Origin of the sequence: Mycobacterium colombiense (assembly GCF_001953985.1) — a bacterium.
GTDB lineage: Bacteria > Actinomycetota > Actinomycetes > Mycobacteriales > Mycobacteriaceae > Mycobacterium > Mycobacterium colombiense_B.
Window position 1 is genome coordinate 112,326 of sequence record NZ_MBEI01000058.1, and the last position, 57,671, is coordinate 169,996.

Below are 57,671 nucleotides of genomic sequence, written 5' to 3' on the forward strand. Positions count from 1 at the left end.
AAGCGCTCCACCTCGGTACTGGCCACGGCGCATCCCTTTCGGATCGGATTGGCTTGTCGAACCCAAATTCTGGCATACCCGCTCGCGGGCTTGCGGGGCATGGCCCGGCACATGGCCCCGGCCGGTGCCGGGCGGCACAATGAATGGGTGACCAAGCCGACGACCGATGGGCAAACGCGGGAGCGCCTGCGCGTGCTGGTGCTGGGCAGCACCGGTTCCATCGGCACCCAGGCGTTGGACGTCATCGCCGCCAATCCGGACCGCTTCGAGGTGGTCGGTCTGGCCGCGGGCGGCGCCAACCTGGACACGCTGCTGCGGCAGCGTGCCGAGACCGGTGTGATTAACATCGCGGTCGCCGACGAGGGCGCGGCGCAGCGGGCCGGCGACATCCCGTTCTCCGGCCCCGAAGCCGCGACCCGGCTGGTGCAGGAGACCGAGGCCGACGTCGAGCTGACCGCGCTGGTGGGGGCGTTGGGGCTGCGGCCCACTTTGGCCGCGCTGGAATCGGGCGCCCGGCTGGCGCTGGCCAACAAGGAATCGTTGATCGCCGGCGGTCCGCTGGTGCTGCGGGCCGCCGAGCCGGGGCAGATCGTGCCGGTGGACTCCGAACATTCCGCGCTGGCGCAGTGCCTGCGCGGCGGGAGCCCCGACGAAGTCGCCAAGCTGGTGCTGACCGCATCCGGCGGCCCGTTCCGCGGCTGGACGGCCGCCCAGCTCGAGGACGTCACCCCGGAGCAGGCGGGCGCCCATCCGACGTGGTCGATGGGCCCGATGAACACGCTGAACTCGGCGTCGCTGGTCAACAAGGGGCTGGAGCTGATCGAGACGCACCTGCTATTCGGCATCCCGTACGACCGCATCGAGGTGGTCGTGCACCCTCAGTCGATTGTTCATTCGATGGTCACGTTCGTGGACGGCTCGACGCTGGCCCAGGCCAGCCCGCCGGACATGAAGCTGCCGATCTCGCTGGCCCTGGGCTGGCCGCAGCGGGTCCCCGGCGCGGCCGCCAGCTGCGACTTCAGCACGGCGTCTAGCTGGGAATTCGAGCCGCTGGACGACGACGTTTTCCCGGCCGTCGAGCTGGCCCGGCACGCCGGGCAGACCGGGGGCTGCATGACCGCCGTCTACAACGCGGCCAACGAGGAGGCGGCGGAGGCCTTCCTCGCGGGCCGGGTCGGGTTCCCCGCGATTGTCAAAACTATCGCCGACGTGCTGCACGCCGCCGACCAATGGGCCGTTTCACCCGCTAACGTGGATGAGGTACTCGATGCGCAGCGCTGGGCACGTGACCGGGCGCAGCGTGCCGTCGCGCAAGCCCAGCCCGCCAAGGTGTCAGCAAAAGCCTCCGGAGTGGTGTGAGAAAGGTCCTCGCAGCCAAATGATGTTCGTCATCGGCATTGTGCTGTTCGCACTGGCCATCCTGATCTCGGTGGCCCTGCACGAGTGCGGGCACATGTGGGTTGCGCGCGCGACAGGCATGAAGGTGCGGCGCTACTTCGTCGGCTTCGGTCCCACCCTGTGGTCGACCCGGCGCGGTGAAACCGAGTACGGCCTCAAGGCGGTTCCGCTGGGCGGCTTCTGCGACATCGCCGGCATGACGTCGGTGGAGGAGCTGGCGCCCGACGAGACCGAGCGCGCAATGTTCAAGCAGAAGGTCTGGAAGCGGGTCGCGGTGCTGTTCGCCGGGCCCGCCGCGAACTTCGTCATCTGCCTGGTGCTGCTCTACGGCATCGCGCTGATCTGGGGGCTGCCGAATCTGCATCCGCCGACCCGGGCGGTCGTCGGCGAAACCGCTTGTGTGGCACCGGAAGTGGCGCCCGGCAAGATCGCGGACTGCACCGGGGCCGGGCCGGCGGCGCTCGCCGGAATCCGGCCGGGCGACGTGATCGTCAAGGTGGGCGACACCCCGGTGTCGACCTTCGAGGACATGGCCGCCGCCATCCGTAAGGCGCACGGCACCGTTCCGATCGTCGCCGAGCGCAACGGCACTGCGATCACCACCTACGTCGACGTCACCCCCACTCAGCGCTACCTGACCACCGGGACCAACGGGCAGGGCGGCCAGCAGCCCTCGACGGTCGGCGCCATCGGCGTCGGTGCGGTCAAGGTCGCGCCGACGCACTACGGGGTGTTCACGGCGATCCCGGCCACCGTCGCATTCGCCGGTGACCTCACCGGCGAGGTCGGCAAGGCGCTCGTCGCGATCCCGACGAAGGTCGGTGCGCTGGTGCACGCCATCGGCGGCGGCCAGCGCGACCCGCAGACGCCGATGAGCGTCGTCGGCGCCAGCATCATCGGCGGCGACACCGTCGACCACGGGTTGTGGGTGGCGTTCTGGTTCTTCCTGGCCCAGCTGAACCTCATCCTGGGTGCGATCAACCTGGTGCCGCTGCTGCCCTTCGACGGCGGCCACATCGCCATCGCGGTGTTCGAGAAGATCCGCAACCTGGTTCGGTCGGCCCGCGGCATGGTGGCGGCCGCGCCGGTGAACTACCTCAAGCTCATGCCGGCGACGTACGTCGTGCTGGTGTTCGTGGTCGGCTACATGCTGCTGACCGTGACCGCCGATCTGGTCAACCCGATCAGGCTCTTCCAATGACGAAACCGAAGGAATCAACACAGTGACCATTGGCCTGGGCATGCCGCAGACTCCGGCGCCCACGCTTGCTCCCCGGCGTACCACGCGCCAACTGATGGTCCGCGACGTCGGGGTCGGCAGCGACTATCCGATTTCGGTGCAGTCGATGTGCACCACCAAGACGCATGACGTCAACACGACGCTGCAGCAGATCGCCGAGCTGACCGCGGCCGGCTGCGACATCGTCCGGGTGGCCTGCCCGCGTCAGGAGGACGCCGACGCGCTGGCCGAGATCGCCCGGCACAGCCAGATCCCGGTCATCGCAGACATCCACTTCCAGCCCAAGTACATCTTCGCCGCCATCGACGCCGGATGCGCCGCGGTGCGGGTAAACCCCGGCAACATCAAGGAATTCGACGGCAGGGTGGGCGAGGTCGCCAAGGCCGCCGGCGCGGCCGGCATCCCGATTCGCATCGGCGTCAACGCGGGCTCGCTGGACAAGCGGTTCATGGAGAAATACGGCAAGGCCACCCCCGAGGCGCTGGTCGAGTCCGCGCTGTGGGAGGCCTCACTGTTCGAAGAGCACGGCTTCGGCAACATCAAGATCAGCGTCAAACACAACGACCCGGTGGTGATGGTCGCCGCCTACGAGCAGCTGGCCGAGCAGTGCGACTACCCGCTGCATCTCGGGGTCACCGAGGCCGGTCCGGCCTTCCAGGGCACTATCAAGTCCGCGGTCGCCTTCGGCGCGCTGCTGTCGCGCGGCATCGGCGACACCATCCGGGTGTCGCTGTCGGCGCCGCCGGTCGAGGAAGTCAAGGTCGGCATCCAGATCCTCGAGTCGCTGAACCTGCGGCCGCGCGGGCTGGAGATCGTGTCGTGCCCGTCGTGCGGTCGCGCCCAGGTCGACGTGTACACCCTCGCCAACGCGGTGAGCGCCGGCCTGGACGGTCTGGACGTGCCGCTGCGCGTCGCCGTGATGGGCTGCGTCGTCAACGGCCCGGGGGAGGCCCGCGAGGCCGACCTCGGCGTCGCGTCCGGAAATGGCAAGGGCCAGATCTTCGTTCGCGGCGAGGTTATCAAGACCGTTCCCGAATCGCAGATTGTCGAGACGTTGATCGAAGAGGCACAGCGGCTCGCCGCTGAAATGGATCCAGAGATGAACGGCGATAACGGGCCGGAAACAACATCCAGCGGTTCACCTGTTGTCACCGTAAGCTGATACACGCCAGCGCCGGTCTAAGAGTTCGCAACACAGAGAGTTCGCCATATGTCGGCTCCGCCCCTGTTCCGCCTTGTCGGTGAGCGACGGGTGTCCGTGGTGCGCGACGCGGCCGCGGTTTGGCGGGTGCTCGACGACGATCCCGTCGGGTCGTGCATGGTCGCCGCCCGGGTGGCCGACCACGGCATCGACCCCAATTCGATCGGCGGCGAACTGTGGACGTTGCGCGGTGCCGACGAATCGCTGTGCTTCGCCGGCGCCAACCTGATCCCGCTGCGCGGCGCGCCGGCCGACCTGAGCGCGTTCGCCGACGAGGCGATGCGCGGCACGCGGCGCTGCTCGTCTCTGGTCGGCAGGGCCGATCTGGTGATGCCGATGTGGGAGCGGCTCGAGGCGGCCTGGGGCCCGGCCCGGGATGTGCGCGACCACCAGCCGCTGCTGGCGTTGTCCAACCACCCCAGCTGCGAGCTGGATCCCGGTGTGCGGCAGGTCCGGCCCGAGGAGCTGGACGCCTACCTGGTGGCCGCCGTCGACATGTTCATCGGCGAAGTGGGCGTCGACCCGCGGCTCGGCGACGGCGGCCGCGGCTATCGGCGGCGGGTGGCCAGCCTGATCACGGCCGGGCGGGCCTGGGCGCGGTTCGAGCACGGCCAGGTCGTCTTCAAGGCCGAGGTGGGCTCGCAGTCCCCGGGCGTGGGCCAGATCCAGGGGGTATGGGTGCACCCGGAGTGGCGCGGGCTGGGCCTGGGTACCGCCGGCACCGCGACGGTCGCCGCGGTGATCGTCGGCACCGGGCGCACCGCCAGCCTCTACGTCAACGACTTCAACACGGTGGCGCGCGCCGCCTACGCCCGAGTGGGCTTCACCGAGATCGGCACCTTCGCGACGGTGCTGCTCGACTAGCGGTCACCCCTAGCCTGCGAGTGTGCGGCCGCCCGCACGCTCGGCACCGAATGTGCGGCTGCCCGCACATTCGCGCAGGGGGCGGCCCCAATCCGCGCATAACGGTCGGATCTCGGTGTGTCGGCGCCGCAGTTCAGGCCACAGTTCTTAACATTTGCACCGATGGCAACTAGAACAACAATGGCCTCATCCGCCTCAGGCTTGCTGCTGGTCGCGGTCATCGTCCTGTCCGGATGCACGCCCCGGCCCGACGGGCCGGGCCCGGCGGCGGAGAAGTTCTTCCGCGCCCTGGCCGTTGGCGACACCGCGACCGCCGCGCAGCTCAGCGACAGCCCCAATGAGGCCCGCGAGGCGCTCAACGCGGCCTGGTCCGGCCTGCAGGCATCCCACCTCGACGCGCAGATCCTCAACGCCAAGTACGCCGAGGACAGCGGCACCGTCGGCTACCGGTTCACCTGGCACCTGCCCAAGAACCGGACCTGGACCTACGACGGCCAGCTGCGGATGGCGCGCGACGAGGGGCACTGGGCGGTGCGGTGGGCCACCAGCGCGCTGCACGCCAAGCTGGGCGAGCACCAGACGTTCGCGCTGCGGGCCGACCGGCCGCACCGCGCCTCGGTGAACGAGCTCGGCGGCAGCGACGTGCTGGTGCCCGGCTACCTGTACCACTACACGCTGGACGCCACGCAGGCCGGCCCCGCACTGTTCAACACGGCCCACGCGATCGTCGACGTGCTGCACCCCTTCAACGGGGCCCTCAACGACCCGCAGCTGCTCGCCGAGCAGGCCAGCTCGACACCCCACCCGGTGGACCTGGGCGTGACGCTGCACCCCGACGACAACGACAAGGTGTCCGCGCTGGTCGGGCATCTGCCCGGCGTCGTGGTCACCCCCCAGCCCGAAATGCTGCCCACCGACCCGCATTTCGCGCCGGCGGTCATGTCCGCGGTGAAGAAGGCCGTGGTCGACCAACTCGACGGCCAGGCGGGCTGGCGGGTAGTGAGCGTCAACCAGAACGGCGTCGAGGTCGAGGTGCTGCACGAGGTCGAAGGGTCGCCGGCGCCGTCGGTGTCGATCACCCTGGACCGGGTCGTGCAGAACGCCGCCCAGCGCGCGGTCGACAACAAGGGCGGCAAGGCGATGATCGTCGTGATCAAGCCGTCGACCGGGGAGATCCTCGCGATCGCACAGAACGGCGCGGCCGACGCGGACGGTTTGCCCGCCACCAACGGCCTGTTCCCACCGGGGTCGACGTTCAAGATGATCACCGCCGGGGCGGCCGTCGACCGTGACATGGCCACGCCCAACTCGATGCTCGGCTGCCCGGGCCACCTCGACATCGGGCACCGCACGGTGCCCAACTACGGCGGCTTCGACCTCGGCGTGGTTTCGCTGTCTCGCGCGTTCGCCAGCTCATGCAACACCACCTTCGCGGAGCTGAGCAGCCGGATGCCGCCGCGCGGTCTGACCCAGACGGCCGCCCAATATGGGATGGGCCTCGACTACACGGTGGACGGCGTCACCACGGTGACGGGGTCGGTGCCCCCGACGGTGGACCTGGCCGAACGCACGGAGGACGGCTTCGGTCAGGGCAAGGTGCTGGCCAGCCCGTTCGGCATGGCCCTGGTGGCGGCCACGGTCGCCGCCGGCAAGACACCCGTGCCCCAACTGATCGTGGGCCGGCAGACGGCGGTCCAGGGGGACACCACACCGATCAGCCCGAAGATGATCGATGCGCTGCGGCCGATGATGCGTCTGGTGGTGACCAACGGGACCGCCAAGGAGATCGCGGGCTGCGGCGAGATCTACGGAAAGACCGGTGAGGCCGAGTTCCCGGGCGGATCGCATTCCTGGTTCGCCGGATACCGGGGCGACCTGGCCTTCGCCTCGCTGATCGTGGGAGGCGGCAGCTCCGAGTGGGCGGTCCGGATGACCAAGTTCATGTTCGAAACGCTGCCGCCGAACTTCCTGGCCTGACGCCCGCGGGCCGCATCAGCGGTAAATTGCGAACATGACCGATACCGGCGGCGACATGGTGGCCCTGCGGGTCTCCGACGCCGACCGCAACGGCACGATGCGGCGACTGCACAACGCCGTCGCGCTCGGGCTGATCGACATCGACGAATTCGAGCAGCGCTCGTCGCAGGTGTCCTACGCGCGCACCCGCGGCGAGCTGGACGGGCTGGTCGGCGACCTGCCGGGACCGGGCGCCATCGTCACCTCCGCGGCCGACCGGGTGGAACTGCGCGGCTGGGCGGGTTCGCTGAGGCGCCACGGTGAATGGACGGTGCCCACCCGCCTGGCCCTGGTCCGCCGCCTGGGCTCGGTGGAACTCGACCTCACCAAGGCGCGGTTCGCGGGACCGGTGGTGGTCATCGAGCTCGACATGAGGTTCGGCTCGGTGGAGATTCGATTGCCCGACGGGGCCAGCGCGTCGATCGACGACGTCGAGGTCTACGTGGGCAGCGCCAGTGACCGGCGCAAAGACCCGCCTGGTGAGGGCAGGCCGCACGTGGTGCTGACCGGTCGGGTGGTGTGCGGCTCGGTGAACATCCGGGGACCGCGGCGCCGCTCCCTGCTGCGCCGCCCGCGGCCCTAATCGCTTAGCTGGACCGCGGTTAAGCTGGTCGCATGCCTGCTCGCACCGCGCTTTCCCCCGGAGAGTTGTCCCCGACTCTGCCGGTGCCCGGCCGTATCCCGCGCCCCGAATACGTCGGCAAGTCCACTGCCCAAGAGGGCAGCGAACCGTGGGTGCAGACACCCGAGGTGATCGAGAAGATGCGCGTCGCCGGCCAGATCGCGGCCGCCGCGCTGGTGGAGGCGGGCAAGGCCGTCGCACCCGGGGTCACCACCGACGAACTGGACCGCATCGCCCACGAGTACATGGTCGACCACGGCGCCTACCCCTCCACGCTGGGCTACAAGGGCTACCCGAAGTCGTGCTGCACGTCGCTCAACGAGGTGATCTGCCACGGGATCCCCGACTCGACGGTGATCGAGGACGGTGACATCGTCAACATCGACGTCACCGCCTACATCGACGGCGTGCACGGCGACACCAACGCGACTTTCCTGGCCGGCGACGTCGCCGAGGAACACCGGCTGCTGGTGGAGCGCACCCGGGAGGCGACGATGCGCGCCATCAACGCCGTCAAGCCCGGACGTGCCCTCTCGGTCGTCGGCCGCGTCATCGAATCGTACGCAAACCGGTTCGGCTACAACGTCGTTCGTGACTTCACCGGTCACGGTATCGGTACCACGTTCCACAACGGCCTGGTCGTCCTGCACTACGACCAGCCGTCGGTGTCCACCGTCATGCAACCGGGGATGACGTTCACCATCGAACCGATGATCAACCTCGGCGGCCTGGACTACGAGATCTGGGACGACGGCTGGACAGTGGTCACCCGCGACCGCAAGTGGACCGCGCAGTTCGAGCACACCCTGCTGGTCACCGACACCGGCGTCGAAATCCTCACCCTGCCATGATGTTTGCCGGATGACCGGAGCGCTGCTGGTCGCGGGCACCAGCTCCGACGCCGGGAAATCGGTGGTGGTGGCGGGCCTGTGCCGGTTGTTGGCGCGCCGCGGCGTGCGGGTCGCCCCGTTCAAGGCGCAGAACATGTCCAACAACTCCGTGGTGACGGTCGAGGGCGGAGAGATCGGCCGCGCCCAGGCGATCCAGGCGCGCGCGGCGGGGCTGGAACCCAGCGTGCGGTTCAACCCGATCCTGCTCAAGCCGGGCGGTGACCGCACCTCGCAGCTGGTGATCAAAGGTCAGGTCGCCGACTCGGTGAGCGCCAAAAGCTATGTGCGGCATCGTGATCGGCTGGCCTCTGTCGTCCTCGACGAATTGACCTGCCTGCGTGACGAATTCGACGCGGTGATCTGCGAGGGGGCCGGTTCACCGGCCGAGATCAACCTGCGCGCGACCGACCTGGCAAACATGGGGCTGGCCCGGGCCGCGCAGTTGCCGGTGCTGCTGGTCGGGGACATCGACCGCGGCGGCCTGCTGGCGCATCTGTTCGGGACGGTCGCGGTGCTCGAACCCGAGGACCAAGCCCTGATCGCCGGCTTCATCGTCAACAAATTCCGCGGCGACCCCGCGCTGCTCGAGCCCGGGTTGCATCAGCTGCACGACATGACGGGCCGCCCGACCTATGGCGTGCTGCCGTACGCCGACCAGCTGTGGCTGGACGCCGAGGACTCGCTATCAGTGGTCGCGCACCGCGTCATCGGCACGCCCGCAGCCCCGCACGGTGAACAGTGGCTGCGGGTAGCGGCCATCCGGCTGCCGCGGATCTCCAACTCCACCGACGTCGAGGCGCTGGCCTGCGAACCCGGTGTGCTGGTGCGCTGGGTCACCGACCCCGCCGACCTCACCGACACCGACCTGGTCGTCATCCCGGGCAGCAAAGCCACTGTCTCCGACCTGTCTTGGCTGCGCGATCGCGGAGTGGCCGACGCGATCACCGCGCACGCCGGCGCCGGCAAGCCGGTGCTGGGTATCTGCGGGGGATTTCAAATGCTGTGCAGTCGCCTAGACGATCCGGTGGAATCCGGGACCGCGGGTGTGCCCGGCCTGGGTCTGCTCGACGCCGACATCGCCTTTGCTCCCGAAAAGACCTTGCGCCGCTGGCAGCGGCCCCTCACCGGTTACGAGATCCATCATGGGCGGGTCACCCGCTGTGCCGAGCAGGGCTGGTTCTTTGCCGATGCGGACCAGCGTCCGCAGGGCGTGGTGCGTGGCGCGGTCTTCGGGACCCATTGGCACGGCCTGCTCGACAACGATGATTTCCGGCGCGGTTGGCTGCGCCGGGTCGCAGACGCGGCCGGACGCGGCGGCTTCGTGGTCGGCGACGTCAACGTCGCCGCGCGCCGCGATGCCCAGCTCGATCTCGCCGCCGATCTGCTGGTGTCTCACCTTGACATCGAGGGTGTTCTCAGTCTGCTTGATGGTCCGCCGCCGCCGCGACCGGTTCTCTCAAGTCGGTTGTCGCCGTAGGGTATTCGCTGAGCCAGCGGCATGAACACCGCCGTTGACGGCATGGTAAAAATACCTGATTGGGTACCAGATGCCCAGAATCGTCGCGCTCGCATGCCGTTTGGCTGTAGCGTGCTTGGGTGTCCTCGATGATGACCACCCTGGACGGGTTCCCCGTGCCGGTGGTTGTGGGCGGTCCGGAGAACGGCGTCGTCGTCGTCATACTGGCCGACGAGGATCGCGTCCCGGCGGCCTACGACGCCGTCTGCGAGCGGCTGCACACCGCGTCGCTTCGGACGGTCGTGGTCGGCTTCGATCCGCGCCTGACCCCCAAGTCGTTGATCGGCATCCTCGACGCGCTGGGCATCGGGTGGGCCGTGGTGATGGGCGACCGCGCCGGCGGCGAACTCGCCTGGGAACTGACCGCGACCAAACTTGGCCGGTTCGTCGGGCTGGTGGTGATCGACCGCGGCCACCCGCGGGCCGGCAATTACGACGGCGTCGTCACCGACGGGCACTGCCCGCCGGTCGAGATCGGCACCACCGTATTGGTCAGCTCGCCGGCCGCCCGGGCGCTGGCCGAGGCCAGCCAGCGCTTCGTCTACGCCGATTACCGGGTGGTGCACCTGGGGCGGCGCACCGTGCAGGAGTCGACGGCCCAGCTGGCCGCCGAGATCATTTTGCGCACCAGTACCTGGTAGCGCCTGGTTGACTGACGGTCATGGCCAGTGAAGAAAGTGCTGTGACCGATCCGAACGCGGCCATGTTGTCGTTGGCCGCGCTGGACAGACTCGTGGGCAGCGGCGAGGTGGACACCGTCATCGTGGCGTTCGCCGACATGCAGGGCCGGCTGGTCGGGAAGCGGATCGACGCGCGGCTGTTCGTCGACGACGTGGCCGCCCACGGCGCCGAGTGCTGCGGCTACCTGCTCGCCGTCGACGTCGACATGAACACCGTGGGCGGGTATGCGATGTCGAGTTGGGACACCGGGTACGGCGACACGGTGGCCAGGCCCGACCTGTCCACCCTGCGGCGCATTCCCTGGCTGCCGGGCACGGCGTTGGTGATCGCCGACGTGGGATGGCCCGACGGCAGCCCGGTCACCGTGTCGCCGCGGGCGATCCTGCGCCGCCAGCTGGACCGGCTGGCCGACCGGGGCCTGGCCGCCGACGTCGCCACCGAGCTGGAATTCATCGTGTTCGACGAGCCCTACCGCCAGGCCTGGGCCAACGGGTACCGCGGGCTGACCCCGGCCAGCGACTACAACATCGACTACGCGATCTCGGCGTCGTCGCGCATGGAGCCGCTGCTGCGCGACATCCGCCGGGGAATGATCGGCGCCGGCCTGCGATTCGAGGCCGTCAAGGGCGAATGCAACAGGGGGCAGCAGGAAATCGGCTTCCGGTACACCGACGCGCTGGTCACCTGTGACAACCACGTCATCTACAAGAACGGCGCCAAGGAGATCGCCGACCAGCACGGCAAGAGCCTGACGTTCATGGCCAAATACGATGAGCGGGAAGGGAACAGCTGCCACGTTCACCTCTCGCTGCGCGATCCGCAGGGCGGCGCGGTGTTCGCCGACCCCAGCCGCCCGCACGGCATGTCGTCGGCGTTCTGCGGTTTCCTGGCCGGCCTGCTGGCCACCCTGCGCGACCTCACGCTCTTTTATGCGCCGAACATCAACTCCTACAAGCGATTCGCCGACGGCAGTTTCGCGCCCACCGCGCTGGCGTGGGGATTGGACAATCGCACCTGCGCGCTGCGGGTGGTCGGCCACGGGCCCAACACCCGGGTCGAGTGCCGGGTCCCCGGCGGCGACGTCAACCCGTATCTGGCGGTGGCGGCGATGATCGCCGGCGGGCTGTACGGTATCGAACGGGGCCTCGAGCTACCGGAGCCCTGCGCGGGAAACGCCTACCAGGCTCCCGGCGTCGAGCGGCTGCCCGTCACGCTGGCCGAGGCGGCCTCGGCGTTCGAGCGCTCGACGCTCGCACGGGACGTGTTCGGCGACGACGTTGTCGCCCACTATCTGAACAACGCCCGGGTGGAGCTGGCGGCGTTCAACGCGGCGGTCACCGACTGGGAGAGGATGCGTGGGTTTGAACGCCTCTAGGTCTACGCCCCGCCCGGTGATCGGCCTGACGACCTACCTGGAGCAGGTGCAGACCGGCATCTGGGACATCCGCGCCGGGTATCTGCCCGCCGACTACTTCGAAGGCGTCCTGCTGGCCGGCGGGATCGCGGTGTTGCTGCCGCCGCAGCCGGTGGACGCCGAGATCGTCGACGCGGTACTGGACGGGCTGCACGGGCTGGTGATCACCGGGGGATACGACCTGGACCCGGCGAGCTACGGCCAGCAGCCGCACCGGACCACCGACGCGCCCCGCACCGACCGCGACGCCTGGGAATTCGCGTTGTTGCAGGGCGCGCTGCGGCGGGGCCTGCCGGTGCTCGGAATCTGCCGCGGCGCACAGGTGCTCAACGTCGCGCTGGGCGGCACGCTGCACCAGCACCTGCCCGACGTCCTCGGGCACAGCGGGCATCGGGCGGGCAACGGGGTGTTCACCAGGCTGCCGGTGCGCACGGTGGCGGGCACCCGGCTGGCCGCGCTGGTCGGGGAATCCGCCGATGCGCCGAGCTATCACCACCAGGCCGTCGACCGGGTGGGGGACGGCCTGATTGTCAGCGCGCGGGACGCCGACGGCGTCGTTGAGGCGCTGGAGCTGCCGGGCGACAGGTTTGTGCTTGCGGTGCAATGGCATCCGGAACAGTCGCTGCAAGACCTGCGGTTGTTCGCCGCGATCGTCGACGCGGCCCGGTCCTACGCGGGGCGCGCCAGTTGAGCGCCGCGCGGCTGATCAACCCGGCGACCGAGGAGGTGCTGCGCTCGGTCGAACACGCCGATGCCGCCGCGGTCGACGACGCGGTAGACCGGGCGCGGGCCGCCCAGCGGCGGTGGGCGCGGTTGCCCCCGGCCGAGCGGGCCGCCGGCCTGCGGGCCTTCGCCGACGCCGTCGACGCCCATCTCGGCGAGCTGGCCGCACTCGAGGTCGCCAACTCCGGGCATCCCATCGCCTCGGCCGAATGGGAGGCCGGCCACGTCCGCGACGTGCTGAACTTCTACGCGGCCAGCCCGGAACGCTTGTCCGGCAAGCAAATTCCCGTTGCCGGTGGCCTGGACGTCACGTTCCACGAGCCGATGGGCGTGGTCGGCGTGATCACCCCGTGGAACTTCCCGATGCCCATCGCGTCGTGGGGTTTCGCACCGGCGCTGGCCGCGGGCAACGCCGTGCTGATCAAACCCGCCGAAGCGACGCCGCTGACCACCATCCGGCTGGGCGAGCTCGCCGTGCAGGCCGGGCTCGACGCGGACCTGCTGCGGGTGCTGCCGGGCCGGGGCGCGGTGGTCGGGGAGCGGTTCGTCACCCATTCCGGCATCCGCAAGATCGTGTTCACCGGGTCCACCGATGTCGGCAAGCAGGTGATGTCCGGTGCGGCCGCTCAGGTGAAGCGGGTGACCCTGGAACTGGGCGGCAAGAGCGCCAACATCGTGTTCGCCGACTGCGACCTCGAGCGCGCCGCCGCCACCGCCCCGGCCGGGGTGTTCGACAACGCGGGGCAGGACTGCTGCGCCCGCAGCCGAATCCTGGTGCAGCGCAGCGTCTATGACCGGTTCATGGAGCTGCTCGAGCCCGCCGTCATCGGTGTCGTCGTCGGCGACCCGGCGTCCCGGGACACCGAGATGGGTCCGCTGGTGTCGGCCGCGCACCGCGACAGGGTCGCGTCGTATGTGCCCGACGACGCGCCCGTCGCCTTCCGCGGCACCGCCCCGACCGGACGCGGATTCTGGTTCCCGCCAACGGTTCTGACTCCGCCGCGCACAGACCGCAGCGTCACCGACGAGATCTTCGGCCCGGTCGTCACGGTGCTGGCCTTCGACGACGAGCACGACGCCATCGCGCTGGCCAACGACACCAGCTACGGGCTGTCCGGATCGATCTGGACCGACGACCTGTCCCGTGCGCTGCGCGTGTCCCGGGCGATCGAATCCGGGAATCTGTCGGTGAATTCGCACTCGTCGGTGCGGTACAGCACGCCCTTCGGCGGGTTCAAGCAGTCCGGGCTGGGCCGTGAGCTGGGCCCGGACGCGCCGTTGCACTTCACCGAGACCAAGAACGTGTTCATCGCGATCGGAGAGGACTAGGCGGTGGCGGTCGACCTCACCCAACGATTGGCGGGCCGCGTGGCCGTCGTCACCGGCGCCGGCGGAGGCATCGGGCTGGCCGCGGCGCGGCGGATGCACGCCGAGGGCGCCACCATCGTGATCGGCGACATCGACGCCGACGCGGGCGGCGCCGCGGCCGACGAACTGTCCGGCTTGTTCGTGCCCACCGACGTGTCCGACGAGGCCGCGGTCAACGCGCTCTTCGACACCGCGGCGCGGGCCCACGGGCGCATCGACATCGCGTTCAACAACGCCGGCATCTCGCCGCCCGACGACGACCTCATCGAGAACACCGAACTGCCGGCGTGGCAACGCGTTCAAGACGTCAACCTGAAGTCGGTGTACCTGTGCTGCCGGGCGGCGTTGCGGCAAATGGTTCCCGCGCAGAAGGGCTCGATCATCAACACGGCGTCGTTCGTCGCCGTCCTGGGATCGGCGACCTCGCAGATCTCCTACACCGCATCCAAGGGCGGGGTGCTGGCCATGTCGCGCGAACTGGGTGTGCAGTTCGCCCGGCAGGGCATCCGGGTGAACGCGCTGTGCCCCGGGCCGGTCAACACCCCGCTGCTGCAAGAGCTTTTCGCCAAGGACCCCGAGCGGGCCGCGCGCCGGCTGGTGCACGTCCCGGTCGGCCGATTCGCCAACCCCGACGAAATCGCTTCGGCGGTAGCATTTTTGGCCAGCGATGACGCGTCATTCATCACCGCTTCGACGTTCATGGTCGACGGCGGCATCAGCGCGGCCTACGTCACCCCGCTTTAACCAGCGTACTTGTCGGCCGCCTGTCACCCGGGATGCTCGCTGATCGCGACCAGGTGGATGGGCTCGCCGACCCGATCCTCACGCAGCCGCTCCGTCATGGGGGCGGCGGCCGCCCAGGCGCGCGGCACGAACAGCACGCCGACCGGCATCCCGCGGCCCAGCCCCGCGTTCACGCCGTTGGGGACAGCCGGCTTGGGCAACAGCGATCGCAGGGCCGCCGTCTTGTTCATCGAATTGAGGTGGCCGATCGCGAAGTCCGACGGCGCGGTCACCGAATTCAGTTTCGACAGCGACGGGGTGACCGCGGCCAGGGACGCTTCCAGCGTGCTCAGCGGTGACGACGACAGGCGTTTGAGGGTGTCGGGTATCACCGACATCAGTTCGTGGCCGGCGGATATGACATCCGGCGCCGACTGCAGGGCCCAATTGCGTTTCGTCACAGCGGGTTTGCCGGGTGGCGCGGGGAAGGGGGCCATCGTCACGGCGCCGGCCGCGGCCTCGGCGTAGGCGTGCATGGCGTCGGCGTTTCGCGCCCACATCGCGTCGTAATCGGCGTCGACGTCGGCGATCGCCGCGCTGCGCTGGCCCAGGCAATTGGTCGACACCAGCGACATTCGTTGCGTCCGGTTGCCGGCGACCTCTGATGGCGGCGCCGTCGCCGTGAAGGCCGACTGATGCGCGCCGGCCGCCGCCGTGAGCTGGGTGGCCGCGTGCTCGCTGCGGGCCGCGACGGCGTCGAGCCAGTCCACGTAGCGCGCCGCGGCTCGGCTGAGCGCCGCGCCGTCGCTGTCCGCCAGCCGTGCTGTCACCGCCCGGTAGTCGGCCGCAGCGCTGAAGAGCCGTACGGCCAACGCTTCCCACGCGGCCGCGGCGCGCATCATCGATCCCGCGCCGGGACCCGAATACATCAGCCCGGAGCTGATCTCCGGAGGTAGCGCCGCGAAATTCATGAGAACCTCCGCCTGCCTGTGGCGGTACAAGTGGTGCCCGAAAACATGAGGGTCTTCTTTCACGAGATAGACACGGGGGTTACAAGCCGTCGGGTTCACGCGTCGCGCGCACACGCCGTGCATCGCCGAAACACGCCCGGCCGGGTCGCAACGATCAGCGGCGGGCGACGCAGATCCGGGTCAAGATATCTCGGTCGGACGCGACGGCCGCGGGCGCGCGGGCTTGGGTGCCGGCGGGCGCAAACCCTATCGGGGTGCACGACAATGGCGCCGGCGTCAGCACCGATTGCGGTGACAACCGGTTCCACGTCAGGGGCCGTTCCTTCGTCATCCACGCGCTGCGGAACGGCTTCTGGTTGGTCTTGTTCGCCGGTGCCGAAGGCCGCTCAGCGGCCAGGGCGGCCCGGCCGACGACGGGACGCTCATGCGTCAGCCCGGCCTGCGCGCCGACGGGTGCCGCCGACCACGCCGCCGGCTCCAGCGGCGCCGTCGCGGCGAAGTTGGGCCGCAGCCACGTGCCCGTGACCAGGGCGATGAACACGCCCAGCGCCGCGGTAACCGCGATGGCCAGCTGCCATCGCCGAGTTACGCCAACGCCCCGGAAAGCCACAGTGCACCGAATGTACCGCGCGAAGATCGGTGAACGGTTCCAGCGAGCTGTGAACTCGATCCGAGTCCTATGTGTGTTTGCGCAGGTGATGTCGCTGGCACCGACCGGTCAGCGACGGGACCCGCGGGGATCGATGAGCTCGTTGAAGTCGGCGACGCTGTGGATGCCGTCGACATAGTCGAACGAGCCGTGGTCGAGCACTTCCCGCGCAGCACGGACGACGGCGGTGAGGCCGGTGCGGCAAAACGAGGTGCCGATCGACACCCTGCGCACCCCGAACTCCTTGAGCTGGGCGAGCGTGAAACGGGCCGGCCCGAATCCGGCGACATAATTGAACGGCCGGGTGACGCTGCCGCAGACGCGGCGCAGGGCCGCCTCGTCGGGCAGGCCGGGTGCGTACAAGACATCGGCGCCGGCCGCTTCGAAGGCCCGCAGCCGGGACACCGTGTCATCGAGGTCCGGGCGCCCGCGGATGAAGTTCTCCGAGCGCGCGGTCAGGGTGAAGGGATGCGGCAGCGCCCGGGCGGCCTCGACAGCGGCCTGGATGCGCTCGATCGCCAGCTGGCTGGGGAAGATCGGCGCATCGGTGTCGTAGGTGGCGTCCTCGATCGAGGCCCCGGCCAGGCCGGCTTCGCCGGCCAGACGCACGGTTTCGGCCACCGTCTCGGGGGCGTCGCCGAACCCGTTCTCCAGATCCGCGGTCACCGCAAGCGGGGTTGCCTCGACGATGGCGCGCGCGTGTTCGAGGGCTTCGTTCCTGCTGACCGCGCCGTCGCCATCGCGCCGGCCCAACGAGAACGCCAGGCCGGCGCTGGTGGTCGCCAGCGCGCGAAACCCGAGATTGGCGAACAACCGGGCGGTGCCGATGTCCCAGGGATTGGGGAGCACGAGAATCTCGTCGCCGGCGTGCAGGCGGCGGAATTCGTCGCCACGACGGGTCCGTTCGCTGTCATCCATGGCCGGTCCGATCTGGGGAGTCTGAATGCAGGTGTAGCACCGGCCACCGACAGGCGCTACGGCCGGAAAGCGAGCAGCGGAATCTCCATCTCCGCGGCGGTGGCTCCGCCGTGAAAGCCGATCAGGCGAGCCGTTTCCGGGGGTTCGTGTGCGCTGGCCAGCACCGCGGTGTCGCTGGAACAGACGACCACCACGTCGCCGAGCCGCTCGGTGTGTGGCGTGGCCACCGGCCCGAACATGCCGGTGGTCACCGCCTGTTCGCGGCTGTACACGGTGGCGCGGCCGTCCAGCAGCTCGCCCCACACGGCCTGTACGTCGGCGGCGGCGCCCGGCTCGGTGTGCAGGTAGCGCACCCGCGGCTCGCCGGCCACCACCCGGATCCCCGCGGCCAGCCGGGGATCGGTGTCGAGGTCGATGCGCGCCTCCGGTGGCACGTTGATGCCGCCGTGGTCGGCGGTCACCAGCATCGCCGCGTTCGCAGGCAGCGCGTCGAGCAGGCGCGACAGCAGCGCGTCGATGTTGGTCGCCGCGGTATGCCACTGCTCGGAGCCGACGCCGAAGACATGGGCGGCGGTGTCGAGCTCCGCGGTGTAGCCGTAGACCAGGCCGGGCGCCGCGCGCAGCTCGTCGGCCACCAGCCGCGCGTAGTCGTCGGTGGGGGCGGCCGGGTGGAATTCGGCGCCGCGATACGCGGCCTCGGTCAGTCCGCTGCCCATGAACGCGGCCGGCAGCACGACACGGGCGCTCACGCCGGCGTTTTTGAGCCGTTCGAACCAGGTCGGCACCGGCTGCCAGATCGCGGGGGGCGGGTCGTCGCGCCACCGGACGTGGTGTAGCACCCGGTCGGTGCCGGGCATTTTGAGCGTGAAGCCAAGGATTCCGTGTTCGCCCGGCAGCGCACCGGTGCCCAGTGACACCAGGCTGGTCGGCGTGGTCGACGGGAACGTGCAGTCCAGCCGGGTCAGCCGCCCGGTGGCACCGGCCAGTGCGGACGCGAGCAACGGCGCGCCGCCGGCCAGCTGCGGAAGCAAATGCCAGCCCAGCCCGTCGACCAGCACGACGAGCACCCGGTCGATCCGGTCGGCGCCGGCCCAGTCCGTCACGGCCAGGTTGTCAACTGCGTCCGGGATCCCGAGCAGCGCGGCCGCTGCGGGCAGCACGTCGCACAGAGAACCGGGCACCCGGCCAGTCTGGCGGTGAAGTCAGACGTGCGCCAGTCGGTGGCCGGTGGCCAGCAGCTGCCGGTTCGTGCTGTCGGTCAGCGCGCAGAGCTGCGCCGGCGATAACCGGCCGCACAACCGGCCCCAGTGCATCGCCACCACATCACCGGCGGCCACGTCGGGCACCGCGCTGTACCCGTCGGCCCACACCTCGAGCACGCGGGCCGACGGTTTCGACAGCGCCAGCGCCCGACCATCCCAGGTCAGCCTCCGGCACAACACCTCGACGCGGTCGGCGTCGCGGAAAAGCACCGTCCCAGAGGTGATTCGGCAGTTATCCAGCACGCTCAGCGGCTGCTCGTCCATACCCCGACCCAGGAACCGCGTCCACGGGTACACCCCGAACACGTGGAAGCAGTGGTTGCCGGCGGCCTCGCACGCCAGATCCGCGGTCAGGTGCGACCAGTAGTGGCCGGCCTGCGGGCCGATGATCGCGAGCAGCGCGTCGAAGAATTCCTGGGGATCCAGTCCGGCGGCGACGCCGCCGCCGAGCCAATACGATTCGACCAGACGGTAATCCAGTGGGTCGGCGATGCCGGTCAGTTTCGACAGCACCCGCAGATACGGCCACGCGCCGGAGAACTTGGTCGCCGCCCTGCGCACGTCGGCGACCGACCCGTCGCGCAGGGTGGCCCCCAACGGCGGACCGCAGTAGCCGAGCGCGTTGGGCGCGTAGGCGTAACGGGCGAACATCTCGGCGCCCTTGTCGCGGCTGTCCGGATCGGCCAAGGATCACCTCCGACCGGCCTGGCCCACCAGCTTGACGGCGTCGCGGTGCATGCGGCCGAAGTTGTAGTAGGCCGCACAGGCGCCTTCGGGGGACACCATGCAGGTTCCGATCGGCGTCTCCGGTGTGCAGGCGGTGCCGAAAACCTTGCATTCCCAAGGCTTGAGCACACCCTTGAGCACCTCACCGCACTGGCAGGCCTTCGGGTCGGCGACCCGCACGCCGGGCATCGCGAACCGCAGCTCGGCGTCGAACTCGGCGAAATCGTCGTGCACCCGCAGGGCGCTCTGCGAGATGAAGCCCAGCCCGCGCCACTCGAAGTGCGGACGCAGCGCGAACACCTTGCCCATCAACGCCAGCGCCGCGGGGTTCCCGTGCTCGGGCACCACGCGCTTGTACTGGTTCTCCACCTCGCAGCGTCCCTCGCGGATCTGACGCAGCAGCATCGCGACCGATGCCAGGATGTCCAGCGGCTCGAAACCGGCCACCACCAACGGCTTTCGATACACCTCCGGGACGAACCGGTAGGGGCGGTTGCCCACCACGGTGGACACGTGCCCGGGGCCGATGAAGCCCGACAGCCGCAGGTCCGGTGACTCCAGGATGGCCCTGATCGGCGGCACGATCGTGACGTGGTTGCAGAAGACACTGAAGTTGGGCAGGCCCAATTCGCGCGCCCGCACCAGCGTCACCGCGGTCGAGGGCGCGGTGGTCTCGAAACCTATGGCGAAGAACACCACTTGCTTGCCGGGGTTGTCGACCGCGATCTTCAGCGCGTCCAGCGGCGAGTAGACGAACCGCACGTCGGCCCCGCGGGCCTTGGCGTCCAGCAGGCTGCCGTGCGAGCCGGGCACCCGCATCATGTCGCCGAAGCAGGTGAAGATCACGTCGGGCTGGCCGGCCAGCCACATCGCGTCGTCGATGCGGCCCATCGGGATCACGCAGACCGGGCAGCCCGGGCCGTGCACCAATTCGACGTTGTCGGGCAGCAGGTGTTCGATGCCGTGCCGGTAGATGGTGTGCGTGTGTCCGCCGCACACCTCCATGAACTTGAAGTCCTCACCGCCGGTCCCGGCCAGGTGCTCGATGGCCGTCAGCAGCTTGCGCGCGGCGGCCGGGTCGCGGAATTCGTCAACGAATTTCATTGCCGCTCCTTGTCATACGATGGCCGACGAATCGAAGGCCTGCATTTCGACTGCGTAGGTGTCGCCGAGTTTCTTGATGGCGGCCAGGGTCAGCAGCGCCTCGGTCTCGTCGATCTTGGCCATCGCGAACCCGACGTGCACCAGCACCCAGTCGTCCGGTGCGGGCATGTCGTTCTCCAGCAGCCGGACGCTGATCGCCCGCTGTACGCCGCTGACGTCAACCTTGGCCACATAGTTGGCGGGATCGGTGATCTCCACGATCCGGCCCGGAATTCCCAGACACATAAGTGTTATCTCCCCTCTTCAACAGATCCGGGGCAGCGGGTCGCCGACCAGCATGTCGACGATCCGGGTCCCGCCGAATCCGGTGCGCAGCACCACGCTTTCCGCCGGTTCGGTGACGATTTCCCCGACCTCGGCCGCCTGCGCGCCCAGGGGGTGCGACCGTAATGCGGCCAGTCCGGCCTCGGCCTCCTCGGGTGCGACGACGGCGACGAACTTGCCCTCGTTGGCGACATAGAGCGGATCGATGCCGAGCAGTTCGCAGGCGCCATTCACCATGGGCGCCACCGGAAGTCGATCCTCTTCGAGCAGCACCCCGAGGCCGCAGGCCTGGGCCAGCTCGTTGCACACCGTGCCGACCCCACCGCGGGTCGCGTCACGCATCCATCGGGTGGAGGGGGCGCCCGCCATCAGCAACTCCACCAGCGGGCTGACCGACGCGGTGTCGGAGGCGATGTCGGCCTCGATGGCCAGATCGCCCCGGGCGAGCATCACCGCCATGCCGTGATCGCCCATCGACCCGGACAACAGCACCTTGTCTCCGGCGCGGACCGACTGTGCCGACAGCGCGCGGCCCGCGGGGATGACGCCGGTTCCGGTGGTGGTGATGAACAGGCCGTCGGCCGCGCCCTTGGGTACCACCTTGGTGTCGCCGGTGACGACCTGCACGCCGGCGGCCGCGGCCGCGGCGGCCATGTCGGCGACGATCTCTTTCAATTCGGAGATTCCGAAGCCCTCTTCGAGCACGAAAGCCGCCGAGATCCAGGACGGCACGGCGCCGGCTACCGCGAGGTCGTTGCAGGTGCCGTGGATGGCGAGCTCGCCGATGGAGCCACCGGGAAAACGGCGGGGCTGCACCACGAAGGAATCCGTCGACATCGCCACCCGCTCGCCGCTGGGTAGGGCCAGGACGGCGCCGTCGCCCAGCGACTCGAGCAGCGGGTTGCGGAACGCCTCCACGAACACCGCGTCCACCAGCGCCGCCGACGCCTTGCCGCCCGCCCCGTGCGCCAGGGTCACATGATCGTCGAGCAACCGGGGGCGACGCCGGCGGAAGGACTCGATCCGCTCGATCACGTCGCCTTCGCCGAACCGCGGCCCCGACGACAGATAGTCGCCCGCCGACTTGTTCATCATGCCGCCCCCCAATCTTGAGTTGTGCCAAGGCAATCGTGGACGGCCAGCCACAACTGGTAGCCGACCAGCGCTTGGGATTCCTGAATGCGGTGCACGCTCTGCGAACGAACGACGATGCAGGCGTCCACGTTTGGGTTGTTGACGAAGGCGCCGCCGTCGTAGCCGGAGAAACCGATGGTGTACAGGCCTCGCTTGTGCGCCTCGGCCAGCGCCGCCAGCAGGTTGGGCGAATTGCCGCTGGTCGACATCGCGATCGCGATGTCGCCGTCGCGCGCGCGGGCAATCAACTGCCGGGCGAACACCAGCTCGAACCCCACATCGTTGCCCAGTGCGGTCAGGATCGCCTGGTCGGCGGTCAGCGACCAGGCCGGCAGGGGATTGCCGAGCGGTGGGCGCGCGAACAGGCCGGCCAGCGTGGTGCAGTCGGTGCAGCTGCCGCCGTTGCCGAACGTGAACATCCTTCCGCCGGAGGCGAATCGGCGCGCCAGCTCGGCGGCGGCGGCCGCCAGCAGGTCGGCGTTGGCTTCCAGCGTGGAGCGGCGCAGCGCGAGGCTTTCGGACGCCTTGGCCTGCGCGGACGCGGCGAGGTCGGCGAGCAGCGCGGAGGGGTCGTCCTCTTCGGCGTCGATGAACGGGTACAAGAAGTTGGTGGGCTCGTCGGTGGGACTCATGAAACGTCCTCCTCATCCACGCGGCTGATCGCAGTGCCGGCGTGCACCAGCACCAACTCACCGGGAGCGACCGGGTCGACGAGCGCGGTGACCACGTCCTCGACCCCGCGGGCGGTGCGCACCCGGGCTTGTCCGTCGACCGAAGCGCTCACCACTTCGCCGAGCCGGCCCTCGTCGCTGCACGTGACACAGACCTCGTCGTCGGGTTTGGGTTTGAGCAGCCCGGAGTGTTCGAAGCACACATGGGTCAGCTCCCACAGCAGGTGGTAGAACAGCACGAAGCCACCGGTGGCGGGCACGCGCGGGTCGGGATCGTCCAGCCACAGCACGTGATCGGCCGCGGCGGCCGGGGGCTCCTCGCCACTGCCGATCCAGATCGTGGTGGCGCCCCAGGCCGGGGCGCGGCGCATCACCGAGCGCACGTCCGCATTGTCCGCACCGGAGATCGCGACCACGATGTCGCCGGGGCGCACCGACACCCGCACCAGATCCACCAGATCGGCTCCGGTCAATGCCACGGCCGGCAATGCCCGCTTGCCCATGATCACCGGGTGGACGAATTCGACCGCGATGTGCAGCGCGTGGGGTTCCCACGATGGCGCGATGGACCACATGGTGGCGCCCGCGGCGAATCGCTTGGCCAGCGTCAGGGCGGTGGCGGCGAGGTCTTCGGCCAGTTCGGCGCTCAGCCCGCGATCGATGGCGGTGGTGATCATCGCGTCAACGCCTCCTCCTGCGCGGTCAGCACCGAGACCGCGGCCTGCCCCAGGGCCAGCCCGCCGTCGTTCGGTGGCACAATGCGATGCGTAAGCACTTCAAACCCGTTCTGCCGCAACCGGGTACGGCAGGCGTCCAGCAACAGGACGTTCTGGAACACCCCGCCGGTGAGGCCCACCAGCGCGGTGCCGCCTGCCACCTGGGTGACGACGTCGGCGACGGCGTCGGCGACGGCCTGGTGAAACGCCGCGGCCAGCAACGCCGGTGGTGTCCCGGCGTACAGCGCGGCGACCATCGTCTGCACCATCGGGGCCGGATCGATCACCCCGTCGGGGCCCACCGTCAGGGGCAACGACGGCCGCGTGCGGGTTTCGCCGGCCGACTGCGCCAGCGCCTCGAGTTCGATCGCGGCTTGCCCTTCGTAGTCGATGCGGTGCCGCACCCCGAGCAAGGAGGCGACCGCGTCGAACAGGCGGCCCATGCTCGAACAGGGCACGCAGCCCGCCCCGGTCTCCAATTGCGAACGGGTGAGCCGCAGTTCGTCGGCGTTCGCGGCCGCCACCGGCGCCAGGTCGGGGGTCCAGTCGATGTCGGCCGTCCACAGCTGGGACAGCGCCATCCGCCACGGATTGCGCACCGCCGCGTCGCCACCGGGCAGCGGCACCGCCGACAGGTGGCCGGACCGAACGAAACGATGGTTCCGGGTGTCGAGGGTGAGAATCTCGCCACCCCAGATGGTTTCGTCGCAGCCGTAACCGGTGCCGTCGAAGGCGACCCCGACGATGGGTTCGCCGAGACGTCCGTGTTCGGCCAGCAGCGACACCACATGGGCGTGATGGTGCTGGACCAGGTCCAGCGGACGCTCGTCCGCATGACGCTCCGCCCAGCTGCGCGTGTGATAGCCGGGATGCAGGTCGGCGGCCAAACGCGCCGGCCGGCCGCGGATTTCGCTGAGCTGGCCGACCGCCCGCTCGAACGCGCGCAGCGTCTCCCAGGTGGCCATGTCGCCGATGTGTCCGGACAGGTAGGCCCGGCGGCCGTCGGTGAGGCAGAACGTGTTCTTCAATTCGCCGCCCACGGCCAGCACGGCGGTGCCCTCGAGCTTCAGGTCGATCGGCAGCGGCGCGTAGCCGCGGGATCGGCGGATCGGCAGTTCGTGGGCTCCATCCTCGTCGTGGACGACGCGCACCACCGAGTCGTCGCACGGCACGTGGATCGGCCGGTCGTGATCGAGCACCGCGTCGCACAGCGCCGGAAGCCGTTGTGCGGCATCGTCGTCGGTGAAGCAGATGGGCTCATCGGAGCGGTTGGCGCTGGTCAGCACCAGCGCGTCGGGCGCCGGTCCGCAGCTGCCGGGTACCGGCGCCAGCAGCAGGTGATGAATGGGGGAGTACGGCAGCATCAGCCCCAGCAGCGGGTTGACGGGCGCGACGGCCTCGGCGACCGGCGAGCCGGCGCGCCGCCGCAGCAGGACGATCGGGCGGGCCGGACTGGACAGCACCGCGGCCTCGGTGGCGTCGAGGTGGGCGTAGCGGCGCGCCACGTCGAGGTCGCGCACCAGCATGGCAAAGGGCTTGGCGCCGCGCGCTTTCCGCGTCCGCAACGCGCCGACCGCCGCCTCGTCGTCGACGGCGCAGGCCAGGTGGTAGCCGCCGACTCCCTTGATGGCCACCACGGCGCCGGATGCCAAGGCGTCCTGGGTGGCGGTCAGCGCCGCGTCCGAGCCGCGCACCCGCCCGGCCGGCGACGCGAACCATAGGCTCGGCCCGCAGTCCGGGCAGGCGATCGGCTGCGCGTGGAATCGGCGATCCGCCGGGTCGTGGTATTCGGTGGCGCAGCGCGCGCACATGGCGAAGCGCGACATCGTGGTGGCCGGCCGGTCGTAGGGCAGTTCGGTGATGATGGTGAACCGCGGCCCGCAGTTGGTGCACGTCACGAACGGGTGCCGGTAACGCCGGTCGAGCGGGTCGAACAGTTCGGCGACGCAGTCGTCGCACACCGCGATGTCGGGCGGGATGGGGGTGGTCGTGCCGGCGGCCAATCGGCTTGGCACGATGAGGAATTCGGGTGGGCACGCGGGATCGGCGGCGACGTCGGCAAACCGCACCTCGGCGATCCGCGCCAGGGGCGGCGCCTCGGCGCACAGGCGGCGCCCGAATTCCGCCACCGCGGCGGGCCGGCCCTGCACCTCGAGGAAGACCGCACCCGAGTCGTTGCCGACGAATCCGGCCAGGCCCAGCTCGGTTGCGATCCGATGCACGAACGGGCGGAAGCCGACACCCTGTACCACGCCGGTCACCGTGACACGCTGCCGCACTTGGGTGTCAGGGCCGGGCCGCAACAGCAGGGGGGTGTCGGTCATGTCAGCCGGCCTCCGGACGGGGTGTCAGGTCGGTGCGGCCGCGTCCCATCAACTCCAGGCCGGCCATGGCCTGTTCGGCCCCGGCCTGATCCGTCTTCTCGACGACGAAGCCCATGTGGATGATCACCCAGTCACCCGGCGCGAACGTCTCCTCCGGCAACATGCCGACGTTGACCTTGCGTTGTTCACCGGTGACATCGACGAGGGCGAGCTGGCCCTCGTAACCGTCCAGCATGGCGATGACCTGGCCCGGTATTCCCAAACACATTGTTCAGCACCCCTTTTCGGCCGCCGAGGGCGTGGCGCCGTGCAACGCGGCGACGATCTCCTCCACCGCACGTGCCGCCCGCGGGACGGCCTGTGCGACGGGTTCGGTCAGCCCGATGCCCTCCTGGACGCTGCCCGCCTCGCACCCGACGACCACGGTGTAGGGCGGATGGCCGCCCAGCGCCCGCAGGCTGGCAAAGACCGCGGCGGGATCCATGCTGTGCCCGTCGAGGCCGTCCGTCTCGGGCGACGAATCGTGGTCGGCCTGAAAGACGTGCAACGTGCCGGGATGGCCCTGGCTGGGCACGGCGTCGACCAGCACCAGCGTGTCCCACTCTTCGAGCAGGTCATAGGCCAGGTGCATGCCCCGGATGCCGTAGTCGATGACCTGGACCGTCGGATCGTCCTGGGGCAGTTCGGCGTTGCGGACCACTTCGGAGCCGAACCCGTCGTCGCCCAGGAAGATGTTGCCGATCCCGGCTATAAGGATGCGCGTCGTCATGGTGCTACTCGCGTCGGCTACATCCGCCTCAACTTGAGATAGCGGCGGGCATCCGGCACCGATATCGCGCCGAACACCAGCGCGACCGCGGCCACCAGCGCGACGAGGGCGATGAAGATCCAACCTAGGACTTCCATGGTGAACTCCTTTTGTTTGTGCTGTGCTGCGATTGCAGCGGTTCGACTTCGTCGGGGGAGAAGTACAGGTAGCGGCCGTACCAGTCGTGCAGCTCCGCGGCCGGGTCCTCGTCGACGACGACGCCGACGTGCTTGTTGCCCTCGACGTCCTCGTGCACCGACGTGACGCGGGCGGTCTTGCCGGCGACGAAGATGTCCTGCGCGTCGGCGTTGCGCCGCGGCCGCAATCGGACCTTGCTGCCCCGCGCTATCCGGACCCCGTTCACCAGCACAGCGTCGATCTCGGGTCGGACGGCGTTGTCGGCCAATGGATCCCACCACTCCACGCCGTCGGGGATCTCGGGCACCAGACCGGCGGAGACATTGAGCCCGTGCGGGTCGCGCAGCACGCCGTGCAGTCGTGCCATGGCCTCGGGCGACATGGCGTCGCATTCGTCTATGATTCGCGCGGCCCGCGGGTCGGTCGCCCGGGCCTGCGCCTTCTCGTCGTCGGTCATCGTCATCACGCGCAGGGTGAGGATCTCGTCGATCTCCGTGCAGTCGTACAGGGCGGTGTCGCTCTGTTCGGCGACCTCGGGGTGGTCGTAGAGGATGATCGGTGAGATCAGCAGCATGTCGTCGGTGCCGGGGGGCCCGGCCAGCACCGGGAAGCAGCGGTGTCGCCCGCAGCGGGACACCGCATCGGTCGCGGCCTGCGGCGGCTCGAGCAGCGAGATGAACTGGCCGCCAACCACTTCGGCGATGAGGTGCGTTCCGATCATGGATCGCGCGATCACTGAATCTTTGTCGTCATCTGCGGTTACGGCCGCACCGGTGTTGGTGACCCGCACCGAGACCCGGCGCAGGCCGTCGTCGGGCTCGCTGGTGACGGTCAGCTCGCCCCGTATCTCGTGTCGTTCGCGAACCAGCCTGCCGCCGTCCAGGGTTTCGATGTCGGTTTCCGCGCCGACCGTCAGCGGCAGCGACCAGGGCTGTTCGCCGAACTCCAGGGGGCCGAACGAGATCTCGCATTCCACGGCTTCGTCCCAGGTCAGCCACGACCCGGCCGGGGTGCGGAGTTCGTCGACGGGGATGAAATCGCCGTCGCCGGTGGCCCGTTCGGCCCGCCGGTGCTGCAACTGCAGGAAGCGCACCACCAGCGTCAGCGCCCGGGCGTCGTCGACCAGGAAATCCGCGGATAGGGTGTCGTCTTCGCCCAGGCCGGCCTCGGCCGCGCCGGGCGGACCCAAAACGCCGAATTGCCACCGTGATTGGTTCTTGCTCGACGTCCCCCGATACGGGTAGAGCAGATAGCCCTCGTAAAGCACCGCGTCGGCGACGGCGCGGGCCCGATCCCAGCTCGATGTCATCGCGTCACCTCGTGATCGGTGGTGGCATCCAGCAATGAGGTGACCGCGTGGTCGAAGTCGAGCATTCCGTGCGCCGACTTGTAACCGGCCAGTTCCGTGATGGTCTCGTGGCTGAGCCGAATCCACCCGCTGTTGGGATAGTGCTGTGCGATCAGGTCGCGCCAGACCGAGACCGGCATGGCGTAGTTGTCCTCACAGTCCCACGACACCTGCTGGACCGAGAACCCGCGCTCGGAGTTGACGAAAATCGTTCCGCTGAACAGGAACTGCAGCGGCACCGCCCCGTCGCGCAGCGCGTGCAGGTATTTCGCGGCGGCGACCTCGAAGTCGTAGGTGCAATCCAGCGGCAGGGTCGCGGTCGTGTGACCGGTGAAGCCCGGCACCATTGCGGTGCAGTGCTGCCAGAGGAAGGTGCGTTGGGTGCTGGCCCAGCGTTCGCGGGGGCCGAACAAATCCATCAGCCCGGCCGCTTCCTCGTCGGAGTAGGTACGGCGCAGCGGCTCGATGCGGACCTGGCAGCGCAGGGCGATGGCGTGCACCGGGTCGTCGCCACCGGCGGTGACGCCGACGCGGGCGGTGAGCATCGGGCTGACGGAGTACGGTTCGGCGGTCACGTCGAGAACCTCGAAGCTCACATTCATCGGCGAGGCGTTCATCGCGGTGTCTTAGTGGCGCGGGTGGCGAGCCGGTCGAAGAAGTCGTCGATGAATTCGCGGGCCTGCTGGCCGCCGTCGAATCCGCGCCACACCAGGCGCAGCCGTCCGACGAATTCGTAGCAGGCGTCGATGGGCACCAGATAGGTTTGGGGCTGCGATAACTCGCCGTCCTGGGCGCTGTCGGTGACCCGGACGAGCAGCGCCTCCACGTCGTCGGCCAGCAGGCTCACCCGCGGGTCGGCGCCGCGAATGCTGTCCCAGATCTCCATATTCAGCTCGGATTCGCATGCCCCGGCCGGTCCCGGGTAGAAGGCCACGGTATGGCCGAGGGCGGAGTTGGTGAAGAAGAAGGCGACTCCGACCGGGATCTGCAGCGCCTCCCACACCAGGCGGTCCAGCGCGAAGTCGGGAAACGACAGATACCGGTCCGGCACCGCGCGGTAACGCAGGTCGGCTTCGGTGTCGGTGAACAGCAGATAGCACGCGCGGCAGACGCACATGAGCTGGCGGCCGGCCACATTGACCACGTGCTGGTGTTCGTCGGCGATCGACTCCGCGCACATCTCGCAGCGCTCACCCGCCGGCTCGGGGGCGCGACGGTCGCTCCTGATGCGGCCCAGGACCTCGAACGGGGTGCTCATGCCGGCGCCCCCAACGCGTCGGCCCGCAAGGCCACCGACAGAACGCCGTCGCGGGTCAGCAGCGGCATCGGATCCAGATGCCCGGCCGAACCACCGGTCGCGGCGGCTCCCGCACCGACGACGTCGAAATCCGTGCGGCAACCCGCACACCGCAGCATTCGACCGCGCAGGTGCGAACCCGCCAGCGAGTCGTCACACACCGGGCAGTGATCCCGGTAGGCGAAGGTCTGGTCGCCGACCCGGCAGGCCAGCACCGTCACCCCGCCGATCACGAATCCCGCGACCTCGCCGGGTGTCAACTCGGCCAGCTCGGGCGCCGGGTGCCAGGCGGTCGACCCGTGGCCGTTCGAATGCAGATGCGCCAGCAGCGATTCCGCCGGAATGACGCTCGCCGGAGCGGTCGTCGCCTCGGCCGTCACCACCTCGATCGAGGAGATCTCCGGTGCGGCCGCGCGGACCGCATCCTGCACGGCCAGTTCCAGTGTCACCGCGGACGACGGGCAGCTCTTGCAGCTGCCGGTGAAGGCCAGCCGCACGGTGAACTCTTCCGGGTGCCCGCCCGCAACGACCTCGAGCAGGTCGACGTCACCGCCGTGCGAACCCAGGTAGGGCCGCACCCGATCCAGGGCGTCGGACACCCTGCGGTGTATGTCGTGCGGATGCAGGCCGTGCACCAGGAGCAGGCTGGCCACCAGGTCGTCGGTGGCCAGCCGCTCGACCAGCCCCCCGGCCGGCTCGGGATCGCCGGCCATCCGCATGATCCGCTCCAGCCCGGCGCCGTAGAGCCCGACTACCTCGCGAACCAGTTGCTGCGCACGGTCATACGCGGCGGCTCCACCTGCTGCGCAGGAATCCAGCAGTGTCTGGATCCGATCGCCCGCCTCACGCCACTGCGCGTCGTTCGCGGACTCCGCCGGGCGATCCGCCATGTTTCACTCCCCGGCGGGTGACTGGGTTGGCGTGTGCAGTCTGTCCAGGGACTTGCCCTTCCCCAGGTACATGTGCACGCCACACGGCAGGCACGGGTCGAAGCTGCGCACGGTGCGCATGACGTCGATGCCCTTGAAGTCGTCCCGGCCGTTCTCCTCGAAGATCGGCTGGCCCTGCACCGCGTCCTCGTACGGGCCCGGTGTGCCATAACTGTCGCGCGGGTTGGCATTCCACGGCGTCGGCGGGTACGGGTGATAGTTGGCGATCTTGCCGTCCCGGATCACCATGTGGTGGCTGAGCACACCGCGCACCGCCTCGGTGAAGCCACATCCGATGGCCTCGTCGGGCACCTCGAACTTCTCCCACGTCTTGGTGCGCCCGGCGCGAATCTCCCCGAGCGCCTTCTCGGCGAAGTGCAAAGCGCATGCCGCCGCGTAGGCCTGGAAGTAGGTGCGCGCCCGGTCTCGTTCGAGCGTGTTGCTGCCGTACGTGGGGATCTTCCACTCCAACTCGACCGGTCCCTTCAGGGCCGTCTTGGGCAGGTTGATCTTCACGCTCGAACCGGTCGCCTTGACGTAACCGATGTCGACCAGGCCGGCCAGCGCCGTCGACCACAGCCGGGCCAGCGGGCCGCCGCCGGTGTCCAGCGCCAAGTGGTCCTTGCCGTCGAACCAGCGCGGTGACATCACCCAGCTGTACTTGCCGCCCTCCAGGTCCCGCTTCTCCGGGTGCGGGTTGGTGTGCTGGTTCCACGGGTGGCGCCGGTCGATCGCGTTGCCCAGCGGATCGGTCTCGACGAACATCTCCTGGTCGGTCCAGTCGTCGTAATATGAACTGCCCAAAAGGATTCGGATGCCGAGGTTGATGTCCACCAGCGAGTGGGTGACCAGCTTGCCGTCGACCACCACGCCCGGGGTGACGAACATCGCGTTACCCCAGCGCTCCATGTCCTTGTATTCGAAGTTGCACACCTCGGGATCCTGGAAGGAGCCCCAGCAACCCAGCAGGGTGCGGCGCAGCCCGACCTTCTCGTAACCGGGCAGTGCGGTGTAGAAGAAGTCGAACAGGTCGTCGTGCATCGGCACGACCTTCTTCATGAACTCCACGTAGCGCATCAACCGCGTCATGTAGTCGGTCATCAACTGGACGGTCGCCACGGTGCCGACCCCGCCGGGGTACAGCGTGGAGGGGTGCACGTGGCGTCCCTCCATGAGGCAGAACATCTCTCGCGTCCACCGGCTGACCACGAGCGCCTCGCGGTAGAACTCACCGCTGAACGGGTTGAGCGAGCGCATGATGTCGGCGACCGTCTTGTACCCGTGGGCGTCCGCGTGCGGGGCGGGCGTCTTCTCGGCCAGCGAGAGCACGCTCGGGTTGGTCTCGGAGACCATCTTCTCGCAGAAGTCCACGCCGACCAGGTTCTCCTGGAAGATGTTGTGGTCGAACATGTATTCCGCGGCCTCGCCGAGGTTGACGATCCACTCGCCCAGGTGTGGCGGCTTGACGCCATAGGCCATGTTCTGGGTGTAGCACGAACAGGTGGCGTGGTTGTCGCCGCATATTCCGCAGATGCGGCTGGTGATGAAGTGGGCGTCGCGGGGATCCTTGCCCTTCATGAAGATCGAGTAACCGCGGAAGATCGACGAGGTGCTGTGGCACTCGACGACCTCTCTGTTCTCGAAGTCGATCTTGGTGTAGATGCCCAGGCTGCCCACGATCCTGGTGATGGGGTCCCAGGCCATGTCGACCAATTGGCCCGGCTCCCGCTTCGCATGGGTGGGTTCAGGAATGATGGTTGTCATCGCGCTACTTCTTCCCGCTTTGGCTGCTGTCAGCGTTGGCTGATGCGGCGACGGCTATTCGTCTATGACTGTGCGAGGGGAGCGCGCCGACCAGGTAGGTGGGCCTACCAGGTGCGGCGCGCTCCAGTGGTGAGTTGGTCGCCGTTGTGGCGCCACCGCGGCTCTTTGTCGACGGTGCGTTCCGTGATACCCCGCAGACTGCGAATCACGGCTCCGTACAGACCCGACGCGGTGCTCGAGATCTTGCCGCCCGGCGGCTCGTCCATGAACGGCATGAACTTGTCCGGGAACCCCGGCATCGTGCAGCCGATGCAGATCCCGCCGACGTTGGGGCAACCCCCGACGCCGTTGATCCACCCGCGCTTGGGCACGTTGCATTTGACAACCGGCCCCCAGCAACCAAGCTTCACAATGCATTTCGGCGACCCGTACTCGGTGGCGAAGTCGCCCTGCTCGTAGTAGCCGGCCCGGTCGCAACCCTCGTGCACGGTGTTGCCGAACAGCCACTGCGGGCGCAGCGCGTCGTCGAGCGGGATCATCGGCGCCTGGCCGGTCGCCATGTAGAGCAGGTAGGTCAGCGTCTCCGACAGGTTGTCCGGCTGGATCGGGCAGCCGGGCACGCAGACGATCGGGATGCCCGCCTTGCTCTGCCAGTCCCAGCCGAGGTAGTCCGGCACACCCATCGCCCCCGTCGGGTTGCCGGCCATCGCGTGGATGCCCCCGTAGGTGGCGCAGGTCCCGGCCGCCACGATGGCGGTGGCCTTGGGCGCCAACCGGTCGAGCCACTCGCTGGTGGTCATCGGCTGTCCGGTGGCCGGGTTGTTGCCGAATCCGCACCAGTAGCCCTCGTCCTTGATCTTCTCGTTCGGAATCGATCCCTCGACCACCAGCACGAAGGGTTCCAACTCGCCGCGGTCGGCTTTGAAGAACCACTCCAAGAAGTCGTCTGCCCCGCCGTTCGGGCCGCATTCGAAGTCGATCAGGGGCCAGTGCACGGCGATCTGGGGGAGTCCGGGCAGGGCTCCCAGGGCGATCTCCTCGACGCTGGGCTGGGTGGCAGCAGTCAACGCCACCGAATCACCGTCACAACTGAGGCCCGCGTTAATCCATAGAACATGGATCAATGTTTGTTCTGCCTTGACTGCTGCTTCCGTTGGCATGCTGCAGCTTTCCGGAGCCGGGCTGGGGCTCCTGCGCCGCCGGAGTCGACCGTCGGCCCACTTGCGCAGCGCTAATTTTTGGGTCTACTCCCGCTATCGAGCGTTGTCAACGGTCCGGCATCACTCTCGAGTAAGCACGCGCTGCAAAATACCGAAAAGCTATGGCGCGCTTAGGTGATTCGCCGAGTCCGGCTAACCATCGCGGCGGGGTCATCCTGCGAATGTTTCGCAGGAGCGTGGCCCCTTGGGGCACGATTCAGGCGCCGTCCGCGGCGAAGCGGCGTAGCCAGCCGAACCACGCCGCCATACCGTCGCCGGTGCGCGCGCTGACCGGCAAAATCGTCGCTGCCGCATTGACTTTGCGGACATGGGCGATGTAGGTGTCGACGTCCACGTCGAGGTGGGGCACCAGGTCGATTTTGTTGAGCAGCACCACGTCGACCGACCGGAACATCACCGGATACTTCAGCGGCTTGTCCTCGCCCTCGGTCACCGAATACACCATGGCCTTGGCGTGCTCGCCGACGTCGAACTCGGCCGGGCAGACCAGATTTCCGACGTTCTCGATGATCACCAGGTCCAGCGCGGTGAGGTCGAGGCCGGGCAGTGCGCGGTTGATCATGGGCGCGTCGAGGTGGCATTCGCCGCCAAATCCGTTGCTGGTGTTGAGCAGCGACACCTGGGCGCCGCGACCGCTGAGCTTGGCCGCGTCCAGGTCGGTCGCGATATCGCCCTCGATCACCCCGATCCCCAGCTCGCCGGCGAGTTCGTCCAGCGTTGCCTGCAGGATGGTGGTCTTGCCCGACCCCGGCGAGCTCATCAGGTTCAGGGTGCGCACCCGGTTGGTCTCGAAGGCCGCGCGGTTGGCGTCGGCGAGCAGGTCGTTCTCGGCGAAGATCGCCTCCAGCACGTCGATGCGCTGGCTGCCGGTCCGATAGCGGCTGTGATCGCCGTGGTCGTGATCGTGGTCGTGCGGAACGTGATCGTGGGAGTGGGTGTGCACGGTTCCGTCGTCGTGCTGATGAAATCTACCCATCGCCAACGCCTTTCACGAGACATCCAATGACGTCACCAAGAATTCGTTGCCGTGCAGCACCTCGACGTCGGAGCTGTCGCACCGGGGGCACCAGATCGACCACGGCGAGGTGATCTCGGACTGCCCGCCGCACGCACGGCACCGGACCTCGGCGCCGACGCATTCGAGTTCCAGCTCGGCGTCCGGCATGTCCTCGGCGTCGCGGACCAGCGTCCAGCAGAAGGACAGCGACTCGGGCACCACCTGACGAAGCGCGCCCACCCGCACCCGCACCACGTCGACGTGCCGGCCGTCGGCGTGATCCTTGACCACACCGGCGATCGCTTCGCACAGCGACAGCTCATGCACCGCCGATCACCGCCGATCCGCGAGCTGGGCGCAGGCCGAAAAGCCCATGAGCACTGTTCTACACCCGAACGCCCGTTCGCGGTCAGTCTCGCGCCGCTCGGCTCAGGAGGTCCACTTCTCTTCGATGCGCCCGTAGCGCCAGACGAGCAGGGCCACCGCCCACGTGACGACGAACATGCCGACGACGACGAAGCCGATCGTGTTCAGGTCCAGCCCGCCGATCCAGGCCCAGAACGGGCCGCGCCAACCGAACTGGTCGGCGAATAGGACGAGGAGTTCGATGCTGCCGATCAGCAGCGCGACGGCCACCGACAGGGCGGTGATGGTGAGGTTGTAGTAGATCTTGCGCACCGGGTTGGAAAACGCCCAGCCGTAGGCGAAATTCATGAAAGAGCCGTCGATGGTGTCCAGCAGGCACATGCCGGCGGTGAACAGCACCGGCAGGCACATGACGGCGTACCAGGGCAGCCCGGCGGCGGCGCTCGTTCCCGCCAGCACCAGCAGCGCGATCTCGGTGGCGGTGTCGAAGCCGAGCCCGAACAGCAATCCGACGGGATAGCAGTGCCAGGACTTGGTGATCGACTTGGTGACGCGGCCGAGCAACCGGTTCATCAGTCCGCGGTCGCTCAGGTGCCGCTCCAGTTCGGCCGCGTCGGCGTCGGGATCGTATTCGCCCCGGCGCAGCCGGGCGAAGACCCGCAGGATGCCGACCAGGACGATGATGTTGAGGAGTGCGATCGCGTACAGGAAGACGCCCGAGACGCTGGTGCCGATCAGGCCGGTGTAGTGGTGCAGCGTCGAGGCGTCGTCTTCGACCGGGCCGACGACCGCCTTCACCCCGCACGCCAGCAGCAGCGCCAGCCCGAAGACCACCGTGGAGTGGCCCAGCGAGAAGAAGAAGCCCACGGCCAGCGGGCGCTGCCCGTCGTTCATCAGCTTGCGGGTGGTGTTGTCGATGGCGGCGATGTGGTCGGCGTCGAAGGCATGCCGCATGCCCAGGGTATAGGCAGTCAGCCCGACACCGACACCAAATGCCTTGCCGCCCAAACTGTATTGGGCCGGCGCCACGATGAGGACCATGATGAGCCAGCCGAGCAGGTGCAGCGCGACGATCACCGCCAGCATCGCTGCCAGCCGCCACCATTCCGCCTGCGTCAGGGCGTCTCGAAGCCTGCCCGTCCGTGACGTCCGCCGGTCGATCTCGGTGCTGGCCACTGGGGTCCTTCCGGCGCGTCCTTGCGGTATCGGCTGAGACAACCGGCACGACTGTAAGTACGGCGGCTCGCCAGATGCAAGTGAGTCGCAGGAATTGAGGTGCCTTGATCGCCCCGAAGACTGGCGATCCGGCCGCCTGGGGACGACACTGAACCGGTGGCGCCCAACCCGTCGGTACTGGATGCGTCGGTCACCGAGAGGATCGGCGATCTTCTGCGCGCCCGGGGACTGCGGCGGATGGCTTCGCGAATCCAGGTGCTGGCGGTGCTCGAGCCCGTCAACGGTCACCTGCCGGTCGCCGAGATCGACAGGCGGCTGCGGGAATGCTTGCCGCCCGGCACCCATGCGCCCGACGTGGCGACCGTCTATCGCACGGTGACGACGCTGGTCGATCAGGGGGTGTTGCACGCGTTGACCCTCGACGGCGGCGTGACGACCTACGGTCTGGCCACCGCGCCGCACCATCACGCGGTATGCACGAAGTGCGGCACCATCATCGAGGTGCCCGCCCGCCAGCTGAGTTCGGCGCTCGAACACGCGATGGCGGGCAGCTCGTTCGCGCTGTCGGAGGCGGCCGGACTGACGCTGCACGGCCTGTGCCCGCAGTGTCAGGGGGACAAGCCCGACGCGCGGCCGCGCGGCCGCTGAGGTCAGCGCAGGCCCAGTAGCGCGTTCTCCACCACCTCGGCCAGCGCCGGGTGGATCCAGTACTGCCCGCGGGCCATCTGCGGGGCGGTGAGCCCGAAACTCATCGCCTGGATCAAGGGCTGGATGATCGACGAGGCCTGATGGCCCATGATGTGCGCACCCAGCAGGCGCCCGCTGCCGCGCTCGGCGATGAGTTTCACGATGCCCGTGGTGTCCTCCATCGCCCAGCCGTAGGCGACGTCGCCATAATCCTGAATCTTGGTCGAAATCTTGAAACCCTGTGCGATGGCTTCGTTTTCGGTCAGTCCGACGCTGGCGATCTGCGGATCGGTGAAGACGGCCGACGGCACATAGCGATGGTCGGTGACGGCCATCGCCTCGGTGTCGTCCCAGTCGCAGAGCAGGTTGTGCTGCACCACGCGCGCCTCGTGGTTGGCGACGTGCTTGAGCTGATATCGCGAGGAGACGTCACCGAGGGCGAAAACCCCACGCGCCGTGGTCCGCTGGTACTGGTCGACGGCCACCAGGTCGTCCTCGACGGCGACACCGGCCTGCTCGAGGTCGAGTTGATCGGCGTTGGACACCCGCCCGGTCGCCACCAGCAGCGCGTCGGCGTTGATGGTGTGGCCGTTGTCGAGTTGCACCGCCACGCCCGACCCCTGGTTCTCGGCGCCCACGACATTGCAATGGGTGTGCAGTTCCCACTTGTTCGCTGCGATGCGGGTAAAGCGTTCGCCGACAACGTCGTCGAGATGCCGTAGCAGTGTCGAGCCCCGGACCACCAGGGTGACCCGCGAGCCCAGCCCGGAGAAGATGTGCGCGAATTCGGCCGCCACGAAACCACCCCCGACGATCACCAGATGCTCTGGTAACTCCGGGATTCGCATGATCGTGTCGCTGGTGTGATACCGGGCGCCGCATTCCAGGATCGCCGGGGGCACCACGGCTCGGGCCCCCGCGGCGATCACCACCTGGTCGGCCGAAAACTCGTCGTCCGCATCGGTGCGCAGCAGGTAGCGGCCGTCGGCCTGGACCGGGCCGAATCGGGTGTGCTCCTTGTACACGTCGACATTGGGGGCGGCGTTGCGATAGTCCTCACCGCCGACCCCGATCGGATCGATGCGCCCGAAGACGCGTGAGACGATGTCGTCCCAGCGCACCCGGTCGATGCGCGCGTCGATGCCGTAGCGTGCCGCGCTCCGGATCGAATCGGCGACACCGGCGGCGTAGACGAACATCTTGGTCGGGATGCACCCGACGTTCAGGCAGGTGCCTCCGAAGGTTCCCTGTTCGCAGATCGCCACCCGCTTCTCGTCGAAGCGGTCGTCGAGAATGCTGTTGCCCGAACCGGTTCCGATGATCGCGATGTCGTAAGTCTCCAAGCCGTCACCCCTCTCGCAGCGATGCCGAGGCATCATCGTCGGCGCGCAGGTAGCCATCCAGCCAGAGATCCAGTTCCCGATACGCGACTTCGCGCGGCCCCGGCAGCGATAAGAACACGTCGTGCTTGGCGTCGGCCACCGGAACCACGGCGGTGCGGTTGCCGATGCAGCCGGCCCACCGGGCGATCTGGGTGACATCGAGAACCGCGTCGCCGCACTGCATGGATGCGGACTCGGCGCTTTCGTGCACGCTGTGATCCGATCGCAGAATCAGATTCGGCACCCCGACGTCGAGACCGCGATGCAGCCGGGCCTGGCCGCGGCGGATGGCGTGCAGCCAGCCGAAGGTGATGGGGAAGCCGCCGACGGGTTTCCACTGCAGGTTGTAGTCGAATTCGCCGTCATAGTCGCGGTGCAGGGTGGTGCCGTAGCCGCCCTCACCCGGCGACCGGGCCACGCCCTTGGACCGCACGCGGGACAGGCCGGCGATCAGCGCCACGGTCACCGAATGCCGCAGGATGGGCGGGCCGGGCAGCTCCAGGAACGGGCTGTTGAGCACCAGGCCGCCGACGCGGGCGTGCGCGGCCGGGTCTCGCCGGCGCAACCGGTCCAGCCATAGCGACACGATGAGCCCGCCCGCGGAATGCGCGTACAGCAGCACCTTGCCGCGTTCCGCGATGCCGGCCAGCGCCTGGTCGAGTTCGGCCTCGTAGTTGGTGAGGTCGGTGATGAAGTGCGGCGTCTGGCCGTCGCGCCGCGACCGGCCGCACTTATGGAGGTCCAGCGCGTAGAAGGTGAAGCCGCGGGCCGCGAAACGATCGGCCAGCTCGGTGTGGAAGAAATAGTCGGTGTAGCCGTGCACCGCCAGCACCGCGGGCCCGGTGGGCGCCGTGTCGCGGCCCGTCTGGTGCGGTTCGGGTCCGCGCCGTATCAGCGTCGCCACGATGTCGCCCTCACCGGCGGGATCGGACCCGAGCGCGATGGTGCGCTGGTGATAACCGGGGAGGACGTCGGGCGCCCAGCCGGTCACGTCGCCGGTCACCCTGCCAGTCACGTGGCCAGCTTAGAGCTTTTGCTGGCCATCGCGCGGCGCACGTCGTTCGCGGCCATTTTGCCTCGGGATAACCTGGGATCGGCCCAGTCGAGGGAAGGACCAGCAAGCCGGTGTCATCGCTAGCCAGAACCACGTCGACGGACGTCGTGCTGGTGGGCGCGGGCATCATGAGCGCGACGCTGGGAGCGTTGCTGCGCAGGCTGCAGCCGGACTGGTCGATGACCTTCGTGGAGCGTCTGGACGCCGTCGCCGCCGAGAGCAGTAGCCCGTGGAACAACGCGGGCACCGGCCATTCGGCGCTGTGCGAACTGAACTACACCCCGCAGCGCGCCGACGGCTCGATCGACATCGGCAAAGCGGTGCGCATCAACGAGCAATTCCAGGTGAGCCGCCAGTTCTGGGCCTACGCCGTGGAGAACGGGGTCCTCACCGATCGCCGCTTCCTCACCCCGATCCCGCACGCGAGCTTCGTGCGCGGCGCGCAAGGCGTCGACTATCTGCGGCGCCGGCAGCGGGCCCTGGCGCCCAACCCGCTGTTCGCCGGCATCGAATTGATCGAGGACGCGGGAGAGTTCGCGCGCCGGTTGCCGTTCATGGCTGCCGGGCGCGACTTCTCCGAACCGACCGCGCTCAACTGGGCCGCCCACGGCACCGACGTCGACTTCGGCGCCCTGACCCGACAGCTCGTCGGGTTCTGCGTGCGCGGCGGCGCGACGGCGCTGTTCGGCCACGAGGTGCGCAACCTGTCCCGCCGGTCCGACGGGGGCTGGACGCTGTCGATCCGCAACCGGCGCACCGGCGAAAAGCGCCGTCTGAACGCCAAATTCGTGTTCGTCGGGGCCGGTGGTGACGCGCTGCCGCTGCTGCAGAAGTCCGGCATCGGCGAGGTCAGGGGTTTCGCCGGATTCCCGATCGGCGGCCGGTTCCTGCGCGCCGCCAACCCGGCGCTCACCGCCGCCCACCGGGCCAAGGTCTATGGCGCTCCGGCGCCGGGCGCGCCGCCGCTGGGCGCGCTGCATCTGGATCTGCGCTACGTCAACGGCAAGCCGTGGCTAGTGTTCGGACCCTACGCCGGCTGGTCGCCGAAGTTCTTGAAACACGGGCACGTCACCGATCTGCCCCGCTCGGTGCGGCCGGACAACCTGGCCTCGCTGCTCGGTGTCGGTGTCAGCCAGCTGACGCTGCTCGGCTACCTGCTGGGGCAGCTGCGGCTGTCCGGACCGGATCGACTGCGCATGTTGCGCGAATTCGCGCCCACCGCAACGGGTTCGGATTGGGAACTGACGGTGGCCGGTCAGCGCGTGCAGGTGATCCGGCGCGACAAGCGCAAGGGCGGGGTGCTCGACTTCGACACCACCGTGGTGGGCGACGCCGATGGAAGCATCGCGGGGCTGCTCGGCGGCTCCCCGGGGGCGTCGACGGCGGTGCCGATCATGCTCGGCGTGCTGGAACGCTGCTTTGCCAACCGCTTTCAATCGTGGCTGCCCGCGCTCAAGGAGATGGTTCCGTCGCTGGGGGCGACGCTGTCGGACGAGCCGGCGCTGTACGACGAGGTTTTTTACTGGGGAACGAAGGTTTTGGGGTTGAGCGATGAGGAGGGGCGGCGCCAGTGACAGAAGCACTGCGACGTATTTGGGCCAAAGACCTTGACGCCCAGACACTCTACGAGCTACTCAAGCTCAGGGTGGAGGTGTTCGTCGTCGAACAGGCGATCCCGTATCCGGAGCTGGACGGGCGCGACCTGCTCGCCGAGACCCGGCACTTCTGGCTGGAGACGCCCGGCGGCGAAGTGATCTCCACGCTGCGGCTGATGGAAGAGCATGCCGGAGGCGAGAAGGTGTTCCGGATCGGACGGCTGTGCACCAAACGCAATGCGCGGGGCCAGGGTCACACCACCCGACTGCTGCGCGCGGCGCTGGCCGAGGTGGGTGACTACCCGTGCCGGATCAATGCGCAGACCTATCTGGCGGACATGTACGCCCAGCACGGATTCGTCCGCGACGGCGACGATTTCCTGGACGACGGCGTCCCGCACGTGCCCATGCTGCGGCCCGGGTCGGGTTTGGCGGCGAAGCCGTGAAGCCCTATCCGTTCAGCGCCATCGTCGGGCACGACCAGCTGCGCCTGGCCCTGCTGCTGTGCGCCGTGCGTCCGGAGATCGGCGGCGCGCTCATCCGCGGCGAGAAGGGCACCGCCAAGTCGACGGCCGTGCGCGGCCTTGCGGCGTTGCTGTCCGAGGCCACCGGCAGCGACGCCGGCCTGGTCGAAATGCCGCTCGGGGCAACCGAAGACCGGGTGATCGGCTCGCTGGATCTGCAGCGGGTGCTGCGCGACGGCGAACACGCGTTCTCGCCGGGCCTGCTGGCCCGCGCGCACGGCGGTGTGCTCTACGTCGACGAGGTCAACCTGCTGCACGATCACCTGGTCGATGTGCTGCTCGACGCCGCGGCGATGGGGCGGGTGCACATCGAACGCGACGGCATCTCGCACTCGCACGAGGCCCGGTTCGTGCTGATCGGCACCATGAATCCCGAAGAGGGCGAGCTGCGTCCGCAGCTGCTGGACCGGTTCGGGCTCACCGTCGACGTCCACGCGTCGCGTGACGTGGACGTGCGGGTGCAGGTGATCCGGCAGCGGATGGCGTACGAGGCCGACCCGGATGGTTTCGCCGAGCGCTATGCCGACGCCGACGCGGAGCTGGCCCGGCGGATCGCCACGGCGCGCGCGCTGGTCGATGATGTGGTGTTGCCCGACAACGAATTACGCCGGATCGCCGCGCTGTGCGCGGCCTTCGATGTCGATGGCATGCGCGCCGATCTGGTGGTGGCGCGCACCGCGGTCGCGCACGCGGCCTGGCGCGGCGCGCGCACCGTCGAGGAAGAAGACATCAGGGTGGCCGCCGAGCTGGCGCTGCCGCACCGGCGCCGCCGCGATCCGTTCGACGACCCGGGCATCGACCGCGACCAGCTCGACGAGGCCCTGGCGCAGGCCGGCTCGGATCCCGACCCCGATCCCGACCCGCCCGGCGGCGGCGAGTCCACCCACACCGGACAGGATGCGCCACAACAGAATTCATCCGAAAACGCCCAGCCGCCGAAGACCAGGCCCAGCGCGCCGCCGGCGAAAACCTTCCGCACCCGCGCGCTGCGGGTTCCGGGGGTCGGGGAGGGCGCGCCGGGACGGCGGTCGCGGGCCCGCAACGCCAGCGGCAGCGTCATCGCGGCCGCCGACGCCGGCGACGCGAGTTGCGCCGGACACGGACTGCACCTGTTCGCCACCCTGCTGTCGGCCGCCGAGCGCGCCGGTGCCGGGCCGTTGCGGCCGCAGCCCGAGGATGTGCGCCGCGCCGTGCGCGAAGGGCGCGAGGGCAACCTGGTGATCTTCGTGGTGGATGCGTCGGGTTCGATGGCCGCGCGCGATCGCATGTCCGCGGTCAGCGGTGCCGCACTGTCGCTGCTGCGCGACGCATATCAGCGGCGCGACAAGGTCGCCGTGATCACGTTCCGGCAGCAGGAGGCGCGGCTGTTGTTGCCGCCGACGTCGTCGGCGCACATCGCCGGCCGGCGGCTGGCCCGGTTCGACACCGGCGGCCAAACCCCGCTGGCCGAAGGCCTGCTGGCCGCGCGTGAACTCATCGTGCGGGAGAAGGCGCGTGACCGGGCGCGGCGTTCGCTGGTGGTGGTGCTGACCGACGGCCGGGCCACCGCCGGTCCGGATCCGTTGGGCCGCACCCGAACCGCGGCGGCCCGGCTGGTCGCCGAGGGTGCCGCCGCGGTGGTCGTCGACTGCGAAACATCCTTTGTGCGGCTGGGCCTGGCCGAGCAACTCGCCCGCCACCTCGGCGGCCCGGCGATCCGCCTCGAGCAGTTGCACGCGGATTCCCTGACGCGTGCGGTGCGCGACGCGGCGTGAGCGGAAAGGGTAAACGCTGATGCCACAAGGCGTTCCACTGCAGGTCCCCGACGACGGCCTGACCACGCGGGCGCGCCGCCACACGCCCGTGCTGGCCGTGCACACCGGTCCCGGCAAGGGGAAGTCCACGGCGGCATTCGGCATGGCGCTGCGGGCCTGGAATGCCGGGATGTCCGTCGCGGTGTTCCAGTTCGTCAAGAGCGCCAAGTGGAAGGTGGGCGAGGAGGCGGTCTTCGCCCAGCTGGGCCGGCTGCACGACCAGCAGCAGGTCGGCGGGCCCGTCGAATGGCACAAGATGGGCGCGGGCTGGTCCTGGACCCGCAAGGCGGGCAGCGACGTCGATCACGCGGCGGCCGCGGCCGACGGCTGGACGGAGATCGCGCGCCGGCTGGCCGATCAGCGTCACGACTTCTACGTGCTGGACGAGTTCACCTATCCGCTGAAGTGGGGTTGGGTGGACGTCGACGAGGTGGTGGGGACGTTGGCCAGCCGGCCCGGACATCAGCACGTGGTCATCACCGGACGCGACGCGCCGCACCGCCTGATCGACGCGGCCGACCTGGTGACCGAGATGGCCAAGGTCAAGCACCCGATGGACGCCGGGCGTAAGGGGCAGAAGGGCATCGAGTGGTGAGCGTTCCCGCCGTCGTCGTCGCCGCCCCCGCGTCCGGCAGCGGAAAGACCACGGTGGCAACCGGTTTGATCGGCGCCCTGCGCCAGGCGGGCCACACCGTGGCGCCGTTCAAGGTCGGCCCCGACTTCATCGATCCCGGCTACCACGGCGTGGCCGCCGGCCGGCCCGGCCGCAACCTCGATCCGGTGTTGGTGGGGGAGAACCTGATCGGCCCGCTCTACGCCCACGGCGCAAGTGGCGCCGACATCGCCGTGGTCGAAGGGGTGATGGGGCTGTTCGACGGGCGGATCGGGCCCGCCGCCACGACTCCCGCGGCCGGATCGACGGCCCACGTCGCCGGGCTGCTGGGCGCGCCGGTCGTCCTGGTCGTCGATGCGCGCGGGCAGAGCCAGAGCATCGCCGCGCTGCTGCACGGCTTTTCGACGTTCGACACCACGACCCGCGTCGCCGGTGTGATCCTCAACCGGGTCGGATCGGACCGGCATGAGCGGGTGCTGCGGCAGGCCTCTGAGCAGGCGGGCGTCCCGGTGCTGGGCGCCATCCCCCGGGTGGCTGAATTGGAGCTGCCGACAAGGTATCTGGGACTGGTCACGGCCGTGGAGTACGGGCAGCGGGCGCGGCTGGCGGTGGAGGCGATGACCGAATTGGTTGCGCGCCACGTCGACCTGTCGGCCATCGTCGCGGTCGCCGGCGCCCGGGTCGCGCAGCCGCCCTGGGATCCCGCGGCGGCGGTGGGGGAGACGTCCGGGGGCGGCGCCACCATCGCGGTGGCGGCCGGCAAGGCCTTCAGTTTCGGCTACGCCGAACACGCGGAGCTGCTGGCGGCCGCCGGTGCCGACGTCGTCGAATTCGATCCGATCGTCGACGCCCTGCCCGACCGCACCGATGCGGTGTTGCTGCCCGGCGGGTTTCCCGAACAGTTCACCGCGGAGCTCTCGGCCAATGCGGTCGTGCGCCGGCAGATCAGCGAACTGGGCGCCGCCGGGGCGCCGATACACGCCGAGTGCGCCGGGCTGATCTATCTGGTCTCCGAGCTCGACGGCCATCCGATGTGCGGTGTGCTGGCGGGACAGGCGCGGTTCACGCCGCAGCTGACCCTGGCGTATCGCGACGCCGTCGCCGTCGCGGATTCGTCGCTGTATGCCGCCGGCCAGCGCGCGGTGGGGCATGAATTCCACCGCACCGCAGTCACATTCACGCAGGACTATCAGCCTGCCTGGATGTACGGGGCCCACGACGCCGACCGGCAGGGCGGCCCCGTGCGCGACGGTGTCGTGCACGCCGGTGTGCACGCGTCGTATCTGCACACCCATCCGGCCGCGGCGCCGGAGGCGGTGGCGCGCTTCGTCGCACACGCCGGCGCCCGGCTTCGCCGCACCCGCGCCCACCACTAGGCTTGCCGGGTGACCGAGAGCGCCTACCTCGCTGGGCTGCGGCTGACCGGCAAAAAGGTCGTCGTGGTCGGCGGCGGCACCGTCGCCCAGCGCCGGCTGCCCTTGCTCATCGCCAGCGGCGCCGACGTGCACGTCATCTCCCGCAGCGCCACCCGGTCGGTCGAGGCGATGACGGGAATCACCCTGGCATTGCGCGAATACCGCGACGGCGACCTCGACGGAGCCTGGTACGCGATCGCGGCCACCGATGACGCGCAAGTCAACGAGGCGGTGGTCGCCGAGGCCGAAAGCCGCCGCATCTTCTGCGTCCGCGCCGACATCGCCGTCGAGGGGACCGCAGTCACCCCAGCGTCTTTCGACTATGCGGGGCTGTCCGTCGGGGTTTTGGCCGGCGGCGACCACCGCCGCTCGGCGGCGATCCGCTCGGCCATCCGCGAGGCGCTGCAGACCGGGCTCATCACGCCCGACAGCCCGGTGAGCTCCGACGTCGTCAAGGGCGGCGTCGCGCTGGTCGGTGGCGGGCCCGGTGACCCCGAACTGATCACCGTGCGCGGCCGGCGCCTGCTGGCCCACGCCGACGTCGTGGTCGCCGACCGTCTCGCGCCGCCGGAGCTCCTCGCCGAGCTGCCCCCGCACGTCGAGGTCATCGACGCGGCCAAGATCCCGTACGGGCGCGCCATGGCCCAGGACGCCATCAACGACATCATGATCGAACGGGCCCGCGCCGGCAGCTTCGTGGTGCGCCTCAAAGGCGGCGACCCCTTCGTGTTCGCCCGCGGCTACGAAGAGGTACTGGCGTGCGTCGAGGCCGGCATACCGGTGACGGTGGTGCCAGGTGTGACAAGTGCCATAGGAGTGCCCGCTTTGGCGGGCGTTCCGGTGACGCATCGGGCGATAAATCACGAGTTCGTGGTGGTCAGCGGCCATCTGCCACCCGGGCATCCCGAATCGTTAGTGAATTGGGATGCGCTGGCCGCAATGTCAGGCACGATTGTTTTGCTGATGGCGGTCGAGCGCATCGAGCTTTTCGCCGACGCCCTACTCAAAGGCGGCCGACCTGCGGATACCCCGGTGCTGGTCGTCCAGCATGGGACGACCGCCGCTCAACACACTTTGCGGGCTACCCTGGCCGACACGCCCGAGAAGATTCGCGCCGAGGGTATCCGACCTCCCGCGATCATCGTGATCGGCGCCGTGGCGGCCTTCGGGCTTTAAACGGTTCTTAAGATTACTGTAAGGTAACCCTTTATGACGGCTCTCAACGATGCAGAGCGCGCGGTGCAGAAACTGGCCTCGGCGCGCCCCGATCGTCCGGCCCCGGTGAGCAGTGCGCGCCCGGCGGAGACCGCCTCCAAGCCCCCGGCGGAGACCGCCTTGAAGCGCATCAGCAAGTACTACCCGGCGTGGTTGCCCTCCCGGCGCTTCATCGCGGCCGTGATCGCGATCGGCGGTATGCAGCTGCTCGCGACCATGGACAGCACCGTCGCCATCGTCGCGCTCCCCAAGATTCAGAACGAGCTCAGCCTGTCCGACGCCGGGCGCAGCTGGGTGATCACCGCCTACGTGCTGACGTTCGGCGGCCTGATGCTGCTCGGCGGTCGCCTCGGCGACACCATCGGGCGCAAGCGCACCTTCATCGTCGGTGTCGCGCTGTTCACCATCTCTTCCGTGCTGTGCGCGGTCGCCTGGGACGAGGCCACCATGGTGATCGCCCGGCTCTCGCAGGGCGTCGGCTCGGCCATCGCCTCGCCGACCGGTCTGGCGCTGGTGGCGACCACCTTCCCCAAGGGCCCGGCCCGTAACTTCGCGACCGCGGTGTTCGCCGCGATGACGGCGGTCGGCTCGGTGATGGGCCTGGTGGTCGGCGGAGCGCTCACCGAGGTGTCGTGGCGGCTGGCCTTCCTGGTGAACGTGCCGATCGGCCTGGTGATGATCTACCTGGCCCGCACGGCTCTGCGCGAGACGAACCGCGAGCGGATGAAGCTCGACGCCACCGGCGCCATGCTCGCCACCCTGACCTGCACCGCGGCCGTGTTCGCCTTCTCGATGGGCCCGGAAAAGGGCTGGGTGTCGATCACCACCATCGGATCCGGCGTGGTGGCGCTGGGCGCCGCGATTGCCTTCGTCATCGTGGAGCGCACCGCCGAGAACCCCGTCGTCCCGTTCAACCTGTTCCGCGACCGTAACCGGCTGGTCACCTTCACCGCCATCTTCCTGGCCGGCGGTCTCATGTTCACCCTGACGGTGTGCATCGGCCTGTACGTGCAGGACATCCTCGGCTACAGCGCGCTGCGCGCCGGCGTCGGCTTCATCCCGTTCGTCATCGCGATGGGAATCGGGTTGGGGCTCTCCTCGCAGCTGGTGTCGCGGTTCTCGCCACGGGTGCTGACCATCGGTGGCGGCATCCTTCTCTTCTGGGCGATGATCTACGGCTCGGCGTTCATGCACCGCGGCGTTGCGTACTTCCCCAACCTGGTGCTGCCGATCGTCATCGGTGGGATCGGCATCGGCATGGCCGTCGTCCCGCTGACCCTGGCGGCGATCGCCGGCGTGGGCTTCGACCAGATCGGTCCGGTGTCGGCGGTCACGCTGATGCTGCAGAGCCTGGGCGGGCCGCTGGTGCTGGCCGTCATCCAGGCGGTGATCACCTCGCGGACGCTGTATCTGGGCGGCACCACTGGCCCGGTGAAGTTCATGAACGACGCGCAGCTGGGTGCGCTGGATCACGGCTATACCTACGGGCTGCTGTGGGTGGCCGGCGTGGCCGTCCTCGTCGGCGGCGCCGCGCTGCTGATCGGCTACACCCCGGACCAGGTTGCGCACGCGCAGGAGGTCAAGGAAGCGATGGACGCCGGGGAGCTGTAGCTCACCGCAGACCCCTTGACGGTCATCGCTGTGCCGGAAGGCGGTGACCTGCAGCGCCCAACTTCGTTGCGCTCGCAGTCACCGCTAGGCTGGCCCGCTGTGATCACCCGGATGTCCCAGTTGTTCTTGCGCACGTTGCGCGACGATCCCGCCGACGCCGAAGTCGCCAGCCACAAGCTTTTGATCCGGGCCGGCTACATCCGGCCCGTCGCGCCCGGGCTGTACAGCTGGCTGCCGCTGGGATTGCGGGTGCTGCGCCGCATCGAGCGCATCGTCCGCGAGGAGATGAACGCCATTGGCGGGCAAGAGATCTTGTTCCCCGCGTTGCTCCCGCGCGCACCGTACGAGACGACGAACCGGTGGACCGAGTACGGCGACTCGGTGTTCCGGCTGCAGGACCGTCGCGGCAACGACTACCTGCTGGGCCCCACCCACGAGGAACTGTTCACCCTGACCGTCAAAGGCGAATACAGCTCGTACAAGGACTTTCCGGTCCTGCTGTATCAGATCCAGAACAAATACCGTGACGAGGCGCGGCCGCGGGCCGGCATCCTGCGCGTGCGCGAGTTCGTGATGAAGGACTCCTACTCGTTCGACATCGACGACGCCGGACTCAAGGCCGCCTACCACGCGCATCGCGAGGCCTATCAGCGCATCTTCGCGCGGCTGCAGGTGCGCTACGTCATCGTCTCCGCCGTGTCGGGAGCCATGGGCGGCAGCGCCTCCGAGGAATTCCTGGCCGAGAGCGCGGTCGGCGAGGACACCTTCGTGCGGTGCCTGGAATCCGGCTACGCGGCCAACGTCGAGGCCGTCGTGACCGCCCGCCCGGAGGCGCAGCCCATCGACGGGCTGCCCGAGGCGGTGGTCCACGAGACCGGCAATACGCCGACCATCGCCACCCTGGTGGACTGGGCCAACCAGGCGGACCTGGGCCGCACCGTCACCGCGGCCGACACGTTGAAGAACGTGCTGCTCAAGGTGCGCCAGCCCGGCGGGGAGTGGGAGTTGCTGGCCATCGGGGTGCCGGGGGACCGGGAGGTCGACGACAAACGGCTGGGCGCGGCGCTGGAACCGGCCGAATACGCCCTGCTCGACGACGCCGACTTCGCCAAGTACCCCTTCCTGGTGAAGGGGTACATCGGACCGAAAGCGTTGCAGGGCAACGGTGTTCGCTACCTGGTCGATCCGCGGGTGGTGGACGGCACCAGCTGGATCACCGGGGCCGACGAGCCCGGGCGGCACGTCGTCGGGCTGGTCGCCGGCCGGGACTTCACCGCGGACGGCACCATCGAGGCCGCCGAGGTGCGCGACGGTGACCCCTCGCCGGATGGCGCGGGGCCGCTGGTCTCGGCGCGCGGCATCGAGGTCGCGCACATCTTCCAGCTCGGCCGCAAATACACCGACGCCTTCACCGTCGACGTGCTCGGTGAGGACGGCAAGCCGGTGCGCCTGACGATGGGCTCCTACGGCCTCGGGGTGTCGCGGATGGTCGCCGTCATCGCCGAACAGCACCACGACGAGCTGGGCCTGCGCTGGCCGTCGGCGGTCGCGCCGTTCGACGTCCATCTGGTGATCGCCAACAAGGACGCGGAAGCCCGCACCGGGGCCGTCGAGCTGGCCGGCGAGCTGGACCGGCTGGGCGTCGAAGTGCTGCTCGACGACCGCCAGGCGTCACCGGGCGTGAAGTTCAAGGACGCCGAGCTGCTCGGCGTGCCCTGGATCGTCATCGTGGGACGGGGCTGGGCGGACGGCGTGGTGGAGCTGCGCGACCGCTTCGGCGGCCAAACCCGCGAACTGGCGACCGGGCCGTCGCTGGCCACCGACATCGCCGCGGCCCTCAACGGCTGAAAACGGCTAGTCGTTGCCGCCGGGGAAGCTCGTCGTGATGGGCCAGGCGCCCAGCACCCGGCTCCACCGGGCGGCCATCACCGCGCTCTGAACCAGGGCCGTCGCGGCGAACGCGCGGTCCGCGCCGGTCTCGGCGTGCTCGGCGACCACGCGCCACGCGCCCGCGCCGTCGTTCTCCATCCGTGCGGCCAGCCGCGCGGCGTCGGCCGGGCCGCCGACCACCAAGGGCAGCTGGTAGCCGGCCGCGGCGATCGGGGCGGTCACCTTGCGGGCCGTCAGCATCGCGATGACGTCGTCGCGGCGCTGGCGGTGCTGCCCGAGCGCCTCCACCACCATGTCGTTCACGCTGGGCGGCGACAGCGCGGACACGATGCCGTAGCCGTAGATCGTCGAGTGCTCGATGGCCAGCGCGTCGCACAGCGCCTGGTTGTCGGCGTCCTTGCCGGAGGTCATATCGACGGACCCCCGGGCACCAGCGCAACCGTGTACGACGCCGTGCAGGACGCCGCGATCGAGGCGAGCAGCCCGGCCCGGTAGCCCGATTCGGTGCCCACCAGGCGGCTCGCGCTGTCGGCCGAGGCGCGCAACGCGTCGATCACGTCGGACACCGGCGGCGGGGGCGGCGGCGGGCCGGCCGGCTGGGCCTGGCTCGGGCTGGGCGCTTCGCTCGAGGGGGACGTGGCGAGCTTGCCGGTCGCGCGCGAGATCTCCGCGGACAGCGCGCGGGCGTGGGCGGCGCGCTGGCTGGCCACCACCGTCAGCGCGGCGGCGACCTGAGGCGGGTTCCCGACGGCCGCGGCGGCGGCACCCGCCAGCGCGCTGTCGTGCCGGGCCTGATCCAACGGCCCCAGCAATTGCTCGACCGGCGGGGGCTTGGGCGCGGACTTGTCACAGGCGGACGCCACCGCCCCGAGCGCAGCCAGGGCCACACCACCGGCGAGGACACCTCGCCTGTTGACGAACGGAACTGCGCTAGCCACAAAGACATCCTGCCATCGGCGCGGGGGCGGGCACGACGCCAGGACGCGATCACGCCGTCATAGGCGATTCCTGGCGTATCGTGGATAGCTGGTTCTCGCAGAGGGCAGCCACCGACAGCAACCGTCGGCACGGACGTTCCTCCGCCGGGACGCCGGAAGTCGCCTGCGAAGCCATCGGGGCGCCGACATCCGCCAGATGACCGGACAACTCAAGATGAGGAGCTCGCCGTGACCACCGGGCTACCGTCGCAGACGCAGGTGATCGAGCTACTCGGTGGAGAGTTTGCGCGCGCCGGATTCGAGATCGAAGACGTGGTCATCGACGCCCGGACCCGCCCACCGCGAATTCTGGTCATCGCCGACGGCGACAACGGCCTCGACCTGGACACAGCGGCCACGCTGTCCCGCTCCGCATCGGCATTGCTCGACGGCCTGGACACCATCGACGACCACTACGTGCTCGAGGTTTCCTCGCCCGGCGTCGACCGCCCGCTGACCAGCGCGAAACACTTCCGTCGGGCCCGCGGCCGCAAGGTCGACGTCATCCTGTCGGACGGATCGAAGCTGACCGGCCGGGTCGGTGAGACCACCGACGATGCGGTCGCACTGGTGGTCCGCGCCGGCCGGGACTGGGAAGTGCGCGAGATCCCACTCGGTGACATCGCGAAAGCGGTTGTCCAGGTGGAGTTTTCGCCCCCTAACCAAGCGGAGCTGGAACTGGCGAGTATGGGTCAGGCCCGGAGGACGGAGACCGGAGCATGAACATCGACATGGCCGCACTGCACGCCATCGAGGTGGATCGCGGCATCTCGGTCAACGAGCTGCTCGAGACGATCAAGTCGGCGCTGCTCACCGCCTACCGGCACACCGAAGGCCATCAGAACGACGCGCGGATCGAGATCGACCGCAAGACCGGTGTCGTGCGGGTGATGGCCCGGGAGACCGATGAAGACGACAACGTCATCAGTGAATGGGACGACACCCCCGAGGGTTTCGGCCGCATCGCCGCCACCACCGCGCGCCAGGTCATGCTGCAGCGCTTCCGGGACGCCGAAAACGAGCGGACCTACGGCGAGTTCTCCACCCGCGAGGGGGAAATCGTCGCGGGCGTCATCCAGCGGGACAGCCGGGCCAACGCGCGGGGGCTGGTCGTGGTCCGGATGGGCACCGAGACGAAGGCCTCCGAGGGCGTGATCCCGGCGGCCGAGCAGGTCCCCGGCGAAAGCTACGAGCACGGCAACCGCGTGCGGTGCTACGTGATCGGGGTGACGCGCGGCGCGCGGGAACCGCTGATCACCCTGTCCAGAACCCACCCCAACCTGGTCCGCAAGCTGTTCTCGCTGGAAGTCCCCGAGATCGCCGACGGATCGGTGGAGATCGTCGCCGTGGCCCGGGAGGCCGGCCATCGCTCCAAGATCGCGGTGAAGTCCAACCTTCCCGGCCTCAACGCCAAAGGCGCCTGCATCGGCCCGATGGGGCAGCGGGTCCGCAACGTGATGAGCGAGCTCTCCGGCGAGAAAATCGACATCATCGACTACGACGAGGACCCGGCGCGCTTCGTCGCCAACGCGCTGTCGCCGGCGAAGGTGGTGTCGGTCTCGATCATCGACCAGGCGGCCCGCGCCGCCCGTGTGGTGGTGCCCGACTTCCAGCTGTCGCTGGCCATCGGCAAGGAGGGCCAGAACGCGCGGCTGGCCGCCCGGCTCACCGGGTGGCGCATCGACATCCGCGGGGACTCGCCCGCCGGCTCCGGTGGGCATTCGGAGAGCCAGTCCGAACACGGCGCCAGCCACGGAATGGCCCACGACCGCTAGCGTCACCCGCGCACCCTCGGGCGGTTCTGACCATCTATTCGGTGACGCTAGACTTAGCCGTGATCCAGCGTGAGCCTTCGTCCTTGGCGCACCGTCATGCGGGTGGACCCGTACGGACATGTGTCGGGTGCCGGAAGCGAGAGCTGGCCGTCGAGCTGCTTCGAGTGGTGGCTGTGCCGAACGGGAACGGCGAATTCGCCGTGATCGTTGACACAGGCAATAGCCTGCCGGGGCGGGGTGCGTGGCTGCATCCCGGGCCGCAGTGCGCGCAACAGGCAATCCGGCGGCGGGCTTTCACCAAAGCGCTGCGCATCACCGGTTCACCGGACACATCCGCGGTGATCGAGCACATAGAGTCTCTCTGTGCGCCCGAGCGCCCGGCAACAGAACAGGTAGCAAAGAACATGAGCACACCGTGAAGTCCCGATGACAATGCGTCATAGCTAAACCCGAGGCGCGGCCCCACGACTGTCGCCTCATAGACAGGAGATGTAGTGGCAGGTAAGGCCCGCGTACACGAGTTGGCTAAGGAACTCGGTGTCACCAGCAAGGAAGTCCTCGCCCGACTGAATGATCAGGGCGAATTCGTTAAATCCGCATCGTCGACGGTAGAAGCGCCGGTGGCTCGCCGGCTGCGCGAGTCCTTCGGCGGCGGCAAGGCCGCCGAGAAGGCCCCGGCGAAGGCCTCCGCACAAGCGGGGGCCAAGCCGCCCGCCGCCAAGGCCCCCGACAAATCGCTCGACAAGGCCCTCGACAACGCCATCGGCAGCGCCGGCGGCAACGGCGAGGCGACGGCGACGCCCGCGAAGCCCGCCGCCCCGCAGGCCTCCGCCGCGGCGCCCGCCGAGGCACCGGCCCGGCCCGGCCCGGCTCCCGCCCGGCCTGCCGCGCCCGCACCCGGCCAGCCGAAACCGCCCGCACCAGGGCAGCCGCCCGGCCAGGCGCCGCGCCCCGGCATGACGCCCGGCCCGCGTCCCGGCCCGATGCCCAAGCCCCGCGCCCCGCGCGTCGGAAACAACCCCTTCTCGTCGGCGCAACCCGTCGACCGGCCCATCCCGCGTCCGCAGGCGCCCCGTCCCGGAGCGCCCCGCCCGGGCGCCCCGCGTCCCGGCGGCGCTTCGCCGGGCAATATGCCGCCCCGGCCCGCCGGTGCCGGTGGACCCGGTCGCCCGGCCCGGCCCGGCGCCCCGCGTCCCGGCGGCGCCCCTCCCGGTGGTCCCGGCGGCCGTGACGGAGGCGGCGGCAACTACCGCGGCGGCGGTGGCGGCGGAGTCGGCGCGCCGCCCGGAGGTGGCGGCGGTTTCCGTGGCCGTCCCCGCGGCGGTGGCGGTGGCCGTCCGGGACAGCGCGGCGGTGCGGCCGGCGCCTTCGGCCGTCCCGGCGGTGCGCCGCGACGCGGTCGCAAGTCGAAGCGGGCGAAGCGCGCCGAATACGAGAACATGCAGGCGCCCGTCGTCGGTGGCGTGCGGTTGCCGCACGGCAACGGCGAGACGATCCGGCTGGCCCGCGGCGCGTCGCTGAGCGACTTCGCCGACAAGATCAACGCCAACCCGGCCTCGCTGGTGCAGGCGCTGTTCAACCTCGGCGAGATGGTCACGGCCACCCAGTCGGTCGGCGATGAGACGCTCGAGCTGCTCGGCAGCGAGATGAACTACGTCGTCCAGGTCGTCAGCCCCGAGGACGAGGACCGCGAGTTGCTGGAGTCCTTCGACCTGACCTACGGCGAGGACGAGGGCGGCGAGGAAGACCTGCAGACCCGGCCGCCGGTGGTGACCGTGATGGGTCACGTCGACCACGGTAAGACCCGACTGCTGGACACCATCCGGAACGCCAGCGTCCGCGAGGCCGAGGCGGGCGGCATCACCCAGCACATCGGTGCCTACCAGGTGACCGTCGATCACGACGGAGAAGAACGGCCGATCACCTTCATCGACACCCCGGGTCACGAGGCGTTCACCGCCATGCGTGCCCGCGGTGCGAAGGCCACCGACATCGCCATCTTGGTGGTCGCCGCCGACGACGGCGTCATGCCGCAGACGGTGGAGGCCATCAACCACGCCCAGGCGGCCGACGTGCCGATTGTGGTGGCGGTCAACAAGATTGACGTCGAGGGTGCCGACCCGGCCAAGATTCGCGGCCAGCTCACCGAATACGGTTTGGTGGCAGAGGATTTCGGTGGCGACACCATGTTCGTCGACATCTCCGCCAAGCAGGGCACCAACATCGAGCAGCTGCTCGAGGCGGTGCTGCTGACCGCCGACGCGGCCCTGGACCTGCGGGCCAACCCCGACATGGAGGCCCAGGGTGTGGCGATCGAGGCGCACCTGGACCGCGGTCGCGGGCCGGTCGCAACGGTCCTGGTGCAGCGCGGCACGCTGCGCGTCGGCGACTCGGTGGTGGCCGGCGACGCGTACGGCCGGGTTCGCCGCATGGTCGACGAGCACGGCGAGGACGTCGAAGAGGCGCTGCCGTCGCGACCGGTGCAGGTCATCGGTTTCACCTCGGTGCCCGGCGCCGGCGACAACCTGCTGGTCGTCGACGAGGACCGCATCGCCCGCCAGATCGCCGACAAGCGCAGCGCGCGCAAGCGCAACGCGCTGGCGGCGCGTTCCCGCAAGCGGATCAGCCTGGAGGACCTGGACTCGGCGCTGAAGGAAACCAGCCAGCTGAACCTGATCCTCAAGGGCGACAACGCCGGTACGGTCGAGGCCCTCGAAGAGGCCCTGATGGGCATCCAGATCGACGACGAGGTGGCGCTGCGCGTCATCGACCGCGGTGTCGGTGGCATCACCGAGACCAACGTCAACCTGGCGTCGGCCTCGGACGCGGTGATCATCGGCTTCAACGTGCGCGCCGAGGGCAAGGCCACCGAGCTGGCCAACCGCGAGGGTGTGGAGATCCGCTACTACTCGGTGATCTACCAGGCGATCGACGAGATCGAGAAGGCCCTGCGCGGCATGCTCAAGCCGATCTACGAGGAGAACCAGCTGGGTCGCGCCGAGATCCGGGCGATCTTCCGGTCCTCCAAGGTCGGCATCATCGCCGGCTGCATGATCAGCAGCGGCATCGTGCGCCGCAACGCCAAGGCGCGGCTGCTGCGGGACAACATCGTGGTCACCGACAACCTGTCGATCACCTCGCTGCGACGGGAGAAGGACGACGTGACCGAGGTCCGCGAGGGCTTCGAGTGCGGTATGACGCTGGGGTACTCCGACCTCAAGGAAGGCGACATCATCGAGTCCTACGAGTTGGTCCAGAAGGAACGCACCTGACCACCGCCGACCATGCAGAACGTAGTGATGAGGAGAAGGCGGTGAATCCGAATGCCTGACCCGGCCCGGGCGCGCCGTTTAGCCAAGCGGATCAACACCATCGTCGCCTCGGCGATCGAGTTCGAGATCAAGGATCCCGGGCTGGAGGGGGTCACCATCGTCGACGCGAAGGTGACCGCTGATCTGCACGATGCGACGGTGTTCTACACGGTGATGGGACGCACGTTGGACGACGAGCCGGATTACGGCGCCGCCGCGGCCGCCCTGGAACGGGCCAAGGGCGCGCTGCGCACCATGGTCGGGGCCGGCACCGGCGTGCGTTTCACGCCCACGCTGACGTTCACGCGCGACACCACGTCGGACAACGTGCAGCGGATGGACGAGTTGCTGGCGCGGGCGCGCGCCGCGGACGCTGATCTGGCGCGGGTTCGTTCGGGCGCCAAGCCGGCTGGGGAGGCCGATCCATACCGGGATAGCGGATCGGGCGCGGAGCCCGGCCTCGACGGGAGCATCGGTGACGACGACCAACACGAATACTGAACTGGACAGCCCCAGGGTGGGGGCACGCGTCGACGCCGTGGGCGCCGTCGATCTGCTGTCGGACGCCGACACGGTCGCGGTGATCGCGCACGTGCACCCCGACGCCGACACCATCGGCGCCGGGCTGGCGCTGGGGCTGGTGCTGGACAAGTGCGGCAAGCAGGTCGAGGTCAGTTTCGCCGAGCCGGCCCGGCTGCCCGAGTCGCTGGCGTCGCTGCCCGGCTGCCGGCTGCTGGTCAGCCCAGATGCGATGCGCCGCGACGTCGATTTGGTTGTCACCGTTGACGTTCCGAGTATCAAACGGCTGGGCGCGTTGAGCGACTTGGCCGTTGAGGCCGGCGAGGTGCTGGTCATCGACCACCACGCCTCCAACGACATGTTCGGCACCGCCAATTTCGTTGACGTGACCGCTGATTCGACCACGATGATGGTCGCCGACATCCTGGACGCCTGGGCCATGCCCATCGATCCCGAAGTCGCGCACTGCATCTACGCCGGCCTGACGACCGACACCGGATCCTTCCGCTGGGCCAGCGCGCGCGCCCTGCGGCTGGCGGCCCGGCTGGTCGACGGCGGCGTGGACAACGCCGCGATCAGCCGCACCCTGATGGACAGCCACCCGTTCGGCTGGCTCCCGCTGCTGTCGCGGGTGCTGGCCTCGGCCCGGCTGCTGCCGGACGCCGCGGGCGGCCGGGGACTGGTGTATGCCGTTGTCGACAACCTGGATTGGACCAGTTCACGTCCGGAGGAAGTCGAGAGCATCGTCGACATCGTGCGGACCACGCAGCAGGCCGAGGTGGCCGCGGTGTTCAAGGAGATTGCGCCGCAGCAGTGGTCGGTGTCGATGCGGGCCAAGGCCGCGGTGGACCTGGCGTCGGTCGCGTCCGGCTTCGGCGGTGGCGGGCACCGGCTGGCGGCCGGCTACTCGACCAGCGGAACCATCGAGGACGCGGTGGCGGCGCTGCGCACCGCGTTGGACTAGAAGCCCTGGCCTAGAAGCCCCGGGCTAGAAAGCCCAGCTTCCCGAGCGCTGCACAACGAATCCGTGGTCGCCGCTGGTGGTGTCCAGGCAGGCGACGAGGTTGTCGGCTCCCGCCGCGCAGGTGACGTTGAGGTAGGTCAGCTTCTGGCCCGACCCCAGGGCTTTGCCGCCGGCCGGCAGCTCTGGCGCGTTGCCGTCGCATCCGCCGTAGGACATCCGGCTCAACTGATAGCCGGGGCCCTTGAAGTCCACTGAACCCAGCACGCAGTCGCCGGGCCGTGGGCGGCCGCCGGGAATGGGCACGTCGTCCATCCCGAGCATGTCGCCCTTGCACTTGATGTCCTGTGACGGTTGCGGCACGGGCGGCGGGCCGCCGTAGAAGTCGCAGACCAGGGCGGAACCGGCGGAGAAGCCGACCCGCGGCGCGCTCCCCGGCACACCCGCGCCCTGATAGCCGTCGGCCGGGACGGCGGTGAAGGCATCCAGGTTGGGGAATCCCGGCGGCGGCAGCGCGCCCGCGTGCGGCGCGGACACCGCGATCACCGACGCGGCCGCCAGCGTCAGGCCGCCGAGCATCCGCACGATGACTCCGGCGACCGCGTTCATCAGCTGATCGTATGGCGCGGGCCGGATCGGGGGGAACCGATCGCCGCAGATCGCGAGGTCAGCGCACCTGCGAGCGACCGCGTTGCAGCACGGCCTCCCGGTTGGCGGCGATGTCGTCGCCGCTGGTCCGGAACTGCCGGGCCGCCGTCGCCTCCTGCCACAGCCCCGCGCTGGTCTGCGCGTCGTCGATGCGGTGATAGGAGGCCAGCAACGCCCGCACCGCGTCCTGGTTGTTCCCGACG

57 protein-coding genes and 1 pseudogene (2 of these 58 cut by a window edge) are annotated in these 57,671 nt (G+C 69.3%); 28 read left to right on the plus strand and 30 right to left on the minus strand.

The window, feature by feature from the left end:
* Positions 1-26, minus strand: partial view of a DUF2631 domain-containing protein gene (locus A5732_RS17800; protein ID WP_076051725.1) — the beginning only. Its footprint begins 229 nt before the window's first position; only the first 26 of its 255 coding nucleotides appear in the window; it begins with the start codon at positions 24-26; the stop codon falls past the left edge of the window.
* Positions 27-111: 85 nt separating this feature from the next.
* Between A5732_RS17800 and dxr the strand changes: the two genes are divergently transcribed.
* The 13 genes from dxr (at position 112) to A5732_RS17865 (ending at position 14,677) form a co-directional block, all read left to right on the plus strand.
* The gene (gene dxr, locus A5732_RS17805; protein ID WP_076103029.1) at positions 112-1,359 is read left to right on the plus strand and encodes a 1-deoxy-D-xylulose-5-phosphate reductoisomerase; all 1,248 of its coding nucleotides are present in this window, start codon (positions 112-114) and stop codon (positions 1,357-1,359) included.
* A 19-nt stretch (positions 1,360-1,378) separates the two neighbouring features.
* The gene (locus A5732_RS17810; RefSeq protein WP_076051726.1) at positions 1,379-2,599 is read left to right on the plus strand and encodes a M50 family metallopeptidase; all 1,221 of its coding nucleotides are present in this window, start codon (positions 1,379-1,381) and stop codon (positions 2,597-2,599) included.
* Positions 2,600-2,621: 22 nt separating this feature from the next.
* Positions 2,622-3,800, plus strand: coding sequence for a flavodoxin-dependent (E)-4-hydroxy-3-methylbut-2-enyl-diphosphate synthase (gene ispG / locus A5732_RS17815; protein WP_076051727.1), 1,179 nt, complete (start codon positions 2,622-2,624; stop codon positions 3,798-3,800).
* A 48-nt stretch (positions 3,801-3,848) separates the two neighbouring features.
* Positions 3,849-4,703 carry a GNAT family N-acetyltransferase gene (locus A5732_RS17820; protein ID WP_064954441.1) on the plus strand — a complete coding sequence of 285 codons (855 nt, stop codon included), beginning with the start codon at positions 3,849-3,851 and terminating at the stop codon, positions 4,701-4,703.
* Positions 4,704-4,865: 162 nt separating this feature from the next.
* A complete protein-coding gene (locus A5732_RS17825) occupies positions 4,866-6,680 on the plus strand; it encodes a penicillin-binding transpeptidase domain-containing protein (protein ID WP_076102895.1) in 1,815 nt (604 codons plus the stop codon).
* Between the two features lie 34 nt (positions 6,681-6,714).
* Positions 6,715-7,302 carry a DUF1707 SHOCT-like domain-containing protein gene (locus A5732_RS17830; protein ID WP_076051729.1) on the plus strand — a complete coding sequence of 196 codons (588 nt, stop codon included), beginning with the start codon at positions 6,715-6,717 and terminating at the stop codon, positions 7,300-7,302.
* Positions 7,303-7,334: 32 nt separating this feature from the next.
* The gene (gene map, locus A5732_RS17835) at positions 7,335-8,192 is read left to right on the plus strand and encodes a type I methionyl aminopeptidase (protein WP_076051730.1); all 858 of its coding nucleotides are present in this window, start codon (positions 7,335-7,337) and stop codon (positions 8,190-8,192) included.
* 10 nt (positions 8,193-8,202) lie between these two features.
* A complete protein-coding gene (locus tag A5732_RS17840; protein ID WP_076102896.1) occupies positions 8,203-9,708 on the plus strand; it encodes a cobyric acid synthase in 1,506 nt (501 codons plus the stop codon).
* 128 nt (positions 9,709-9,836) lie between these two features.
* Positions 9,837-10,388, plus strand: coding sequence for an alpha/beta hydrolase (locus tag A5732_RS17845; RefSeq protein ID WP_076051732.1), 552 nt, complete (start codon positions 9,837-9,839; stop codon positions 10,386-10,388).
* Between the two features lie 20 nt (positions 10,389-10,408).
* A complete protein-coding gene (locus A5732_RS17850) occupies positions 10,409-11,803 on the plus strand; it encodes a glutamine synthetase family protein (RefSeq protein WP_076102897.1) in 1,395 nt (464 codons plus the stop codon).
* On the plus strand, positions 11,784-12,533 hold the full coding sequence (locus A5732_RS17855) for a gamma-glutamyl-gamma-aminobutyrate hydrolase family protein (protein WP_253189084.1): 750 nt from the start codon (positions 11,784-11,786) through the stop codon (positions 12,531-12,533). Before A5732_RS17850 ends, A5732_RS17855 begins: the two co-directional genes overlap by 20 nt.
* Positions 12,530-13,894, plus strand: coding sequence for an aldehyde dehydrogenase family protein (locus tag A5732_RS17860; protein ID WP_076102898.1), 1,365 nt, complete (start codon positions 12,530-12,532; stop codon positions 13,892-13,894). The genes A5732_RS17855 and A5732_RS17860 overlap by 4 nt, the downstream gene beginning before the upstream one ends.
* 3 nt (positions 13,895-13,897) lie before the next feature.
* On the plus strand, positions 13,898-14,677 hold the full coding sequence (locus A5732_RS17865) for a 3-oxoacyl-ACP reductase (RefSeq protein ID WP_076102899.1): 780 nt from the start codon (positions 13,898-13,900) through the stop codon (positions 14,675-14,677).
* A gap of 23 nt (positions 14,678-14,700) precedes the next feature.
* On the opposite strand, the gene A5732_RS17870 is transcribed toward A5732_RS17865, so the two are convergent.
* The 23 genes from A5732_RS17870 to A5732_RS17975 form a co-directional block, all read right to left on the minus strand.
* Positions 14,701-15,627, minus strand: coding sequence for a PPE family protein (locus A5732_RS17870; protein ID WP_076102900.1), 927 nt, complete (start codon positions 15,625-15,627; stop codon positions 14,701-14,703).
* 154 nt (positions 15,628-15,781) lie between these two features.
* Positions 15,782-16,237 (minus strand): hypothetical protein, encoded by a 456-nt coding sequence (locus A5732_RS17875; protein ID WP_076051737.1) that lies wholly within the window; start codon positions 16,235-16,237, stop codon positions 15,782-15,784.
* A 108-nt stretch (positions 16,238-16,345) separates the two neighbouring features.
* Entirely contained in the window at positions 16,346-17,194 is an 849-nt protein-coding gene (locus tag A5732_RS17880; protein WP_076051738.1) for an isocitrate lyase/PEP mutase family protein, read from the minus strand.
* Positions 17,195-17,250: 56 nt separating this feature from the next.
* Positions 17,251-18,375 (minus strand): alkaline phosphatase family protein, encoded by a 1,125-nt coding sequence (locus A5732_RS17885; protein WP_076051739.1) that lies wholly within the window; start codon positions 18,373-18,375, stop codon positions 17,251-17,253.
* Positions 18,376-18,396: 21 nt separating this feature from the next.
* On the minus strand, positions 18,397-19,143 hold the full coding sequence (locus A5732_RS17890; RefSeq protein ID WP_076102901.1) for a DUF6390 family protein: 747 nt from the start codon (positions 19,141-19,143) through the stop codon (positions 18,397-18,399).
* Between the two features lie 3 nt (positions 19,144-19,146).
* On the minus strand, positions 19,147-20,286 hold the full coding sequence (gene hypD / locus A5732_RS17895; RefSeq protein WP_076051741.1) for a hydrogenase formation protein HypD: 1,140 nt from the start codon (positions 20,284-20,286) through the stop codon (positions 19,147-19,149).
* A gap of 12 nt (positions 20,287-20,298) precedes the next feature.
* Positions 20,299-20,571, minus strand: coding sequence for a HypC/HybG/HupF family hydrogenase formation chaperone (locus A5732_RS17900; RefSeq protein ID WP_064954428.1), 273 nt, complete (start codon positions 20,569-20,571; stop codon positions 20,299-20,301).
* A gap of 18 nt (positions 20,572-20,589) precedes the next feature.
* Positions 20,590-21,702 (minus strand): hydrogenase expression/formation protein HypE, encoded by a 1,113-nt coding sequence (gene hypE / locus A5732_RS17905; protein WP_076051742.1) that lies wholly within the window; start codon positions 21,700-21,702, stop codon positions 20,590-20,592.
* The gene (locus A5732_RS17910; RefSeq protein ID WP_076051743.1) at positions 21,702-22,376 is read right to left on the minus strand and encodes a D-sedoheptulose-7-phosphate isomerase; all 675 of its coding nucleotides are present in this window, start codon (positions 22,374-22,376) and stop codon (positions 21,702-21,704) included. Before A5732_RS17910 ends, hypE begins: the two co-directional genes overlap by 1 nt.
* A complete protein-coding gene (locus A5732_RS17915) occupies positions 22,373-23,092 on the minus strand; it encodes a HypC/HybG/HupF family hydrogenase formation chaperone (RefSeq protein ID WP_076051744.1) in 720 nt (239 codons plus the stop codon). Before A5732_RS17915 ends, A5732_RS17910 begins: the two co-directional genes overlap by 4 nt.
* Positions 23,089-25,455 carry a carbamoyltransferase HypF gene (gene hypF / locus A5732_RS17920; RefSeq protein ID WP_076102902.1) on the minus strand — a complete coding sequence of 789 codons (2,367 nt, stop codon included), beginning with the start codon at positions 25,453-25,455 and terminating at the stop codon, positions 23,089-23,091. Before hypF ends, A5732_RS17915 begins: the two co-directional genes overlap by 4 nt.
* A gap of 1 nt (position 25,456) precedes the next feature.
* On the minus strand, positions 25,457-25,723 hold the full coding sequence (locus A5732_RS17925) for a HypC/HybG/HupF family hydrogenase formation chaperone (protein ID WP_076051746.1): 267 nt from the start codon (positions 25,721-25,723) through the stop codon (positions 25,457-25,459).
* A gap of 3 nt (positions 25,724-25,726) precedes the next feature.
* A complete protein-coding gene (locus A5732_RS17930; RefSeq protein ID WP_076051747.1) occupies positions 25,727-26,224 on the minus strand; it encodes a hydrogenase maturation protease in 498 nt (165 codons plus the stop codon).
* Positions 26,225-26,241: 17 nt separating this feature from the next.
* Positions 26,242-26,361, minus strand: coding sequence for a DUF6893 family small protein (locus A5732_RS27860; protein WP_371915785.1), 120 nt, complete (start codon positions 26,359-26,361; stop codon positions 26,242-26,244).
* Entirely contained in the window at positions 26,349-27,710 is a 1,362-nt protein-coding gene (locus A5732_RS17935) for a hypothetical protein (protein ID WP_076102903.1), read from the minus strand. The genes A5732_RS27860 and A5732_RS17935 overlap by 13 nt, the downstream gene beginning before the upstream one ends.
* Positions 27,707-28,366, minus strand: a complete 660-nt coding sequence (locus A5732_RS17940) for a DUF6084 family protein (RefSeq protein ID WP_076102904.1) — start codon at positions 28,364-28,366, stop codon at positions 27,707-27,709. The genes A5732_RS17935 and A5732_RS17940 overlap by 4 nt, the downstream gene beginning before the upstream one ends.
* Entirely contained in the window at positions 28,363-29,007 is a 645-nt protein-coding gene (locus A5732_RS17945; protein ID WP_076102905.1) for a DUF5947 family protein, read from the minus strand. The genes A5732_RS17940 and A5732_RS17945 overlap by 4 nt, the downstream gene beginning before the upstream one ends.
* Complete coding sequence (locus tag A5732_RS17950; protein WP_076102906.1) at positions 29,004-29,936, minus strand: NifU family protein; 933 nt, start codon at positions 29,934-29,936, stop codon at positions 29,004-29,006. The genes A5732_RS17945 and A5732_RS17950 overlap by 4 nt, the downstream gene beginning before the upstream one ends.
* Before the next feature lie 3 nt (positions 29,937-29,939).
* Complete coding sequence (locus A5732_RS17955) at positions 29,940-31,739, minus strand: nickel-dependent hydrogenase large subunit (RefSeq protein ID WP_076051752.1); 1,800 nt, start codon at positions 31,737-31,739, stop codon at positions 29,940-29,942.
* 104 nt (positions 31,740-31,843) lie between these two features.
* On the minus strand, positions 31,844-32,899 hold the full coding sequence (locus tag A5732_RS17960; RefSeq protein WP_076051753.1) for a hydrogenase expression protein HypE: 1,056 nt from the start codon (positions 32,897-32,899) through the stop codon (positions 31,844-31,846).
* A gap of 256 nt (positions 32,900-33,155) precedes the next feature.
* Positions 33,156-33,935, minus strand: coding sequence for a hydrogenase nickel incorporation protein HypB (hypB, locus tag A5732_RS17965; protein WP_076051754.1), 780 nt, complete (start codon positions 33,933-33,935; stop codon positions 33,156-33,158).
* A 12-nt stretch (positions 33,936-33,947) separates the two neighbouring features.
* Positions 33,948-34,283, minus strand: a complete 336-nt coding sequence (locus tag A5732_RS17970) for a hydrogenase maturation nickel metallochaperone HypA (RefSeq protein ID WP_076051755.1) — start codon at positions 34,281-34,283, stop codon at positions 33,948-33,950.
* Positions 34,284-34,385: 102 nt separating this feature from the next.
* Positions 34,386-35,498: a HoxN/HupN/NixA family nickel/cobalt transporter gene (locus A5732_RS17975; RefSeq protein WP_076102907.1), complete on the minus strand. Its 1,113-nt coding sequence runs from the start codon at positions 35,496-35,498 to the stop codon at positions 34,386-34,388.
* 156 nt (positions 35,499-35,654) lie between these two features.
* Here A5732_RS17975 and A5732_RS17980 point away from each other — a divergent pair, with 156 nt between their 5' ends.
* On the plus strand, positions 35,655-36,146 hold the full coding sequence (locus A5732_RS17980; RefSeq protein WP_076051757.1) for a Fur family transcriptional regulator: 492 nt from the start codon (positions 35,655-35,657) through the stop codon (positions 36,144-36,146).
* Between the two features lie 2 nt (positions 36,147-36,148).
* Here A5732_RS17980 and mtr read toward each other — a convergent pair whose 3' ends face one another.
* Together mtr and A5732_RS17990 are read right to left on the minus strand one after the other, a co-directional pair.
* On the minus strand, positions 36,149-37,528 hold the full coding sequence (mtr, locus tag A5732_RS17985) for a mycothione reductase (RefSeq protein ID WP_076102908.1): 1,380 nt from the start codon (positions 37,526-37,528) through the stop codon (positions 36,149-36,151).
* A gap of 4 nt (positions 37,529-37,532) precedes the next feature.
* Positions 37,533-38,558 (minus strand): alpha/beta hydrolase, encoded by a 1,026-nt coding sequence (locus A5732_RS17990; protein WP_076103031.1) that lies wholly within the window; start codon positions 38,556-38,558, stop codon positions 37,533-37,535.
* Between the two features lie 134 nt (positions 38,559-38,692).
* Between A5732_RS17990 and mqo the strand changes: the two genes are divergently transcribed.
* The 8 genes from mqo to A5732_RS18030 all read left to right on the plus strand — a co-directional run bounded on the left by mqo (position 38,693) and on the right by A5732_RS18030 (position 49,235).
* The gene (gene mqo / locus A5732_RS17995) at positions 38,693-40,195 is read left to right on the plus strand and encodes a malate dehydrogenase (quinone) (protein WP_076102909.1); all 1,503 of its coding nucleotides are present in this window, start codon (positions 38,693-38,695) and stop codon (positions 40,193-40,195) included.
* Positions 40,192-40,662, plus strand: a complete 471-nt coding sequence (locus tag A5732_RS18000; RefSeq protein ID WP_064954410.1) for a GNAT family N-acetyltransferase — start codon at positions 40,192-40,194, stop codon at positions 40,660-40,662. Before mqo ends, A5732_RS18000 begins: the two co-directional genes overlap by 4 nt.
* Positions 40,659-42,494, plus strand: coding sequence for a magnesium chelatase subunit D family protein (locus tag A5732_RS18005; protein WP_076102910.1), 1,836 nt, complete (start codon positions 40,659-40,661; stop codon positions 42,492-42,494). Before A5732_RS18000 ends, A5732_RS18005 begins: the two co-directional genes overlap by 4 nt.
* 19 nt (positions 42,495-42,513) lie before the next feature.
* Complete coding sequence (gene cobO / locus A5732_RS18010; protein WP_076102911.1) at positions 42,514-43,128, plus strand: cob(I)yrinic acid a,c-diamide adenosyltransferase; 615 nt, start codon at positions 42,514-42,516, stop codon at positions 43,126-43,128.
* Positions 43,125-44,522 (plus strand): cobyrinate a,c-diamide synthase, encoded by a 1,398-nt coding sequence (locus tag A5732_RS18015; RefSeq protein ID WP_076102912.1) that lies wholly within the window; start codon positions 43,125-43,127, stop codon positions 44,520-44,522. The genes cobO and A5732_RS18015 overlap by 4 nt, the downstream gene beginning before the upstream one ends.
* A gap of 9 nt (positions 44,523-44,531) precedes the next feature.
* Positions 44,532-45,737, plus strand: a complete 1,206-nt coding sequence (gene cobA / locus A5732_RS18020; protein WP_076051763.1) for a uroporphyrinogen-III C-methyltransferase — start codon at positions 44,532-44,534, stop codon at positions 45,735-45,737.
* Between the two features lie 33 nt (positions 45,738-45,770).
* The gene (locus A5732_RS18025; RefSeq protein ID WP_076051764.1) at positions 45,771-47,387 is read left to right on the plus strand and encodes an MFS transporter; all 1,617 of its coding nucleotides are present in this window, start codon (positions 45,771-45,773) and stop codon (positions 47,385-47,387) included.
* A 99-nt stretch (positions 47,388-47,486) separates the two neighbouring features.
* Positions 47,487-49,235 carry a proline--tRNA ligase gene (locus tag A5732_RS18030; protein ID WP_076102913.1) on the plus strand — a complete coding sequence of 583 codons (1,749 nt, stop codon included), beginning with the start codon at positions 47,487-47,489 and terminating at the stop codon, positions 49,233-49,235.
* Positions 49,236-49,241: 6 nt separating this feature from the next.
* Here A5732_RS18030 and A5732_RS18035 read toward each other — a convergent pair whose 3' ends face one another.
* Positions 49,242-49,688 (minus strand): ferritin-like domain-containing protein, encoded by a 447-nt coding sequence (locus A5732_RS18035; RefSeq protein WP_064954403.1) that lies wholly within the window; start codon positions 49,686-49,688, stop codon positions 49,242-49,244.
* Positions 49,685-50,215: a hypothetical protein gene (locus A5732_RS18040; protein WP_076102914.1), complete on the minus strand. Its 531-nt coding sequence runs from the start codon at positions 50,213-50,215 to the stop codon at positions 49,685-49,687. The genes A5732_RS18035 and A5732_RS18040 overlap by 4 nt, the downstream gene beginning before the upstream one ends.
* Before the next feature lie 228 nt (positions 50,216-50,443).
* On the opposite strand from A5732_RS18040, the gene rimP reads away from it, so the two are divergent.
* The 6 genes and pseudogenes from rimP to A5732_RS18070 all read left to right on the plus strand — a co-directional run bounded on the left by rimP (position 50,444) and on the right by A5732_RS18070 (position 56,823).
* Positions 50,444-50,977 (plus strand): ribosome maturation factor RimP, encoded by a 534-nt coding sequence (rimP, locus tag A5732_RS18045; RefSeq protein WP_076102915.1) that lies wholly within the window; start codon positions 50,444-50,446, stop codon positions 50,975-50,977.
* Positions 50,974-52,029 carry a transcription termination factor NusA gene (gene nusA / locus A5732_RS18050; RefSeq protein ID WP_076051768.1) on the plus strand — a complete coding sequence of 352 codons (1,056 nt, stop codon included), beginning with the start codon at positions 50,974-50,976 and terminating at the stop codon, positions 52,027-52,029. The genes rimP and nusA overlap by 4 nt, the downstream gene beginning before the upstream one ends.
* A 173-nt stretch (positions 52,030-52,202) precedes the next feature.
* Complete coding sequence (locus A5732_RS18055; protein ID WP_372236956.1) at positions 52,203-52,448, plus strand: YlxR family protein; 246 nt, start codon at positions 52,203-52,205, stop codon at positions 52,446-52,448.
* 75 nt (positions 52,449-52,523) lie between these two features.
* Positions 52,524-55,301, plus strand: coding sequence for a translation initiation factor IF-2 (gene infB / locus A5732_RS18060; protein WP_076102916.1), 2,778 nt, complete (start codon positions 52,524-52,526; stop codon positions 55,299-55,301).
* A gap of 51 nt (positions 55,302-55,352) precedes the next feature.
* A pseudogene (gene rbfA / locus A5732_RS18065) lies at positions 55,353-55,854 on the plus strand (30S ribosome-binding factor RbfA); the annotation flags it as partial.
* Positions 55,843-56,823, plus strand: a complete 981-nt coding sequence (locus A5732_RS18070; RefSeq protein WP_371915838.1) for a DHH family phosphoesterase — start codon at positions 55,843-55,845, stop codon at positions 56,821-56,823. The pseudogene rbfA and the gene A5732_RS18070, both read left to right, overlap by 12 nt.
* A gap of 24 nt (positions 56,824-56,847) precedes the next feature.
* Here A5732_RS18070 and A5732_RS18075 read toward each other — a convergent pair whose 3' ends face one another.
* Both A5732_RS18075 and A5732_RS18080 read right to left on the minus strand, forming a co-directional pair.
* On the minus strand, positions 56,848-57,429 hold the full coding sequence (locus tag A5732_RS18075) for a hypothetical protein (protein ID WP_076102918.1): 582 nt from the start codon (positions 57,427-57,429) through the stop codon (positions 56,848-56,850).
* A 58-nt stretch (positions 57,430-57,487) separates the two neighbouring features.
* Positions 57,488-57,671, minus strand: partial view of an enoyl-CoA hydratase gene (locus A5732_RS18080; RefSeq protein ID WP_076103032.1) — the 3' end only. Its footprint extends 566 nt past the window's final position; the window shows 184 of its 750 coding nt (coding positions 567-750); its start codon lies off the right edge, out of view; it ends in the stop codon at positions 57,488-57,490.

Bases quoted from the DNA above. Each gene is read 5' to 3' on its own strand.
- A5732_RS17810 (WP_076051726.1), top strand. From the start codon at position 1,379: ATGATGTTCGTCATCGGCATTGTGCTGTTCGCACTGGCCATCCTGATC.
- map (WP_076051730.1), top strand. From the start codon at position 7,335: ATGCCTGCTCGCACCGCGCTTTCCCCCGGAGAGTTGTCCCCGACTCTG.
- hypD (WP_076051741.1), bottom strand. From the start codon at position 20,286: ATGAAATTCGTTGACGAATTCCGCGACCCGGCCGCCGCGCGCAAGCTG.
- A5732_RS17925 (WP_076051746.1), bottom strand. From the start codon at position 25,723: ATGTGTTTGGGAATACCGGGCCAGGTCATCGCCATGCTGGACGGTTAC.
- A5732_RS17955 (WP_076051752.1), bottom strand. From the start codon at position 31,739: ATGACAACCATCATTCCTGAACCCACCCATGCGAAGCGGGAGCCGGGC.
- hypE (WP_076051742.1), bottom strand. From the start codon at position 21,702: ATGAACAAGTCGGCGGGCGACTATCTGTCGTCGGGGCCGCGGTTCGGC.
- A5732_RS17940 (WP_076102904.1), bottom strand. From the start codon at position 28,366: ATGAACGCCTCGCCGATGAATGTGAGCTTCGAGGTTCTCGACGTGACC.
- A5732_RS17840 (WP_076102896.1), top strand. From the start codon at position 8,203: ATGACCGGAGCGCTGCTGGTCGCGGGCACCAGCTCCGACGCCGGGAAA.
- A5732_RS17880 (WP_076051738.1), bottom strand. From the start codon at position 17,194: ATGGATGACAGCGAACGGACCCGTCGTGGCGACGAATTCCGCCGCCTG.
- A5732_RS17945 (WP_076102905.1), bottom strand. From the start codon at position 29,007: ATGAGCACCCCGTTCGAGGTCCTGGGCCGCATCAGGAGCGACCGTCGC.
- cobO (WP_076102911.1), top strand. From the start codon at position 42,514: ATGCCACAAGGCGTTCCACTGCAGGTCCCCGACGACGGCCTGACCACG.
- A5732_RS18025 (WP_076051764.1), top strand. From the start codon at position 45,771: ATGACGGCTCTCAACGATGCAGAGCGCGCGGTGCAGAAACTGGCCTCG.
- A5732_RS17915 (WP_076051744.1), bottom strand. From the start codon at position 23,092: ATGATCACCACCGCCATCGATCGCGGGCTGAGCGCCGAACTGGCCGAA.
- hypF (WP_076102902.1), bottom strand. From the start codon at position 25,455: ATGACCGACACCCCCCTGCTGTTGCGGCCCGGCCCTGACACCCAAGTG.
- A5732_RS18035 (WP_064954403.1), bottom strand. From the start codon at position 49,688: ATGACCTCCGGCAAGGACGCCGACAACCAGGCGCTGTGCGACGCGCTG.
- A5732_RS17830 (WP_076051729.1), top strand. From the start codon at position 6,715: ATGACCGATACCGGCGGCGACATGGTGGCCCTGCGGGTCTCCGACGCC.
- A5732_RS17900 (WP_064954428.1), bottom strand. From the start codon at position 20,571: ATGTGTCTGGGAATTCCGGGCCGGATCGTGGAGATCACCGATCCCGCC.
- A5732_RS17930 (WP_076051747.1), bottom strand. From the start codon at position 26,224: ATGACGACGCGCATCCTTATAGCCGGGATCGGCAACATCTTCCTGGGC.
- A5732_RS17910 (WP_076051743.1), bottom strand. From the start codon at position 22,376: ATGAGTCCCACCGACGAGCCCACCAACTTCTTGTACCCGTTCATCGAC.
- hypB (WP_076051754.1), bottom strand. From the start codon at position 33,935: ATGGGTAGATTTCATCAGCACGACGACGGAACCGTGCACACCCACTCC.
- A5732_RS17935 (WP_076102903.1), bottom strand. From the start codon at position 27,710: ATGACATCGAGCTGGGATCGGGCCCGCGCCGTCGCCGACGCGGTGCTT.
- A5732_RS27860 (WP_371915785.1), bottom strand. From the start codon at position 26,361: ATGGAAGTCCTAGGTTGGATCTTCATCGCCCTCGTCGCGCTGGTGGCC.
- A5732_RS17960 (WP_076051753.1), bottom strand. From the start codon at position 32,899: ATGCCAACGGAAGCAGCAGTCAAGGCAGAACAAACATTGATCCATGTT.
- A5732_RS17845 (WP_076051732.1), top strand. From the start codon at position 9,837: ATGATGACCACCCTGGACGGGTTCCCCGTGCCGGTGGTTGTGGGCGGT.
- A5732_RS17820 (WP_064954441.1), top strand. From the start codon at position 3,849: ATGTCGGCTCCGCCCCTGTTCCGCCTTGTCGGTGAGCGACGGGTGTCC.
- A5732_RS17850 (WP_076102897.1), top strand. From the start codon at position 10,409: ATGGCCAGTGAAGAAAGTGCTGTGACCGATCCGAACGCGGCCATGTTG.
- A5732_RS17870 (WP_076102900.1), bottom strand. From the start codon at position 15,627: ATGAATTTCGCGGCGCTACCTCCGGAGATCAGCTCCGGGCTGATGTAT.
- A5732_RS17825 (WP_076102895.1), top strand. From the start codon at position 4,866: ATGGCAACTAGAACAACAATGGCCTCATCCGCCTCAGGCTTGCTGCTG.
- A5732_RS18075 (WP_076102918.1), bottom strand. From the start codon at position 57,429: ATGAACGCGGTCGCCGGAGTCATCGTGCGGATGCTCGGCGGCCTGACG.
- A5732_RS17950 (WP_076102906.1), bottom strand. From the start codon at position 29,936: ATGGCGGATCGCCCGGCGGAGTCCGCGAACGACGCGCAGTGGCGTGAG.
- dxr (WP_076103029.1), top strand. From the start codon at position 112: ATGGCCCCGGCCGGTGCCGGGCGGCACAATGAATGGGTGACCAAGCCG.
- nusA (WP_076051768.1), top strand. From the start codon at position 50,974: ATGAACATCGACATGGCCGCACTGCACGCCATCGAGGTGGATCGCGGC.